Source organism: Pseudoalteromonas sp. S327, assembly GCF_005886415.1.
Lineage (GTDB): Bacteria > Pseudomonadota > Gammaproteobacteria > Enterobacterales > Alteromonadaceae > Pseudoalteromonas > Pseudoalteromonas atlantica.
Window position 1 is genome coordinate 1 of record NZ_PNDP01000067.1, and the last position, 57,671, is coordinate 57,671.

49 protein-coding genes, 2 tRNA genes and 1 other RNA gene (1 of these 52 running past the window's edge) are annotated in these 57,671 nt (G+C 41.9%); 19 read left to right on the top strand and 33 right to left on the bottom strand.

Annotated elements, in window-relative coordinates; translation table 11 throughout:
- Positions 1 to 195: 195 nt before the first annotated feature.
- Both CWB60_RS18285 and CWB60_RS18290 read left to right on the top strand, forming a co-directional pair.
- Positions 196 to 280 (top strand) — tRNA-Leu (locus CWB60_RS18285).
- A gap of 39 nt (positions 281 to 319) precedes the next feature.
- Positions 320 to 394 (top strand) — tRNA-Gln (locus CWB60_RS18290).
- A gap of 4 nt (positions 395 to 398) precedes the next feature.
- Here CWB60_RS18290 and CWB60_RS18295 read toward each other — a convergent pair.
- Both CWB60_RS18295 and CWB60_RS18300 read right to left on the bottom strand, forming a co-directional pair.
- Entirely contained in the window at positions 399 to 1,988 is a 1,590-nt protein-coding gene (locus tag CWB60_RS18295; RefSeq protein WP_138578397.1) for a putative bifunctional diguanylate cyclase/phosphodiesterase, read from the bottom strand.
- A 156-nt stretch (positions 1,989 to 2,144) separates the two neighbouring features.
- A complete protein-coding gene (locus CWB60_RS18300; RefSeq protein WP_138578450.1) occupies positions 2,145 to 3,326 on the bottom strand; it encodes an FAD-dependent monooxygenase in 1,182 nt (393 codons plus the stop codon).
- A gap of 244 nt (positions 3,327 to 3,570) precedes the next feature.
- Between CWB60_RS18300 and miaB the strand changes: the two genes are divergently transcribed.
- Genes miaB through lnt form a run of 5 tightly spaced genes read left to right on the top strand, consistent with a single transcriptional unit; the run spans position 3,571 to position 9,036 of the window.
- Entirely contained in the window at positions 3,571 to 5,019 is a 1,449-nt protein-coding gene (gene miaB, locus CWB60_RS18305) for a tRNA (N6-isopentenyl adenosine(37)-C2)-methylthiotransferase MiaB (protein WP_138578399.1), read from the top strand.
- Positions 5,020 to 5,076: 57 nt separating this feature from the next.
- The gene (locus CWB60_RS18310; protein WP_064386107.1) at positions 5,077 to 6,135 is read left to right on the top strand and encodes a PhoH family protein; all 1,059 of its coding nucleotides are present in this window, start codon (positions 5,077 to 5,079) and stop codon (positions 6,133 to 6,135) included.
- Between the two features lie 4 nt (positions 6,136 to 6,139).
- Positions 6,140 to 6,598 (top strand): rRNA maturation RNase YbeY, encoded by a 459-nt coding sequence (gene ybeY, locus CWB60_RS18315; RefSeq protein ID WP_024033864.1) that lies wholly within the window; start codon positions 6,140 to 6,142, stop codon positions 6,596 to 6,598.
- Positions 6,599 to 6,620: 22 nt separating this feature from the next.
- Positions 6,621 to 7,505: a CNNM family magnesium/cobalt transport protein CorC gene (gene corC, locus CWB60_RS18320; RefSeq protein WP_004589463.1), complete on the top strand. Its 885-nt coding sequence runs from the start codon at positions 6,621 to 6,623 to the stop codon at positions 7,503 to 7,505.
- Positions 7,486 to 9,036, top strand: coding sequence for an apolipoprotein N-acyltransferase (gene lnt / locus CWB60_RS18325; RefSeq protein WP_171036169.1), 1,551 nt, complete (start codon positions 7,486 to 7,488; stop codon positions 9,034 to 9,036). Before corC ends, lnt begins: the two co-directional genes overlap by 20 nt.
- A gap of 89 nt (positions 9,037 to 9,125) precedes the next feature.
- On the opposite strand, the gene CWB60_RS18330 is transcribed toward lnt, so the two are convergent.
- The 7 genes from CWB60_RS18330 to CWB60_RS18360 form a co-directional block, all read right to left on the bottom strand.
- Positions 9,126 to 9,470 (bottom strand): 2OG-Fe(II) oxygenase, encoded by a 345-nt coding sequence (locus CWB60_RS18330; RefSeq protein WP_138578403.1) that lies wholly within the window; start codon positions 9,468 to 9,470, stop codon positions 9,126 to 9,128.
- Positions 9,471 to 9,513: 43 nt separating this feature from the next.
- Complete coding sequence (locus CWB60_RS18335) at positions 9,514 to 9,963, bottom strand: FxLYD domain-containing protein (RefSeq protein ID WP_096739335.1); 450 nt, start codon at positions 9,961 to 9,963, stop codon at positions 9,514 to 9,516.
- Positions 9,964 to 10,051: 88 nt separating this feature from the next.
- Complete coding sequence (locus CWB60_RS18340) at positions 10,052 to 10,903, bottom strand: alpha/beta hydrolase (protein ID WP_138578405.1); 852 nt, start codon at positions 10,901 to 10,903, stop codon at positions 10,052 to 10,054.
- A gap of 86 nt (positions 10,904 to 10,989) precedes the next feature.
- On the bottom strand, positions 10,990 to 11,280 hold the full coding sequence (locus CWB60_RS18345) for a type II toxin-antitoxin system RelE family toxin (protein WP_029772622.1): 291 nt from the start codon (positions 11,278 to 11,280) through the stop codon (positions 10,990 to 10,992).
- A complete protein-coding gene (locus tag CWB60_RS18350; RefSeq protein WP_004586953.1) occupies positions 11,270 to 11,521 on the bottom strand; it encodes a type II toxin-antitoxin system Phd/YefM family antitoxin in 252 nt (83 codons plus the stop codon). Before CWB60_RS18350 ends, CWB60_RS18345 begins: the two co-directional genes overlap by 11 nt.
- 83 nt (positions 11,522 to 11,604) lie before the next feature.
- Positions 11,605 to 12,687 carry an RDD family protein gene (locus CWB60_RS18355; RefSeq protein WP_138578407.1) on the bottom strand — a complete coding sequence of 361 codons (1,083 nt, stop codon included), beginning with the start codon at positions 12,685 to 12,687 and terminating at the stop codon, positions 11,605 to 11,607.
- Positions 12,688 to 12,872: 185 nt separating this feature from the next.
- A complete protein-coding gene (locus CWB60_RS18360; RefSeq protein WP_064386097.1) occupies positions 12,873 to 13,958 on the bottom strand; it encodes an alkene reductase in 1,086 nt (361 codons plus the stop codon).
- A gap of 216 nt (positions 13,959 to 14,174) precedes the next feature.
- Between CWB60_RS18360 and zigA the strand changes: the two genes are divergently transcribed.
- Both zigA and CWB60_RS18370 read left to right on the top strand, forming a co-directional pair.
- Complete coding sequence (zigA, locus tag CWB60_RS18365; protein WP_138578409.1) at positions 14,175 to 15,374, top strand: zinc metallochaperone GTPase ZigA; 1,200 nt, start codon at positions 14,175 to 14,177, stop codon at positions 15,372 to 15,374.
- A 105-nt stretch (positions 15,375 to 15,479) separates the two neighbouring features.
- Positions 15,480 to 16,052 (top strand): DUF1826 domain-containing protein, encoded by a 573-nt coding sequence (locus CWB60_RS18370; protein WP_249318437.1) that lies wholly within the window; start codon positions 15,480 to 15,482, stop codon positions 16,050 to 16,052.
- Positions 16,053 to 16,078: 26 nt separating this feature from the next.
- On the opposite strand, the gene CWB60_RS18375 is transcribed toward CWB60_RS18370, so the two are convergent.
- From CWB60_RS18375 to CWB60_RS18385, 3 genes are all read right to left on the bottom strand, one after another.
- On the bottom strand, positions 16,079 to 18,838 hold the full coding sequence (locus CWB60_RS18375) for a response regulator (protein WP_138578411.1): 2,760 nt from the start codon (positions 18,836 to 18,838) through the stop codon (positions 16,079 to 16,081).
- Positions 18,839 to 19,397: 559 nt separating this feature from the next.
- An RNA gene (ffs, locus tag CWB60_RS18380) (signal recognition particle sRNA small type) lies at positions 19,398 to 19,494 on the bottom strand.
- A 138-nt stretch (positions 19,495 to 19,632) separates the two neighbouring features.
- Positions 19,633 to 20,508, bottom strand: a complete 876-nt coding sequence (locus tag CWB60_RS18385; RefSeq protein WP_138578413.1) for a DUF3014 domain-containing protein — start codon at positions 20,506 to 20,508, stop codon at positions 19,633 to 19,635.
- Between the two features lie 222 nt (positions 20,509 to 20,730).
- Between CWB60_RS18385 and CWB60_RS18390 the strand changes: the two genes are divergently transcribed.
- Positions 20,731 to 21,876: a patatin-like phospholipase family protein gene (locus tag CWB60_RS18390; protein ID WP_004586945.1), complete on the top strand. Its 1,146-nt coding sequence runs from the start codon at positions 20,731 to 20,733 to the stop codon at positions 21,874 to 21,876.
- 127 nt (positions 21,877 to 22,003) lie between these two features.
- Here the strand turns inward: CWB60_RS18390 and CWB60_RS18395 are convergent, their stop codons facing one another.
- A complete protein-coding gene (locus CWB60_RS18395) occupies positions 22,004 to 23,977 on the bottom strand; it encodes a monovalent cation:proton antiporter family protein (RefSeq protein WP_138578415.1) in 1,974 nt (657 codons plus the stop codon).
- Between the two features lie 133 nt (positions 23,978 to 24,110).
- Here CWB60_RS18395 and CWB60_RS18400 point away from each other — a divergent pair, with 133 nt between their 5' ends.
- Entirely contained in the window at positions 24,111 to 25,007 is an 897-nt protein-coding gene (locus tag CWB60_RS18400) for a GGDEF domain-containing protein (protein ID WP_064386089.1), read from the top strand.
- Positions 25,008 to 25,075: 68 nt separating this feature from the next.
- On the opposite strand, the gene CWB60_RS18405 is transcribed toward CWB60_RS18400, so the two are convergent.
- The 6 genes from CWB60_RS18405 to lpxB all read right to left on the bottom strand — a co-directional run bounded on the left by CWB60_RS18405 (position 25,076) and on the right by lpxB (position 33,028).
- Positions 25,076 to 25,414 carry a hypothetical protein gene (locus tag CWB60_RS18405; RefSeq protein WP_004586942.1) on the bottom strand — a complete coding sequence of 113 codons (339 nt, stop codon included), beginning with the start codon at positions 25,412 to 25,414 and terminating at the stop codon, positions 25,076 to 25,078.
- Positions 25,415 to 26,719 (bottom strand): tRNA lysidine(34) synthetase TilS, encoded by a 1,305-nt coding sequence (gene tilS, locus CWB60_RS18410; protein WP_138578417.1) that lies wholly within the window; start codon positions 26,717 to 26,719, stop codon positions 25,415 to 25,417.
- 91 nt (positions 26,720 to 26,810) lie between these two features.
- On the bottom strand, positions 26,811 to 27,767 hold the full coding sequence (gene accA, locus CWB60_RS18415) for an acetyl-CoA carboxylase carboxyl transferase subunit alpha (protein ID WP_138578419.1): 957 nt from the start codon (positions 27,765 to 27,767) through the stop codon (positions 26,811 to 26,813).
- A gap of 16 nt (positions 27,768 to 27,783) precedes the next feature.
- On the bottom strand, positions 27,784 to 31,275 hold the full coding sequence (dnaE, locus tag CWB60_RS18420) for a DNA polymerase III subunit alpha (protein ID WP_054983466.1): 3,492 nt from the start codon (positions 31,273 to 31,275) through the stop codon (positions 27,784 to 27,786).
- Positions 31,276 to 31,278: 3 nt separating this feature from the next.
- Positions 31,279 to 31,881, bottom strand: coding sequence for a ribonuclease HII (gene rnhB / locus CWB60_RS18425; RefSeq protein WP_096041417.1), 603 nt, complete (start codon positions 31,879 to 31,881; stop codon positions 31,279 to 31,281).
- A complete protein-coding gene (gene lpxB / locus CWB60_RS18430) occupies positions 31,871 to 33,028 on the bottom strand; it encodes a lipid-A-disaccharide synthase (RefSeq protein WP_029774233.1) in 1,158 nt (385 codons plus the stop codon). Before lpxB ends, rnhB begins: the two co-directional genes overlap by 11 nt.
- Positions 33,029 to 33,319: 291 nt before the next feature.
- Between lpxB and CWB60_RS18435 the strand changes: the two genes are divergently transcribed.
- Genes CWB60_RS18435 through cydC form a run of 5 tightly spaced genes read left to right on the top strand, consistent with a single transcriptional unit; the run spans position 33,320 to position 39,713 of the window.
- Entirely contained in the window at positions 33,320 to 34,903 is a 1,584-nt protein-coding gene (locus tag CWB60_RS18435) for a cytochrome ubiquinol oxidase subunit I (protein ID WP_138578421.1), read from the top strand.
- Positions 34,900 to 36,039 (top strand): cytochrome d ubiquinol oxidase subunit II, encoded by a 1,140-nt coding sequence (gene cydB / locus CWB60_RS18440; RefSeq protein WP_138578423.1) that lies wholly within the window; start codon positions 34,900 to 34,902, stop codon positions 36,037 to 36,039. The genes CWB60_RS18435 and cydB overlap by 4 nt, the downstream gene beginning before the upstream one ends.
- Positions 36,040 to 36,051: 12 nt before the next feature.
- Complete coding sequence (gene cydX, locus CWB60_RS18445; protein ID WP_004586934.1) at positions 36,052 to 36,216, top strand: cytochrome bd-I oxidase subunit CydX; 165 nt, start codon at positions 36,052 to 36,054, stop codon at positions 36,214 to 36,216.
- Positions 36,206 to 37,978 (top strand): thiol reductant ABC exporter subunit CydD, encoded by a 1,773-nt coding sequence (gene cydD, locus CWB60_RS18450; RefSeq protein ID WP_138578425.1) that lies wholly within the window; start codon positions 36,206 to 36,208, stop codon positions 37,976 to 37,978. Before cydX ends, cydD begins: the two co-directional genes overlap by 11 nt.
- Positions 37,971 to 39,713, top strand: a complete 1,743-nt coding sequence (gene cydC / locus CWB60_RS18455) for a thiol reductant ABC exporter subunit CydC (protein WP_138578427.1) — start codon at positions 37,971 to 37,973, stop codon at positions 39,711 to 39,713. The genes cydD and cydC overlap by 8 nt, the downstream gene beginning before the upstream one ends.
- A gap of 196 nt (positions 39,714 to 39,909) precedes the next feature.
- On the opposite strand, the gene CWB60_RS18460 is transcribed toward cydC, so the two are convergent.
- From CWB60_RS18460 to rpsB, 14 genes are all read right to left on the bottom strand, one after another.
- Positions 39,910 to 40,296 carry a septal ring lytic transglycosylase RlpA family protein gene (locus CWB60_RS18460; protein WP_024033818.1) on the bottom strand — a complete coding sequence of 129 codons (387 nt, stop codon included), beginning with the start codon at positions 40,294 to 40,296 and terminating at the stop codon, positions 39,910 to 39,912.
- 138 nt (positions 40,297 to 40,434) lie between these two features.
- Complete coding sequence (gene lpxA / locus CWB60_RS18465) at positions 40,435 to 41,205, bottom strand: acyl-ACP--UDP-N-acetylglucosamine O-acyltransferase (RefSeq protein ID WP_029773689.1); 771 nt, start codon at positions 41,203 to 41,205, stop codon at positions 40,435 to 40,437.
- 2 nt (positions 41,206 to 41,207) lie between these two features.
- Complete coding sequence (gene fabZ, locus CWB60_RS18470; RefSeq protein WP_004586929.1) at positions 41,208 to 41,660, bottom strand: 3-hydroxyacyl-ACP dehydratase FabZ; 453 nt, start codon at positions 41,658 to 41,660, stop codon at positions 41,208 to 41,210.
- 26 nt (positions 41,661 to 41,686) lie between these two features.
- Complete coding sequence (gene lpxD / locus CWB60_RS18475) at positions 41,687 to 42,709, bottom strand: UDP-3-O-(3-hydroxymyristoyl)glucosamine N-acyltransferase (RefSeq protein WP_064386080.1); 1,023 nt, start codon at positions 42,707 to 42,709, stop codon at positions 41,687 to 41,689.
- A gap of 7 nt (positions 42,710 to 42,716) precedes the next feature.
- Positions 42,717 to 43,235: an OmpH/Skp family outer membrane protein gene (locus CWB60_RS18480; protein WP_004586927.1), complete on the bottom strand. Its 519-nt coding sequence runs from the start codon at positions 43,233 to 43,235 to the stop codon at positions 42,717 to 42,719.
- An 11-nt stretch (positions 43,236 to 43,246) separates the two neighbouring features.
- The gene (gene bamA, locus CWB60_RS18485) at positions 43,247 to 45,718 is read right to left on the bottom strand and encodes an outer membrane protein assembly factor BamA (protein ID WP_024033814.1); all 2,472 of its coding nucleotides are present in this window, start codon (positions 45,716 to 45,718) and stop codon (positions 43,247 to 43,249) included.
- Positions 45,719 to 45,820: 102 nt separating this feature from the next.
- On the bottom strand, positions 45,821 to 47,173 hold the full coding sequence (gene rseP / locus CWB60_RS18490) for a sigma E protease regulator RseP (RefSeq protein WP_138578429.1): 1,353 nt from the start codon (positions 47,171 to 47,173) through the stop codon (positions 45,821 to 45,823).
- 1 nt (position 47,174) lies between these two features.
- Complete coding sequence (ispC, locus tag CWB60_RS18495; protein WP_029773686.1) at positions 47,175 to 48,380, bottom strand: 1-deoxy-D-xylulose-5-phosphate reductoisomerase; 1,206 nt, start codon at positions 48,378 to 48,380, stop codon at positions 47,175 to 47,177.
- Positions 48,377 to 49,243, bottom strand: coding sequence for a phosphatidate cytidylyltransferase (locus CWB60_RS18500; protein ID WP_004586923.1), 867 nt, complete (start codon positions 49,241 to 49,243; stop codon positions 48,377 to 48,379). The genes ispC and CWB60_RS18500 overlap by 4 nt, the downstream gene beginning before the upstream one ends.
- A 21-nt stretch (positions 49,244 to 49,264) precedes the next feature.
- Complete coding sequence (uppS, locus tag CWB60_RS18505; RefSeq protein ID WP_004586922.1) at positions 49,265 to 50,044, bottom strand: undecaprenyl pyrophosphate synthase; 780 nt, start codon at positions 50,042 to 50,044, stop codon at positions 49,265 to 49,267.
- Between the two features lie 81 nt (positions 50,045 to 50,125).
- On the bottom strand, positions 50,126 to 50,683 hold the full coding sequence (frr, locus tag CWB60_RS18510) for a ribosome recycling factor (protein ID WP_004586921.1): 558 nt from the start codon (positions 50,681 to 50,683) through the stop codon (positions 50,126 to 50,128).
- Between the two features lie 13 nt (positions 50,684 to 50,696).
- Positions 50,697 to 51,446, bottom strand: coding sequence for a UMP kinase (pyrH, locus tag CWB60_RS18515; protein WP_039972186.1), 750 nt, complete (start codon positions 51,444 to 51,446; stop codon positions 50,697 to 50,699).
- Positions 51,447 to 51,605: 159 nt separating this feature from the next.
- Positions 51,606 to 52,457: a translation elongation factor Ts gene (gene tsf, locus CWB60_RS18520; protein ID WP_004586919.1), complete on the bottom strand. Its 852-nt coding sequence runs from the start codon at positions 52,455 to 52,457 to the stop codon at positions 51,606 to 51,608.
- A 105-nt stretch (positions 52,458 to 52,562) separates the two neighbouring features.
- Positions 52,563 to 53,291: a 30S ribosomal protein S2 gene (gene rpsB / locus CWB60_RS18525; protein WP_004586918.1), complete on the bottom strand. Its 729-nt coding sequence runs from the start codon at positions 53,289 to 53,291 to the stop codon at positions 52,563 to 52,565.
- Positions 53,292 to 53,529: 238 nt separating this feature from the next.
- Here rpsB and map point away from each other — a divergent pair, with 238 nt between their 5' ends.
- From map to dapD, 3 genes are all read left to right on the top strand, one after another.
- Entirely contained in the window at positions 53,530 to 54,348 is an 819-nt protein-coding gene (gene map, locus CWB60_RS18530; protein WP_283234870.1) for a type I methionyl aminopeptidase, read from the top strand.
- Between the two features lie 267 nt (positions 54,349 to 54,615).
- Positions 54,616 to 57,234 (top strand): [protein-PII] uridylyltransferase, encoded by a 2,619-nt coding sequence (gene glnD, locus CWB60_RS18535; protein ID WP_024033810.1) that lies wholly within the window; start codon positions 54,616 to 54,618, stop codon positions 57,232 to 57,234.
- A 9-nt stretch (positions 57,235 to 57,243) separates the two neighbouring features.
- Positions 57,244 to 57,671, top strand: partial view of a 2,3,4,5-tetrahydropyridine-2,6-dicarboxylate N-succinyltransferase gene (gene dapD, locus CWB60_RS18540; protein WP_024033809.1) — the 5' portion only. Its footprint extends 400 nt past the window's final position; only the first 428 of its 828 coding nucleotides appear in the window; the start codon lies at positions 57,244 to 57,246; its stop codon lies off the right edge, out of view.

Genomic DNA, 57,671 nt, shown 5'->3' on the forward strand with positions numbered 1-57,671 from the left:
GGATATCGCCAAGCGGTAAGGCACCAGGTTTTGATCCTGGCATTCCCAGGTTCAAATCCTGGTATCCCAGCCAATTTCTTCTACCAAAGAAATTGCTAAAAGAATGACCATATGCGGGAGTATCGGAATTAGCAGTTGTCTTGAATTAGGCGCTGGATTTAGGTTCCAATACATTAACACCTGTATATGTTAAATGCGGGAGTGGCGGAATTGGTAGACGCGCTGGATTTAGGTTCCAGTATCTTAGGATGTGAGAGTTCAAGTCTCTCCTTCCGCACCATGTTCTTATCTAGAACTAAAACTATTCCAAATTTAGCGTTGGGATATCGCCAAGCGGTAAGGCACCAGGTTTTGATCCTGGCATTCCCAGGTTCAAATCCTGGTATCCCAGCCAATTTCTATATTATCCTGTACTCTTCCTCATTAGCATATTTGTGTATAAACTCATTAATGTTTACTGGCTTGCTAAAATAATACCCTTGTAAATAATCACAATCCATTAGCGTTAATGTTTGTTTAAGATCGTTATCTTCTATCCCCTCTGCCACCACTTTACAATTAAGTCGCGTCGCTAAAAACAATGTCGATTCAACAATCGCGTAATCTGCTATTTGAGTCAGCATGTCTTTTATAAATGACTGATCTATTTTTATTTGGCTTATTGGTAATTCTCGCAGTAATACCAAAGAAGAAAAACCAGTACCAAAATCATCTACACTAAATTCAAACCCTCTGCTATTTAGTTTTTGCATCATTGTGCGGGCGGCTTCTAGGTTTGTCATCATGGCGCATTCGGTTATTTCAAAAATAATTGCGTCGCTTAGCGTTGGATCATGCTTTACTAGTTCTTCAACAAACTCATAAAACTCCGGGCTTTCTAAATCTTTAGTAGAAAGGTTTACATGCAACGAACCTATAAACCCAGCTGCTTTTAACACCTTTAAGTGCTTTATTGTTTCTAGTAGCACCCATTTAGAAATATTTAATATCAACCCACTTTGCTCGGCAATGCCAATAAACACCTCTGGGCTAATAAAAGAGCCATCACTTTGCGGCCAGCGTATTAATGCCTCTGCACCATGTACTTCATCGGCTCTGGCATCAAAAATAGGCTGTAAATAAAGCTCAAATTCGTGGTTTTTAATGGCGTGCTTAATACGTGAGGTCATATTTGAAAGCTCATTTGCTCGGGTGCTCAGCGCCTCAAAGTAATGTACATACAGTTGCTGTGTGTCTTTAGCCTCATGCAGTGCTAAGTCTGCTTGCTTTAATAGCTCATTAGCGTGCGACGAGTGATTCGCAAAGGTTGTTATTCCCACAGTCACGTGTACACGTAAGCTATGCTCGTAAATATGAAATGGGTGTTTAGTTGATTTTTTTATTGCTTCAATACATAAATTAATTGCCTCATTGGCTGAGCTATCAACAATAAGTGCAAATTCATCGCCACCTAAACAGTACAGCTTGGCTATTCCCACAATATTATGGCTGAGTGTTTTTGAAAAAATGCTTAACAGCATATCCCCTACTTTATTGCCGTATGAGTCATTAATCGATTTAAAGCGGTTTAAATCTATAAGCATTAAATAAAACGAAGGCTCGTACTTAACTTGTTTGTTAAGCACCTGAAAAAACTTTTTTCGATTAGGGAGACCAGTTAAGCTGTCGTTTTCGGCAAGGGTTCGTTGACGTTTTGCAAAGCGGTCTATTTTTAAAATACTTTTATAACTGAGCTGAATAACTAAATAAACAAAAGCGCCCCCGCCAAATAAAATTAGCGATACGCTCATAGCAATAAATCCGGCTATATCGTTATTTACAAAATAATAAAGTACATACCAATAACCCACTATAAAGCTAAAAATAAGCGCCAGTAGCAAAATCCACGAAACACGGTTAGTTTTTTTACAAATTTTTATTGTTGGCACAATGCTCAGCGTTAATAGCAAAGCGCCGACAATGAGTATAAAAATAAAAAAATTATCCACAAACACACAACTTTTAATTGGTTAGTAGTTTGAGTATGGCAAAAAAACGCAATAACGGAATAAATTAATAGTGACAACTATGCTGGTGCCCAAGTGGCATAAGAAAGGGAGTGATTGGCTGTGCATTTATTAATTTAGCCAATCACTTAAGTAGATTTAATTAAGCTCCCCACTAATGGCGTATTTTAATACCCAGTTTTTTAAAGGACCGGTATTGTTAGCCATTTTTAAAAACTGGCTGCGTGCCCATTTTAGTGGCGTAATTTGGTTAGAAAAACCAAAGTAACACGCATCCATCATGCTCATCATTAATAGGTTGGCATTACGGCGGCTTCGCTCGTATTCTTTTAGTTTTAGCGGGCAACCAATATCATCAGCATCTTCAAGTGCCTGTGCGAGTGATACCACATCTTGAAAGCCTAAATTAACGCCCTGCCCAGCCAGTGGGTTAATTGTATGAGCCGCATCGCCCACTAACACCAAACGCCCATTAGAGTAATTATTTGCATGCTGACGGGTAAGCGGAAATACCGCATGGCTTTGTACCTCAAAATCCCCTGCAAGAAGCGGAAACTTATTTAAAACATGCGCTTTAATTTGCTCAGCCGTTAACCCTTTAAAGTTTTGTAAGGTATTGGCGCTGTCGTACCAAATTAAATTAGCGTATGGCGCCTGCATAGGTAAAAAGGCTAACGGGCCTGTAGGGGTAAATTGTTGCCACGTTTTTACTTGCTGCGGCGCATCTAGCTTTATTAGTACGCCCATGCAGTGCTGCTGATACTGCCACCCTGTTACACCAATATTTGCCTTTGCACGTAGCTGCGATTGCCCGCCATCGGCTGCAATAACTAAATCAGCAGTGTAACGGGTATCGCCATAAATGAGGGTGATTGACGTTGTGTCTTGCTCAATAGCGCTTAAAGGTGCTGATTGTTCAATAACCTCAATATTATAATGCGCAAACTGCTGCCAAAGGCTTGCTTGTATTAAATTGTTTTCAATTAAATGACCTAAGTGCGAAGTATTAATATCGGCGCAATCAAATAATAGGTTGTCGCCACCGCGCTCAAATGCTTCTAACTGCGTGTAAGGTGCTAATCGATTTTGCCTTAAAATAGGCATAGCCCCTAGCTCGTCCAGCAGGTTTTCTGAAAAACGGTTAATAGCCGATACCCGTATATCTACCTGATCACTTGCTAAAATGGCGTCGGCGTTAATCAGTTTTTTTTCTATTATTTGTACTGATTTTCCTTGCTGTGCAAGCTTTATGGCCATGGCCGCACCGACCATCCCTGCGCCTACAACAATCACTTTGTTTTGAGTCATGTTTTTCATCATTTGGTTAATACGTGAAACTGTTTTGATTGTACCGTAACTCGCCGCATTAGTGCGAGAGTATATAACTATCACACTATTAAACTGCCTGTGTATTGATTTGAGATCACAAACATGAAAACTATACTTGGATCTGGGCGGGTATCCAGCTAAAATACGCGTCCTTTAAGTGAGCAACCTTGCTCCTTAATCCCGTTTTAAGCACATTTTTGTGCCACTACCGAATTGAACACGAGGCTATATTTCAATGAGCAAAAAGCTGCATATCAAAACTTGGGGTTGTCAGATGAACGAGTACGACTCTCAGAAGATGGCTGATCTTTTAGATGCAACCAACGGCTACCAGCTAACGGAAGAAGCAGCAGACGCCGACGTTATTTTACTTAACACCTGTTCAATTCGTGAAAAAGCGCAAGAAAAAGTATTTCACCAATTAGGTCGCTGGAAGTTATTAAAAGACGACAAGCCAGATTTAATTATTGGTGTAGGTGGTTGTGTTGCCTCTCAAGAAGGTGACTCTATTCGCCAGCGTGCACCGTTTGTTGATGTTATTTTTGGCCCACAAACATTGCACCGTTTACCTGAAATGATTAAACAAGTGCAAGGCGACAAAGGTTCATCGGTGGTTGATATTTCGTTCCCAGAAATTGAAAAGTTTGACCGTTTACCAGAGCCAAAAGCAGAAGGCCCGTCTGCATTTGTATCAATAATGGAAGGTTGTTCTAAGTACTGTACTTTTTGTGTTGTACCTTACACCCGTGGTGAAGAAGTTAGCCGCCCATTAGATGACGTATTATTAGAAGTTGCGCAACTTGCCGAGCAAGGTGTACGTGAAGTAAACCTGCTTGGTCAAAATGTAAATGCATACCGCGGTGAAACACACGATGGCGAAATCTGTTACTTCTCAGATTTAATCCGTTACGTAGCAGCGATTGATGGCATTGACCGTATTCGTTACACCACCTCGCACCCGGTAGAGTTTACGCCAGATATTATTGATGTGTACGCTGATGTACCAGAGCTTGTTGATCACTTACACCTACCTGTGCAAAGTGGTTCAGACCGTATTCTTAATTTAATGAAACGCGGCCATACAGCGCTTGAGTACAAATCAACAATACGTAAGCTGCGTAAAATTCGCCCTAACTTAAGCATGTCGTCAGACTTCATTATTGGTTTCCCAGGTGAAAGCAAAACAGACTTTGAAGCCACGATGAACCTAATTAACGACATTGGCTTTGATATGAGCTTTAGCTTTATTTACAGTGCGCGTCCAGGTACGCCTGCCGCCGACTTACCTGATGACGTATCAGAGCAAGAGAAAAAAGAGCGCTTATACCTACTACAAAACCGTATTACGCAAATGGCACAACAAATTAGCCGCCAAATGTTTGATACAGAGCAACGTATTTTAGTTGAGGGGCCTTCTAAAAAGAACCCAATGGAATTACGTGGCCGCACCGAAAACAACCGTGTAGTTAACTTTGTTGGCCCACACACAGTGATCGGCCAGTTTGTTGATGTACGTATTACCGAAGCGTTACCAAACTCTTTACGTGGCGATTTAATTCGTACAGAATCAGAAATGAACTTACGTCGTGATATTGCTCCTTCAGCTATTTTAACAAAAGCTGCAAGCGTTGAGCCAAAAATCGATACAACCAACGAAATTGGCGTAGCTACTTTCGTACCGTAGTTGTATAAATTCATTGCGCCAGTGACCCTTACTGGCGCACCCGAATAGGAAGTAATTTTGAGTAATCAGTTAAAAACATTAGAGATTTATTTAGAACCTGCCGACAACAAACGCCTTTCTTCTTTATGTGGCCCGTTTGACGAAAACATCAAACAAATTGAACGCCGCCTAGGTGTTGAAATAATCCACCGCGACAACTTTTTTAAAGTAACAGGTAAACTGCACTCAAGTGCCGCGGCCGTAGACATTTTAAAAAACCTTTATGTTGATACTCAACCTGTTCGTGGCGAAATTGGTGAAATAGAGCCCGACAACGTACATTTAGCCATTACCGAATCAAAAGCCCTAGAACAAGAAGTGCCGCAAAGTGCGTACGGCAAAGAAATGTTTATTAAAACCCGCCGTGGCGTAATTAAACCGCGTAATGACAACCAAGGTTTGTATGTTGCTAATATTTTGCATCACGACATTACCTTTGGGATTGGCCCTGCCGGTACAGGTAAAACATACCTAGCAGTTGCAGCCGCAGTAGATGCTCTAGAGCGCCAAGAAATACGTCGTATATTACTTACCCGCCCAGCGGTAGAAGCCGGTGAAAAACTGGGCTTTTTACCAGGCGATTTAAGCCAAAAGGTAGACCCATACCTGCGCCCTCTTTACGACGCGCTATTTGAAATGCTTGGCTTTGAAAAAGTAGAAAAGCTTATTGAAAAACACATTATTGAAATTGCCCCACTTGCTTACATGCGTGGCCGTACACTAAATGATGCGTTTATTATTTTAGATGAAAGCCAAAATACCACCGCAGAGCAAATGAAAATGTTTTTAACCCGTATAGGCTTTAACTCTAAAGCAGTAATAACGGGCGATATAACACAAGTTGATTTACCACGCGGTGCGCGCTCAGGCCTTCGTCATGCAATAGAAGTACTTAGCGATGTTGAAGAAATTAGCTTTAACTTTTTCCAATCGCACGACATTGTTCGCCACCCTGTTGTTGGCCGTATTGTCGAAGCCTACGAGCGCAATGACGAAAGCGAGCGACTAAAGCGTATAGAAAAACAAAAAGCCAAAGAGCAACTTGCCGCTCAACAGCCGCCTTCAACTAATGAGTAATACCGTGAGCACCGAATTAGATTTACAAATAGCGTGTGAGTTTGACAACCTCCCAAGCGAAGAACAATTTGCACTGTGGGCCGATAAAGCCCTGAGCAAGTTTCGTGATGAGTCGGAGCTGAGCATCGTTATAAGCGATGAAGCCCAATCACAACAATTAAACAACGACTACCGTGGTAAAAATAAACCAACCAACGTGTTGTCGTTCGAATTTGAAGCACCGCCAGGCATTGATTTGCCATTAGTAGGTGATTTAATAATTTGCCCAGCCATTGTATTGGCCGAGGCAATCGAGCAAGAAAAGTCATTTCATGACCACTTTGCCCATATGGTTATTCATGGATGCTTGCATTTACTTGGATTTGACCATATAAAGAGTGAAGACGCTTTTGAGATGGAAAGCATAGAAAAGCAATTACTTGCAGAGCTAAACATAGCTGACCCATACCGGGACGAAATTTAATTTAACGGAGCATTTAGACGCAATGAGCGACGATAACTCGCAATCTAGCCAGGGTTCTTCTGGCAAAACGTGGATGGGCCGCATAGCCCAAATGTTGCAAGGGGAACCCCAGAATAGAGAAGAGCTGGTTGAAGTAATTGCCGACGCGCAAGAGCGTGACGTAATCGACCCAGAAACCAAAGAAATGATTGAAGGTGTGCTTGGTGTATCCAAGCTTAAAGTGCGCGATATAATGATCCCGCGCTCACAAATGGTCACACTTGAGGTCGACAGCCCCCTTGAAGATTTGATCCCCATGATGGTCGACTCCACCCACTCGCGTTTTCCGGTGGTGTGTGAAGACAAAGACCACGTTGAAGGTATTTTGCTCGCAAAAGACTTGCTGCCGCTTATTTTAAATAAAGATGAGCACCTACCCTCACTGCGCGAATATTTACGCCCAGCCATGGTAGTGCCAGAAAGCAAGCGCGTAGACACCCTACTAAATGAATTTCGTCAGCAACGCTACCACATGGCTATTGTAATTGACGAATACGGCGGTGTATCGGGCCTTGTCACCATTGAAGATATTCTTGAAATAATTGTCGGCGAAATCGAAGATGAACACGACGAAGAAGAAGATCAACAAGATATTCGCCAACTTGCTAAGCATGTATACGTAGTACAAGCGCTCACACCTGTAGATGACTTTAACGAGTACTTTAAAACAGGTTACAGCACCGATGAAGCCGACACCATTGGCGGCACGGTACTACACGCATTTGGCCATATGCCAAGTCGCGGCGAAACAATTGAAATAGACGACTATCAGTTTAAAGTAACTAATTCTGATAACCGTCGTATTTTACAACTGCAAGTCACCGTTCCTAAGGTTGATGAAAACGACAGTGAAGAAACTACTAACTAAACTCACCCTGTTAGTAAAAGATAAAAAAGCATGGCTCGCACTGGTTGCGGGCCTTATTTTAACTTTTGGCTACGCCCCTTACCAAATTTGGCCCATCGCATATTTTAGCATTGCCGCCATTATTTTTTGTATTAACCCAAACAACACAGGTAAAACACACGCAAAAAGCGCTGCTAAATATGGCTTTATATTTGGCTTAGGTTGGTTTGGCGCGGGTATTAGCTGGGTGCATGTATCTATTGCCACCTTTGGCGGCATGCCGCTTATAGCATCGCTCTCGTTAATGGCTTTACTGTGCTCATATTTAGCCCTGTTTCCAGCACTCGCGTTTTGGGCTGCAACTCGCTTTGCAAGTGGCCCTAAAAGCATGGGGGCACTTCTAATTGCCACTATAGCCATTAGTGAATACTTACGTGGACACTTACTGACCGGCTTTCCATGGCTAAGTTTTGGCTATACACAAACAGATGGCCCGCTTAGGCTGCTTGCCCCTTATATTGGCGAATTTGGCTTAACGCTTACCTGTGTTGGCATTGGTTTTGCCCTTTACAGGCTCACCCAAAAAGATTTTAAAACCCCATTAATAAGCGCAGCCGCTTTAGCGTTACTTGTTATTGGCGCATTAAATTCAGGTAATAATCGCTACTCTGGCAAAGAAATGTCGACCTTATTGGTGCAAGGTAATATTAAACAACACCTGCGCTTTGAACCCAGTGAGTTTTGGACCACCATGAGCAAGTACCAAGACCTAACACGCCCACATTGGGATGCCGACCTAGTGGTATGGCCCGAAGCCGCAGTGCCCGAAATAGAAGCCCTTGCCGACACGTACTTAGCCAACTTAGACAGCGCGGCGTCGTTTAATAAAACCGCGTTAGTTACCGGTATTGTTGACTACCAGCTCGACACCAAAACCATTTACAACACCCTTATTGTGGTAGGTAATAAAGAGCACAACGACGAGCACGGCCATTATCGCTACCTAGACAAAAACCGCTACCGTAAGCACCAGTTGTTACCTATCGGCGAATTTGTACCATTTCAGGATATACTACGCCCTATAGCGCCATTGTTTGATTTACCTATGTCATCGTTTACGCGTGGCGATAGAGTGCAAAACAACTTACGCGCCAATGGATTTAATCTGCTACCTGCGATTTGCTACGAAATAGTATTTGCCGATTTAGTACGCGGTAATTACCAAAGCGACTCTGACTTGCTGTTTACCGTAAGTAACGACGCGTGGTTTGGCGACTCCATTGGGCCATTACAACACATGCAAATAGCCCGCATGCGCGCATTAGAGTTACAACGCCCGCTGGTACGTGTTACCAACAATGGCGTAAGCGCCGTATACGACCCAATAAGCCACACACAACAAACCATGCCACAGTTTGAAGCTGCGACCATGAAAGCCGATATAAATCTTATACAAGGCGACAGCGTGTACAGCCAATACGGCAATGTGTTTGTATGGGGATTTGTGGTGTTGATGATGATCGGTGGAATTGGGGTTAGGTTTAGAAAGTGAATGGAAGTTGATAGCTGTGTAAAAAACAGCTATTAAAAAGAAATGTGTTTTTTGTTGGGTTTCGCTTCGCTCTACCCAACCTACAATAATTACTTTTTGATCCAACCTATGCTTAAAATATAGCGAGTACCTTGCTCTATTTTTAATACTTGATGCCGCTCAATATCGGGCCTGAAAAGTTTAATTCGACTGTAATTTATAATCGGGTTTTCACACATAAACTCACCACCCCTAGCGGCATGCTTCAATACAATATTAAGCCTAAAGTGCCTGCCAGTTTTAACTTCATCGGTATGCGGCTTTATTTCACTGCCCTGCGGGAATTTAATTAAGTATGCATCCAATTTAAAAGGGAAAAGCATGTAGCACAATAACATTTTATCGTAACCCGACTTTTGTCGCCCACGTTGCCAACTAAATAATTTATTTGCCATAAACTACACTTTCACTTGTTCTGAAAATCCCTTAGAAAGAATATCAAAACCACTTAAATTTCAGTTTGGCAGAATGTACTCTGCTCGCCTGTGGTCTTAGTAGATTGCAATGAATATCAATATAGCTACTCTTATTCGGTTCTATAAATATGTCATCGCTTTTACCTAAACAATTACCAACAAATTTGCCATTCTTATCAAATGTAGAAGCAATTACTCCAGCAGCATATATGCTTTCGTTGGTTATATTTTTTAGCTCTGCAGTTATTCTTACGCGCCCATTTTCTTTAAAAATATCAGAAAGGGTAAGTTTGTAATCATTACTTAAATCAGACGTGCTATCTAATGTTTTATTAGAAACCTGCTCTTTAAATCCACTCTCCACCTCAGCAGCTATTGTGAGCGCGTATACACTGATGCCACCTAGAGTTGCTATTACAAACCCTGCTCCCCAAAAAAAACCCTTTATAATCTCATTAAAATTATTACTCATTTAATTCCCTTTTAATTTTCCCACTGAATTTAGTAAATAATATACCCAAAGCAACCCTTTTTTTTCTACCAAGTTTATAAGTTAAAGTTTACCTTTTTAATAAGCTTTTTAACCCATAATACCAACTAAGCGCAGCGACTGTGCCATGAGTTTCATCTTTAAAGTAACGTTGATTAATAATTAGATTATTGCTTGGGTGCGCTTTTAACTTTTTAGCAAACGCTACACCCCATTGATAATTTGCTTTACCAATTTCGCCAAACGCTTCGTCATTATTTGCAAAGGTAAAATATACATTGCCATTAAGCGGCTTATTTATAAGTTGTTTCTCATCAAAATAATGGTTTAGGTAGTTATTATCCCACAGGTAGGTTGCATCAATTATTAAGTAATCTGTAAATAGCGCATGGTTGCTAAGTAATACATAACTTGCAAACAAGCCACCGAAGGACTCACCTATTAATACGCGTTTAGTTGATGTTCGGTAATTTTTATTAATGAGAGGAATAAGTTCTTTTTCAAAAAAGGCACTGTAATTTGAGGCGTTGCCAATATTTTCAAACTTTTCTAGAAGCTTACCGTTAAATGTCCAATCAACATTGGTTGGGGTAAAATCACGCTCTCTTATCGCATTTTGACTATTAGGAATGGCTACTATAATTGCTTGTTGTATTTGCTTCTCAAGCCGCTGAGTACTAAGTGCCTCGACTAGCCCAGCGACAGCTTTTAGGTGTGTTTGGTCACCATCGAGCAAGTAAATAACTGGGTATACTTGATTGGGGTTTTCATTGTAGCTTGGTGGTAAATAAACGCTAAAACTGCGTTGTTCATTTAAAATAACAGACTGAAGCTGATAGGTTTTGGCTAAAGTAATAGGCTCTGAGGCATTTACATTTATTGTAAAAAATAAATATAAAAATATTATTGATAAGACTTTCATACATATCCTTGTATTAAATTAATAGCAAACCAAGAAGAAACGCCCGCCCTTCTTTCAACAATCAAAACACCGCTTTTATTGCTAAGCTATTCCTTAGTTCTTGAGGCTAACTTTTTATATATTGCATCTTTATCGCGTTTACCAATTGCGAGTACATACACCACAACTTCGTCATCAATAACTTCGTAAGCAAGGCGATACCCTGCCGTACGCAATTTTATTTTATAAACATTATCAAAGCCGCGTAATTTAGAGGCTGGGACATGCGGATTATCTAATCGCTCAGCAAGTTTCTTTTTAAACTGGCTTTTAAGTGGTGGCGCAAGTTTTTCCCACTCTTTTAAGGCTGCTGGTAAAAACTTTAACTTATAAGTCATCTATACTAACTTCAACCGCTTGAGATAAATCGCCTCTGCGGCTCTCAACAACTTTAGTTAGTTCATAATCATCCAATTGTTCCATAAGTTGCTCATACATTTGTGCAGGCACCAAGTAAGCTGCAGGCTTATTATGATTTAATATGGCTATTGCAGCGCCATCAGCTTCATTTAAAAGCGCGGTTGGGTTTTTTTTAAGTTCTGAAATACTTGCCGAACAATCAGCTAAAACCTGTCTCATATAACACCTATAAAGAACTAAATTAAGACCTTATTTTAGCCCTTTTTTTATCTAAAGCTATATATTTTATAATTGCTTATTTTCTAAGTAGTTTTTAAAATCTCTTGTACCGTTTGTGCATTTACAACCTGGTTCACACTGCCCTGAATAACTACGGTCGCTGATATTTTATCTTGAATAGCTTGCCTGTTTGGGTCCCAGTACACTTGTAAGAAGCCTAATAAACCTGTTGCAAAACCGGCGCCGTATCCACCGTATCTGCCAAAACAATCAAGCATACCTAGTGGCTCGCCATTTAGTGAAACCACCCGAATATTACATACTTTTTTACCTGGGGTTTGTCCGCGCCATAATAATGAGAACAACGTAAAGTATACGGCCGCCCAGCCAAAACCAAGGCCGAGGTCTTGAATAATGCCATTACCCCACTGCAAAATGCTGGTGACAGGTTTGGTTTGCTCGCTTTTAGTTTCAGCTTTTTCTGTGATATTGCTTTTACGAGTTACTTCGCCCGAAATGCTTTCTCGCTCTGTCTCATTATTTTTAAAATCATCTGCCGCAACGGGCTCATCATCAGATATGGCCATTAAGTGCAATAATGTGCGCGTAACTTCAATCCCTCCAACGTCTTCAATTTCAGTAAGCGCTGGTAATTGGCCAACTAAATTTGCTCGAGCAACGTTTTGGCAAGCGTCATCGCAGTTTTTATCGTCGTCTGTTTGTGTTAAATAAGTGCGTATTATTGCTTTATCATGCTCGCTTAGCTCATCGTTTTGCTGTGTTTTTTCTAGTTGAGGTGTTTGAATAACAGTATCGCCTTCAAAAAAATCAATCGCTAACGAGAGTACAGTTAGTGAACTTACAAATAAAAAGCTCGCGGCAAAAAGCTTTAAGGCTCTGCGCCAAAACGAGGACATTTTTGGAAGATATTGCTGCGCAGTGCCTTTATAAAAAGCCATGGCAGCCACAAAGGCAATTAAAGTGGCGCTTAGCTTAGCGGCCATAAATATTAAAGTAACATCAATAGTCATCGCCATTGCACGTTTAATTGGGCTAGCTAATGGAATACCTAATAACGCTTGGTCAATTTTAAAGGCATACGGAGTGATCACGTCTTTGGTTTCAGAGTCTGATAACGCGAGTTGCTCTATCTCTTTGGTTTTCATTTTTATTTTTATGTTTTTAAAATGGGTAAGCTATTTAACTTACGCGCTTTTTATTTTTATATCAATCCGCTTAATTAAGTGATCTATTTTGCGAATTGGTATTAGCTCAAGTTAAAGCTATTGATTTACTAGCATAAATAAAGGGCTGTATACATGCAGCCCTTAAAATACTTTATTTATAATAATTAAGCGGTTGGGTAATCGGTATAGCCTTGCTCTGCGCCACCAAATAAGGTGTCGGGGTTGTGGCTATTTAGCGGTTTACCTTGCTTTAAACGTGCTGGTAAATCTGGGTTAGACACAAACGGGCGACCAAAGCCAATCATGTCGGCCCAGCCTTGTGTTAGGGCTTCATCGGCACGTTCTTTAGTATACTTACCTGCATAAATTAATACGCCGCTGTACGCTTTACGAATAGCCTGTTTAAATTCAACACTCATTAAAGGGGCATCATCCCAGTCGGCTTCAGCAATGTGCATGTAGCCCACGCCAGCGTCGTTTAGTGCTTGAGCAACGGCTAAATATGTTTGCTCTGGGTTATCATCAACCGTGCCGTTAAGCGTGGTAAGTGGTGCAAGCCTTACACCTACTTTTTGACTACCAATTTCATCGCTTACTGCATTTACAACCTCTGTTAAAAAACGCAAACGATTTTGCACACTGCCGCCATATTCATCAGTACGGGCATTTGATTGCGAGTCTAAAAATTGGTTAATTAAATACCCATTAGCGGCGTGTAGCTCTATGCCATCAAAGCCTGCGTCTACTGCATTTTTAGCCGCTTGGCGAAATTCGCCTAGTACATTTTCAATATCTTGCTTGCTCATTTCACGCGGTAACTGAGTATCTACAAAGCCAGGTTCGCCGTTAGTATCTACAAATACTTTTACGTCTTTTGCAGCAATGGCCGATGCGGATATAGGCTGCACACCGCCTGTGTTATCGCTGTGAGTTACGCGCCCTACATGCCAAAGCTGCGCAAACATAACGCCACCAGCATCGTGCACTTTGTTGGTCACCGTGCGCCAACCTGCTACTTGCTCGTTTGTGTAAATACCTGGTGTCCAGGCATAGCCTTTACCCAGCTCACTTATTTGTGTGCCTTCGCTTACTATTAACCCAGCACTTGCTCGCTGCGCATAATAAGTGGCCATTAAATCATTGGCAATGTCGCCAGGCTGCGTTGAGCGCGAGCGAGTCATTGGTGGCATAACAATACGGTTTTTTAAAGTTTTACCTGCAAGTTCTATTGGTGAGAAAAGTAACGTCATAATGCCTCCTAAGTTTGATGGCGCTCATAATAGCGCAGCTATATAAATTCAAAAATAGCAAAAAACACAAAATAGCTTTGTTGTATTTGCAAAAGTGTCTACTTATTCTTCTGCTAAGCATTACATACAAACTATTTAAAAAGTCATGCTAGTGCTAGAAAATTTAATTGATACAATATAACATAACAATAAATACCTATTAGTAAGTAAAATTAAATGATTAATAAACTGCCCGTCACAGTGTTATCAGGCTTTTTAGGCGCTGGTAAAACAACCGTACTTAGCCATATTCTTAATAACCGACAAGGGATAAAAGTGGCTGTTATTGTCAACGATATGAGCGAGATAAACATAGATGCAGCCACAATTAAAAACGATGTATCGCTCAATCACAGCAACGAAAAACTCGTCGAAATGAGCAACGGCTGTATTTGCTGCACACTACGAGAAGATTTACTTGTTGAAGTGGGTAAACTTGCCAAAGATGGCCGTTTTGATTATCTCGTCATTGAATCAACAGGCATTTCAGAACCTCTACCGGTTGCCGAAACATTTACCTTTGCCGACCAAAACGGTGTTTCTCTTGGTGATGTTGCCACCCTCGATACCATGGTAACCGTGGTTGATGCGGTTAACTTTTTAACCGACTATGAACAAGCAAACGACTTACAAGATACTGGCGAATCGTTAGGAGAAGACGACGAGCGAAGCGTGGCTGACCTACTTGTTGATCAAGTTGAATTTGCCGACGTTATTTTAATTAGCAAAACTGATTTAGTCACCAATGAACAGCTCAATAAGCTTATTGCCATTTTAAATACGCTTAATACTCAAGCTAAAATGATTCCTATATCAAACGGCAATATTAATATTAACGAAGTGCTCAACACGGGCTTATTTAATTTTGCACGCGCCCAACAAGCGCCGGGTTGGCTTAAAGAAATGCGTGGTGAACACATTCCCGAAACCGAAGAGTATGGTATTAGCAGCTTTAATTATACGGCGCGCCGCCCATTTAACCCTGAAAAGTTTTATCACTTTTTGCACAACACCGAGCAATTTGGCAAGCTCATTCGCTCTAAAGGGTATTTTTGGCTCGCAACGCGCCCTTTATTTTGCGCGCAGTGGAGCCAAGCCGGCGGTATAGCTCATTACGGGTTTGCTGGCATGTTTTATAAAGCAATTCCTAAAAAAGACTGGCCCACAGATCCCGAGCTACTTGCTGATATAAACAGTAAATGGATAGAGCCCTTTGGTGATATGCGTCAAGAACTTGTATTTATTGGTCAGTCGTTAAATAAACAAGCCATGATTGAGGCGCTTGATGACTGCCTACTGCCAGAAAAAGCCGTGCTTAAAGGTAAAGATTTTTGGAAAACCTACAACGATCCGTTTCCAATTTGGGAGGAACTATAATGAACGCCTTAGCCCCTTTAACAGCGCAAATACAACCAACAACGAAAAGCAGCTATAGATAACGATGCCAATGTTCTACCGCAAATTTATAACGAAGACACCAACATTGTTGTTTGGCAAAGAGACCTTGAAAACACATTAACAAATGCCGTTAATACACTTATTAGCACTAATTCCATAAAACCACTTGAGCTTGCGGTATCACCCGATGATGCGTTTGATAAGTTAGTTACTGCACTTAAACCAGATGATAATAACCGCGATGAAACTGATGCGCTGTGTAAAGACATAGCATTATTAGTTGAAATGTTTTGCTGCCTATTTGATTTAAAACGCGCCGGTTTAAGGCTAAAAATAGTAGATAAACCTATGTGCCCGCGTTTTCATGTAGACAAAATTCCGTGCCGATTAGTGACAACTTACCAAGGCGTCGCAACGCAGTGGTTAAATCACAGCAATGTAGACCGCTCAAAGCTTGGAACTGGTAATTTAGGTAAGCCCGATGAAGAGTCTGGCTTATTTAAAAGCCTAAATAATATTAATCAGCTAAATCAAGGCGATGTTGCCCTGCTTAAAGGTGAGTACTGGGATGAAAACGAAGGCGCAGGGCTTGTACATCGCTCGCCACCGGTGGCAGCAAACGAGCAACGCTTGTTGCTCACCCTCGATTTTATTTAAAATTTGTTGTGGTGATAAACGCTGCACTAATGGGAGTTTATCACCCTCGCGATTACTTCGTACAACCCTTGTGTATTTACCGGTTTAGATACAAAGTCATCCATGCCTACACTTAAACAGCGCTGCTTATCATCTTCGTAGGCGTTTGCGGTAATAGCAACAATGGGCACATGTGCCTTTGTGTTTACCTCGTTAGCTCGTATTGTTTGGGTGCACTCGTAGCCATCCATATTAGGCATTTGGCAATCCATTAAAATTAAATCAAAGCGATTACCTTCAAGTACTTTTAGCGCTTCTATGCCATCGGTTGCCATCACTAAGTTTACCTTTGTAGGCTCTAGCATTTTTGCAATTACTTGGCGATTAATGGGGTTATCTTCAACCAGTAAAAGTGTTTTATCGCTTAAATTAGGCAACGACTTCGGCTGTTTAACGGGCTCTGGTTTGTTGGACTGTGCTTTAGGTGCACTTACGTAAAATTTAAGTACGCTGCCTTTGCCTGGTTCGCTGTTGAGGGTAATTTCACCCTGCATTTTTTTAATTAACCCTTGGCTAATTGCTAAACCTAACCCTGTGCCACCATACTTACGTGCCACACCTACATCTGCTTGTGTAAACTCACTAAATAACAACGACTGCTGATCTTTTTCAATACCAATGCCGCTATCGGCTACGCTTATTAAAAGTTGCTCGTTTTCGTAATCAAACGATAAGCGCACAAAACCACGCTCAGTAAACTTATACGCATTAGAGAGCAAGTTAATAATGACTTGGTTTAAACGTAGGTCGTCTACTTTTACGCAATCTGGCAGCCTGTCGCTTTGACTAACAATAAACTCGACGTGATCAGAACTTACAATGGGAGAAAACAACGACTTTATATTGGCAATAAACGGCGCAAGGTTAGTCGCCCTAGGGCTAATCTCCATGGCGTTAGCTTCTATTTTAGAAAAATCTAAAATATCGTTTAAAATTTTCAGTAAATTTTGTGCGCTTTTTTGCTGCGTATTTAATAGCTCCCGCTGCTCATCGGTTAATGAATTATCGCGCAATAAAACCTCTCCCATGCCTAAAATACCGTTCATAGGGGTGCGTAGCTCGTGGCTCATATTGGCTAAAAATTGCGACTTAGCAACATTGGCTAAATTAGCCCTATTTACCGCTTTTTTAAGCTCTGTGGTTTGTTCTGCTACTTTGCCCTCTAGCTGCTGATTAAATTCGCTCAGCTGGGTATTTAACCCTTGGTTTCTGATATTAGAGGCTTGTAGGTTTTCTATTGAACGCTGAAGCGCATTAGCTAGTAATTCAAATTGCTGTTGTAGTTGCAATACCTCATGCCAGCTTGAGTCTGTATTAAACTTATGTGTTTTGGTTTTACCAAAGCTTTGCATTAGCGTAGTTAGGCTAGTAATTGGCTGCACTAATAAATTAGCAAGTTGGTGTATAAAAATAACCACCATAAGCATCAATAGCGCACTTAACAAAATAGTGGGTAGCCAAGCTTTTGCCACCGCCATACTTAAATGCTTACGATTATAAAAGGTAATAACTTGCCAGTGGTTTTGTGGATCAATGTACCTAGAGCTGTGGTACACCTCGTTTTTGGTTGAACGAAATAGGTTTTTATCACCTAAATTACTGGTATTAAAGCCCTCACCGTTAAAATGGCTCAGTATTTTAAATTCATCAAGGGAGCTAAATACCACTTTTTGCTGTGCATCTAGCACCACTAAATCGCCCGTGTACTCAAATAAGTTAGGTATAAAGCGCTCTAAGCGGTCTAACTTTAACGAGCCCTCTACCACACCATAAAACGTATTGTTACGGTATATAGGTGCCGACAGCGCCACTATGGCTTCGTTACCTAGGCCGCGACCTTGAAACACACCACTGGTATAGCCCAGAGGGAACTGCTGAGCTTGAGTAAAATATGCTCGGTCTTTAACACTACGCTGCGCAAGGCTAAGCCCCTCTATTAAATCGCTGGGCGAGCTAAGCTCTACAAAGCCATCTGGGTTTGCATACAAGCTGGTGGTAAAGCCTGGAAATAACGACATTAATCGTTTGAGCTGCACATCGCTTGCAGTGCCCGCACTTATTGCGTCGCTACTCATAACAATGGCGTTTTTATGAAATGCTAAATAATCATTTAATTGCGTGCTAATAGACTCGGCTTTTTCTTTTAGTTGAGCGTTTACTTCATACTCTAAGCGCGCATGATGATCGTTTACTAAAATTACACTGGTTAGCAGTACCACTAAAATAATAATGACACTAACCACATAGCTTAAAATTTTTGCCAGTGGCCTCCCCTGATACGCACGGCTGGCGTAAGGTACAAATACACTAACTAAATCAACCACCGCCAAGCTTATTAGCGCGTTAATTAAGTACTTTGATATCGCTACTATTAGCGTTAACCAGGCCAAGCCAATAACAAATTGGCCTATAACCCATACAAAGGGTAAACCAATACATAGCCAAAATACGCTACCCAGAGGAAGAATAGGTTTAGAGCGGCGTAAGCAAAAAGCATAAAGCCAACAAAGCTCGAGTAAATACACAATACTCGGCCAACAATGGCCCCATCTATAAAGTAAAAAACCAGAAACAATGGCAAGGCTTAGGCACGCGTAACGCAGCCCAGTAAATACTAAGCTGCATAAAACAAACAATTGCCCAAACAAAAATTCGGAGCTGTCGAAAAAATACAATGGCGAGAGATTTACTAACCCGCCTAATAACCCTAATAAAACAGCGAGTGTCCACTTACTTCTTTGCGGCATTAATCAACCTTGGGGCACTTTGTTAACACTTTATATGTTAAAATTAATGTAATTTTTACATTATTACGTACAAGGCAAGGGTTGTCTAGCAGCAATAAAACAGGAACAGATACACATTACCCCCTGTCAAAAAGCGTGTTATGTGTTTTTACACTTACTCTTTTATGACTGCCGCTTAAATTTAACTTAATATCCTTAAGCATAGGCTTAGCATTTGCGATTGCTAAATAGGCATTAGCTAACGCTTCTGGAGCTGCGCAATAATCAACAATAAGTATTACTGTTGAAACATTGAGTGACTGTAATTTATTGCCAAGCTCAGTAGATGTGAGTTTTGCTTTGGCGTTGCTAAATAAGTAATTTGATTTTTTACATAAATAGTGAATGTTTCATCTGCTAGTGCAGTAAACGACAATAATAAAAACAGTGTGAATGTAAAAATGAGGTAGAGCGGTAATAGTGGAAAATCGATACTCGTAATATTAAATATTTAACGGTGTCACTAAGGAATAATTTAAAAGGAATATATTTTCACCCAAATGAGGAATTTGGGTGGCAGTCTTACCAGCCACATCTCGGCACACACGTCACAAACTGTGGCTGCTCCCTTCCGGGCCTGACCAGGTTCGCCTGCTAGTGTTGCGAGAGGACCAATAAGACTACCATTGAGGGCCTTGGTTGGCGCGGGAAGGATTATCTCTACTTTTGGTGTGTTATTCAAGGGATAATCAAAAAAGAAAGTGCGATTGCATACTTCATATACAATCGCGGTTAAAAACAGCCTTTAATGCCTATTAATTACGCTCTAACTCGGCTTTAATTTTACGCAGTGCTGCTTTTACTTTTTTCATGTTTTCTGGGCCCATACGTAACAGCTGCTTTTGTGCAGCCGGTAATTGCTCCCATTCAGAAAACGCATACTGATAAGTAACCGAGTCTCGCAGTAGCGGTAATTCGCCTTCTGGCTCCGGTGTATCAAGTAATAACTCAATAGCATCTTCTAGCGTTTGATTAAATTCATTATCGCCGTAACCAATTTCACTGTACGCGTTGTTAATTAATGGCTTGTATTGCTCGTACATACGCACAGCTTGGGCGGCGCTCATGCTCGTAAATACTTTTACATACGGTGTATAGCGCTCGTAGCTGTTAGGGTCAATTGTTAAAATGTCTCCTTCGTTTACGCTAAATTCTTCTTCGGGTTTAACCACTGGCGTATGCTTTTTAGCAATTTTGCCTTTGGCTATATTGTCTATAAATACGACGCCACGGCGAATTACATCGTCGGTTACCATTAGGCTCATTACCGAGTCGCTTAGGTATTCATCCATTTTGGCAACCACTACGGTGTCGCTTTCATCAAGCGTTGGTAATGGCTCTACAACCGGCTCTGGCTCAGCTGGGCGTTGAGCAGGTACGCTTAGCTCTGCTGGCTTTTCAGGCTTAACTGATGGCGCATCTACCACAGGGTCGTTTTCTGGCTTTAACTCCATCACTGGCTGTTCTTTTGGTGTTTGCTCTACCTCTGTGCGAGTTTCTGGCTCGTCAGTGGGCGATAGCAGGACGAACGCAGCGGCACACACTAAAATAATTAAAATAATAACGGCGAATAAAAAATTGTTTTTAGGCGGACGTTTTTGAACATCTGACGCTTCTGGTTTATCTGACATACAAACTCCATAAATTTAAATGCATATTACTCAGAGTACGCTGAGTGGAAAAAATTCACTATCGGTAATCACTACTACTTTAAATATAGGCTTTACAACATAAACCTACACTTACTAATTAGAACAACGAGCCATAGTAACTCAGTTATTCTTTGATTCTTCTAGCTTAAAGACTTAAAGTTGATAAATAAAGAAAAGACGTTAAGCAGTTCAAAAACCACTATGAAAATCCAGCAAGTTGACCCACATAAACCTAAAATAGCCCTATTACTGACAGGTGGTGGCGCTCGCGCTGCTTATCAAGTGGGCGTGCTTAAAGCGCTTGCTCATAGTATGCCCCGCACCGCGCCTTTACCATTTAGAATTATTAACGGCACTTCTGCAGGCGCGATTAATTCTGCAGCTTTGGCCTGTTATGCCTCGTGTGCGCATTTGGCCGTGCGTAAACTTGAGTCTGTTTGGAAAAACTTTTCAACGTCTATGGTCTACAAAAGCGACTTTTTAAGTGTGTTTGGCCATATTGCGCGCAATATTTTAACCAGTTTTCAGTCTGAGCACATAAACCACCCGCCAGGCAGTTTGCTAAATAACCGCCCTTTGCGCGGTTTATTAAACGAAATTTTAGACCTGCACCGCATTGAACGTAATTTACACCGTAATTATTTAGAAGCGATTTCTATTACCGCTTCAAGCTATACAACCGGTGACTCTGTTGCGTTTTTTCAGTCAAATACACAAACACCTTGGCAGCGTGCCAAGCGCGAAGGTCGCCCTATGCGCATTAATGTTGAGCATTTAATGGCATCAAGCGCCATTCCTATGGTGTTTCCAAGTGTTAATGTATTTAACCACTATTTTGGCGATGGCTCTATTCACCAGCTCTCACCGCTTAGCCCGTCCATTCATTTAGGGGCTGAAAAAATATTTATTATTGGGGTAGACCAACCAAAAGAGTCGCATCCGGCGGGTTACTCGCCCCACTACCCTGGGCTTTCTGCGGTTGCTGGGCATTTACTCGATAGTGTATTTAGCGACACCATGCAAGCTGACCTTGAGCGCCTTGAGCGTGTAAATCGCACTTTAGGGCTGCTTCCGGCGCGCGACAAACATCAAGAGCTGAAACAAATAGAAACCTGTATTATTAATCCATCAAAAAACTTTAACGATATTGCCGCGCAATACTACAGCGATATGCCGTGGGCAATTAAGTTGCTGCTACGCACAATTGGGGTAAAAAAGCACTCGCAATCGAGTTTAACCAGCTATTTGTTGTTTGAAAAACGCTACACTCAGCACCTAATTCAAATTGGCTATGAAGATGGCATGAAAAAACTACCCGAAATACGCCAATTTTTAGAGCTCGATTAACTAATGTTGGCCTTAAAACCTGTTCTATGGGCTATTTAATCGCAGAGCAAGCTTTAAAACCAACTGAGCTGGACAACTACCTGTGTTATTTTAATAACTTGCATCTATGTCAGTAAAAAAATGCTTTTTATTCAAGCCCATCGAGTAGGTAATGCTCTACTCGCTCTACCCGCCTAGGCTTACCTTGCAATACCAATACATCGTTTGCGCACAATGTGGTGCTGGTTGATGGGTCGTCTATTTCTTGCCCCTCTCGGCGCAAAGCTTTTACAGTCACGCGGCGTTTAGATAAGTTAAGCTCGTCTATTGTTTTATCCACCGCATAGGCTTGATCTGGCAACGCAACTACGTGTAAATATTCTAAGCGCTCAGAGGAGGTTTCTTCGTTATCTTTAAAGTAACCGGCGTAAAAACTTTGCATAAGCGGGTAGCGATTACGGCGCTCTTTACTAACACGGCGCACAATACGTGTCATCGGTACACCCGACATCGACAACACATGCGAAACCAACATTAAGCTTGCCTCTAACGACTCAGGCACCACCTCAGTAACACCCAACTCTTTTAAGTTGTTTAATTGGCTGTCGTCGCGGGTTCTTATTAGTATTTTAACGTTGGGTGCAAGTTGCTTTATTGCGTCTATTACAACGTGGGCATGCTCAAGCTCTGTAAAGGTAATAATCACTAAGCGTGCTCGCTCTACCCCTGCGCACTTTAAAATATCTTTTTGTTTTACATAGCCAAATATTACTGGCTCACCTGCGGCTTTGCCCTCTTGTACTAAAATAGGGTTACTTTCTATGGCAACGTAATCTATGGCTTCGGGTTTTAAAAATCGCGCTATAGTTTGTCCTACGCGTGAAAAGCCACAAATAACCACGTGATCGTTATATAAGATGCTACTTTTAGGCTCGCTCTCCCTCGCCATACTGGGGTGATCTAAAATACCTAATTGCTTTAAAATTAGTGGGGTTTTATCAATTAAAAACGGGGTTAGCGCCATCGAAAGCACCCCTAAGGCAATTAAAAACGAGGCTTGCTCTGAATTGAGCAACTCATGCTGACTTGCCAGAGCAATAAGCACAAACCCAAATTCTCCCATTTGCCACAGCATAACGCCGCAGGCTAGCGAGTCTTGATTGCGCTCATGCATTAATCTGGCACTTAATGCCAGCACGGTAATTTTTAATATTAACAAGCCAAATAACGCGCCAATAATTACAAAACCATGTGAAAGCACAAATAAAATATCGAGCTGCATTCCCACAGTTACAAAAAACAGCCCCATTAAAATATCGCGAAATGGCCTAATATCAGCCTCTAGCTGATGGCGGTAATGGCTCTCTCCTAGCATCATGCCAGCTAAAAATGCCCCAAGCGCCATTGATAAACCAAACATGTAAGTTAAAAAGCCGGCAAATAACGCCACCAAAATTGTGGTAAGCACAAACAGTTCATCGGTTCGTACCTGCGCTATTTCTTTAAATACTTTAGGCAGCACCCATTTACCAATCGCCCACAGTAATAAGCACACAAACGCGCCTTTTGTAAGCGCAAATGCCAGCGCCCAACTAATACTTTGCGAATCGCTTGAGGCAAACAATGGCAAAATAATAAGTAGGGGCACAACGGCAATATCTTGAAACAGTAATACGCCCACCGCCAGTTGCCCACGGCGCTGGTTTAGTTCGCCAGTTTCTTTTAATAGCTTAACCACCACCGCGGTTGAAGAAAGCGCCATAATTGTGCCAATGGTAAAGCTAGTGAGTAAGCTAAAATTTAAGCAATATAAAATAATAATGAAGAGCAAGCTGGTAACACCAACTTGTAACGAGCCCAGTCCAAACACAATATTGCGCATGGCCATTAGCCGCGATATAGAAAACTCGAGCCCTAAACTAAACAGTAAAAATACGATGCCCAGCTCAGCAATAAACTCTATTTCGTGAGATTGAGCAAGCCAACCAATGCCATGGCTGCCCGCTAAAACGCCTGTTGCTAAATACGCCAAAATAGGCGGCAAGCCAATGCGCTTAAAAAACCATACAAAAAGCACCGCCGCCACTAACAAGCCAAAAATTTGAGCGTTTATACTTTGCAAATTCGGCCTCCAGCGTCAATTAAACTACGGAATGAACTTTAAATATAGCAACCATATGTTTATCAAGCAATTTTAAAATATGGCATAAAAATAGCTTAGTTATTGCAAAGTAACACCCTGGGGGAAGATTTTAATGGAAAATGTCCATATTTTGACACAACGCGTGTCTGGGCGCGGCGATTTTTTGCCGTTTTCGGCAGAGCAAACACACACTAACGAAACAGCGGCAACGCACGATTTAGTTACCGAGCTACAAACAAGCCTAGTAATAGAAGATGTGTTGGCTATTTATGCAAAATTTGCCAAACAGCTACTTAACTTTTCAGGGCTGCAGTTTCAATCAACGCTCGGTACTGCACAAACCTCAGATAGCAACACAAGCACTAGCCCGTACTCTTACGATTTAGCTATTGGTCGCGAGCACTTAGGACAGCTAATTTACTTTAGCCAATACCCTATTAGTAAAGCGATTGAAAACAAATTACGTGCCTTGCACAGCGCCCTTGTGTACCCACTGCGTAACGCAATGATGTACAGCCGAGTGTTAAAACTTGCCACAAAAGATGCGCTCACTGGGTTAAATAACCGTAGCCAATTTAATGACATGTTATCGCAAAAGCTCGAAAACTGCCGCCGTTACCAGCGCCCTTTTAGTTTAATGCTGCTTGATTTAGATAACTTTAAGCAAGTAAACGACAACTATGGTCATAAAGTAGGTGACGATGTTTTAAAAGAATTTTCGCAGGTACTTTGTAGCAGTATACGCGGCACAGACTCGGTGTTTAGATTTGGTGGCGATGAGTTTTCGCTGATTATTGAAGACCCTGAGTTTACAACAAACAAAGTGGTTGCTGAGCGCATTATGCACTTAGTCAGAAACTCAAGTTTAATGTCTAAATATAAAGTAACCACCAGCATTGGCTTTACCCTAGCCAATAGCCAAGATTGCGAAACAGAAATATTTGCTAGAGCCGATAAAGGCTTATATAAGGCAAAAGCCTCTGGGCGCAACTGCGCAAAAGCATATTAGTATTTATATAACTCTATTATTTATAAAAGCTTAGCTTCCCCCCGCTGAGCTTTTTTATTACAAATTAATTATTTATTAGCCAGTAATTTATAAACAAACAAGGCTGCACAAAAGCCAAAAAAGAAGCCGCTCACTAAATTAAGCAATGCTGTTATGCTTGCAAGCGGGGTAAATAACACTAAAACCAATGGTAAACTTACACCTAAAATAAAAAATAACCCGCCTTTACCTAACCAGTAGGCAAGCAGTAATACCGCCGATACCACCCCGCCCACAACGGCATAACCTAACGTAATAATATTAAGCTCTAGTAATACATTGGCTATAACAGCAACTAACGCTGTTATTAACATACCCATTGGCGCTTTGCTAACTAGCGATAAGCCTACATGTGGCTGATCTTTCATTTATTTACACTCCCAAAAAATGCCGTTTTCGTCTTGGTGTTTTTCACTTACAAAATAACCAACAACTTGCACAAGCTCGTCGTTATAAAATATTAAAGGTACGCGCTCCCTTAACCACGGGGCTACTTTTGCATCTTTAAACCAGTGTTTAAGCGTATTGCTGCCTGGCTTTTTTAACGGCTTTATACGCGCACTATTACAATTAAAGCGCACGGTGACTTGCTCGTTTGGTAAAGGGGCACGTAGGCCTTTACCTTGTTGCTTTATTAATACGCGCCCATCATCAAGCGCAAGCTCATTGCCCGTTAGCGCTTCATCGGCTAATAATGTGTGTGGTGTAACAAAATACAAATACCCTTGATGGCGTCGTATTTGCCCCTCGCTTAAATCAACTTGCATTTGCGCATCAGCCTGCGCATTTATGGCTTGGTTAATTATTTGAAAAAGTTGCTTTTGTGAGGGCATTACTTGGGTAAATAAGCTAAGCCATGCACGAACCACATTGGTTATGCGCACGTTGCTATAGGTGGTTAGTTGACTAACGCTCAGTGCTTGATGGGCGTTTATGCTTTGTTTTAAATCAAGTTCAGTGTACTCATCAAGTAGCGCTTGTTGTTGCTGTAGTAACTCAATGCTGCGCCCAGCACAGTGCTCAAAACCTTTAAAGCGCTTTGCAAGTAAAGGCACTACACGTGCACGTAAAAAGTTACGATCAAAACGCTCATCGGTATTTGAGTCATCAGTAATGTGCGTAATATTAAACTCTGTGGCAAAGTGCTCTATATCACTGCGCGTTATGTTTAAAAGCGGCCTGTAGCATATTCGCCCGCTTTGTAATTCACGCATTTTTTGCATTGCGCCTAACCCTTTTAAGCCAGAGCCGCGCTTTAACCGCAGTAAAAACGTTTCTATTTGATCGTTTAAATGCTGACCCAACAAAATAACACTGCCCGCGGGGCTTAGCTCATCAAGTGCTTTGTAACGCGCCTCACGTGCCTGCGCTTCAAGGCTTGTTCGTGTTTGCGGGTTTATTGTTACCTGCGCGGCATTAAACGGTACATTTAGCTCAGCGCACAAGTTTTGGCAAAAGCGCTGCCAGTCATTAGCGTATTGGCTTAAACCATGATTAACATAAATCGCGTTTACGTTTAGCTTTGGTTGCGCTTGTTTTAATAAGTGCATTATATGAAGCAATACCACCGAATCCACGCCACCCGAAAGCGCCACCGTAAAGTTATACTGCTGCTGCTTAAAGAAGTGCTCAAGGGCGTGTTTAACGTGCTGATAAATAGGTGATGCTTGCATGGATACGCTATAAATTTAATGTTTGCAGTATTTTAAAACAAAAAAGCCGCATAAGCGGCCTTTTTTAACAATAAATGTGTTGGTTAGCTAATTAGCAGTAACCAAACGACATTAAACGTTTGTAGCGTTGATCAAGCATGTCTTCAAGCGATAGCGCTTGTAAGTCAGCAAGGTCACGTTTTAAACGTGTTTTTAAGTTACGTGCCATTGCATCGTAATTGCGGTGTGCGCCGCCTAAAGGCTCTTCAACTAAGTTATTAATTAAATCAAGCTCTTTAACGCGCTCTGCTGTTACACCCATTGCCTCTGCGGCAAGTGGTGCTTTATCGGCGCTTTTCCATAAAATTGAAGCACAGCCTTCTGGCGAAATTACTGAGTACGTGCTGTATTGCAACATGTTAACTCTGTCGCCAACACCAATGGCTAATGCACCACCAGAGCCGCCTTCGCCAATAACCGTACAAATTGTGGGTACTTTAAGTGCCGCCATTACTTTTAGGTTACGTGCAATTGCCTCAGACTGACCGCGCTCTTCAGCGCCCACACCTGGGTATGCCCCTGGCGTGTCTATAAAGGTCATAATTGGCATTTTAAAACGCTCGGCCATTTCCATTAAACGTAGCGCTTTGCGGTAGCCTTCTGGTTTTGGCATACCAAAGTTACGTTTAATTTTTTCAGCAGTATCACGCCCTTTTTGCTGACCAATCACCATTACTGGTTCGCCACCTAAACGTGCAACACCGCCTAAAATAGCCGGATCGTTAGCAAAAGTACGATCGCCTGCAAACTCGTCAAATTCCGTGAAAATGCGCTCGATATAATCTCGAGTGTAAGGACGCAACGGATGACGCGCTAACTGCGATACTTGCCAAGCGCCTAAATTTGAGAATATTTCCTCTTTTTGCTTAGCGCTTTTTTCTTTTAATTTGCTGACTTCCTCTTCTAACTCAAGGTCTAATTCGCCAGCGCGGCTTATGCTTTGTAATTCTTCAATTTTTGCTTCTAATTCTGCAATCGGAAGCTCAAAATCAAGATAATTGAGGCTCATGCTCTAAACTACCTAATCAGTTAAATTCTAGTTCTACATCTTGTGCCGCCATGAGTGATAACTTATGAATTAAGTCGTCGCTCGGCGTAACACACCATTCGATCCCTAGGGTTAATTGAGCCAACGCATCGGGGCGCTGGTAATAAACCTTGATCGGACACGTTCCCATTTTATAAGGTTCGAGTACTTTTTGTAATTTATCGAAGAAACCTGCCTCGATTTGCACCATGTTCAGCGTCATTTTAATCGCTTTAATGCGTTTTTCACGCGCTTGAGCAATGGTGTTTATTTCTCTGGCGGTCATTGTAATGCCACCGGAGAAGTTATCAAAGCTGACCTGTCCAGATATTACCAAGATATTGTTTACTTGAAGCATTTCTTGGTACATTTCGAACTGTTCAGGAAACAAGCGTACATCAATACGGGCGCTCTTGTCATCTAAAGTTATTAAGCCCCAACGATTTCCTTTTTTATTAATTAAGGTCCGCGCTGAAATAACTAAACCCGCCGCCGTAGAGAGTACATCACGATTTGTTGGCTGTAAATCCACCAGCTTGCCGCTTGTGTAATGTCTAAGTTCACGACGATACTGATTTATCGGATGCCCTGTTAAATAAAGGCCTAGCGTGTCTTTTTCGCCATCAAGCCATTGGTTATCAGTAAGCGGTGTGGCTTTAATAAAGGCTTGCTCAACTTCATCAGGCTCGGTGGCCAGTAAGCCAAATAAATCGCTTTGCCCAAGTTGCTCAGCTTTGTTGTGCTGATCGGCAGCGCGCATGGCATCTTTTAAACTTGCCAGTAATGTTGCACGCCCTGCTTGGGTTTTCTCTGGCCCGAGTTGATCAAGTGCCCCAGCGTAAATTAATTTTTCGGTCACACGTTTATTTAAGCGTTTTAAATCTACACGGGCACAAAAATCAAATAAATCTTTAAATGGGCCGCCTTTTGCGCGCGCTTCTAAAATGGCCTCTACCGGCGCTTCACCTACGCCTTTAATAGCACCAATACCGTAAACAATTTCACCTTGCAGGTTTACCGTAAATTTAAATTCTCCGGCGTTTACATCAGGCGGTAATAAGGTGAGCTTCATGTTTTCACATTCATCCACCAAGATTACTATTTTGTCGGTGTTATCCATATCGGCCGACATTACCGCAGCCATAAATTCTGCCGGATGGTGCGTTTTCATCCACAGCGTTTGGTACGAAACCAGTGCATACGCTGCCGAGTGAGATTTATTAAAACCATAGCCTGCGAATTTTTCTACCAGGTCGAAAATTTTAATTGCCAGTTCGCCGTCTATACCATTATTGCGTGCGCCTTCTTCAAAGGTTGAACGCTGCTTGGCCATCTCTTCGGGTTTTTTCTTACCCATTGCACGTCGTAGCATGTCGGCGCCACCAAGCGTATAGCCTGCTAGTACCTGGGCAATTTGCATTACTTGTTCTTGATACAAAATAATGCCGTAAGTAGGCTCAAGTATGGGCTTTAAGCTTTCGTGTTGGTATTGGGCATCTGGGTATGAAATTTCTTCTCGGCCAAGCTTACGGTCGATGAAGTTATCTACCATGCCTGATTGCAGTGGGCCTGGGCGGAACAAGGCGACCAATGCAATCATATCTTCAAAGCAATCGGGCTTTAATCGGCGTACGAGGTCTTTCATGCCGCGCGATTCTAGCTGGAATACCGCGGTTGTTTCGGCGCGCAGTAATAGCTCTATACTTTTTTTATCATCCAGTGGAATGGTATTTATATCAACGGGCGCTTTGCCTTCGCGCTTCATGCGCTCGTTGGTCATATCCACAGCCCACTGCAAAATGGTCAAGGTACGTAAGCCCAAGAAATCGAACTTAACTAAGCCTGCGGTTTCTACGTCGTTTTTATCAAACTGTGTTACCGGAAACTTACCTTCGTCATCGCAATAAAGTGCAGCAAAGTCGGTAATGGTCGTCGGCGATATTACAACACCACCGGCGTGTTTACCGGCATTACGTGTACACCCTTCTAGGATGCGACACATATCGATTAAATCTTTTACCTCTGAGTCGCCATCGTAGGCTTCTTGTAAACGCGGCTCTACCTCAAACGCTTTGGCAAGCGTCATGCCGGGATCCCCTGGGATCAGCTTAGAAATTCGATCAACAAACCCATAAGGGTGGCCAAGTACACGGCCTACATCGCGTATTACCGCTTTTGCAGCCATGGTACCAAAGGTAATAATTTGTGATACCGCGTCCCGCCCATACAATGCCGATACATGGTCAATTACCTCATCACGCCTGTCCATACAAAAATCGACATCGAAATCGGGCATTGATACACGTTCAGGGTTTAGGAATCGCTCAAAGAGTAGGTCAAATTCAAGCGGATCAAGGTCGGTAATTTTTAGGGCATACGCCACTAATGAACCCGCACCCGAACCACGCCCTGGCCCCACTGGAATATTGTTATCTTTACTCCACTGAATAAACTCCATTACGATTAAGAAGTAGCCTGGAAAACCCATTTGGTTAATTACACCAAGCTCTACTTTTAAGCGCTCGTCGTATTCGCCTCGTTTTTCTTGTCGCTCTTGTTCATCGGGGAATAAAAACTGCAGGCGCTCTTCAAGGCCATCTTCTGAAACCTTAACTAAAAAGTCTTCAATTTTTAACGAGCCGGTTGGGTAATCAGGCAAAAAGTAAGTGCCTAGTTGCACCGTTACGTTACAGCGTTTGGCTATTTCTACCGTATTTTGCAGCGCTTCAGGAATATCGCTAAATAGCTCGGCCATTTGCTCAGGCGTTTTTAGGTATTGCTCTTGTGAAAATCGTTTAGGGCGGCGTTTATCATCAAGGGTGTAACCGTCAAAAATAGCCACACGAATTTCGTGCGCTTCAAAGTTTTCGGGCTTTAAAAAAACCACTTCGTTTGTGGCAACAACGGGCAGTTGCTCTTTTGCTGCAAGCTCTACTGCCATATGCAGGTAGTCTTCTTCAAGCGGGCGGTCGGTGCGAATAAGCTCTAAATAGTAATGATCGCTAAAATGCTGCTTATAAAAGCTCACTACAGATTCAATAACGCCTGGGTTATTTTTTAATAAGGCTTTACCTAAATCACCATCTTTTGCGCCTGAGAGAATAATAAGCCCTTCTTTGTGCTTAACTAGCCATTCTCGGTCAATTACTGGGCGATGAAATATATGCCCGCGTTGGTAAGCTTCAGATATTAATAAGGTAATATTTTTATAACCGTCGTTGTTTTTAGCTAGCAACGTAATACGGCTTGGCTCATCTGGAAACTCTGGGCTGCGCAACCAAAAATCGGCTCCCACTATGGGTTTAATACCGGCACTGTGGGTTGCGCCATAAAAACGTACTAAACCACAAAAGTTCATTTGATCGGTAATTGCCAGCGCTGGCATTTCAAGCTCTTGCGCTTTAGCAACAATAGGCTTGGTTTTAGCTAAGCCATCGACCATTGAAAAGTCTGAGTGAACCCGTAAATGTACAAAATCTGGAGCAGCCATTATTTATGCCTCGCCCTTTGCTTGCATTAGCACACGTTGTACCGGCTTAAAACTTTTACGGTGCTCTTCAATAGCGCCGTATTGCTCAAGCGCTGCAAAATGTGCTTTAGTTGGATACCCTTTGTGCCCTGCAAACCCGTATTGCGGGTAGCGTGTATCAAGCTCAAGCATTTCATCATCACGCGCTACTTTGGCTAAAATAGAGGCTGCTGAAATTTCAGCCACTAAACTGTCGCCTTTAACAACTGCTTGAGCCGGCATAGCTAATTTAGGTAAGCGGTTACCATCTACAAATACAAACTCTGGTTGCGTACTTAACCCCTCAACTGCACGCGTCATTGCAAGCATAGTTGCATGCAAAATGTTTAATTCGTCAATTTCTGTTGGGCTACAACGACCAATGGCATAACACAGCGCTTTTTGTTTTATTTCTATAGCCAGTGCTTGGCGCTTTTTGTCGGTTAGCTTTTTAGAGTCAGCTAAACCTGCAATAGGATTCGCTGGGTCAAGTATTACCGCAGCGGTAACAACATCGCCAACAAGCGGGCCACGCCCTACTTCATCTACACCGGCAATTAAGGTTACGTTGGGTCGTTCAATTTGCATTTATTAACTCCGCCACAGCCTTGGCTGCTTGTTTGCTGGCATTTAATCTAATTTTTTCGTGGATGGCTAAAAAACGTGCTTTTAGTTCTTTATTATCGGTATTTAGCATAGGCGTAAGTGCGCCCGTTAAATTAGCCACGTTACATTCACTTTGTAAAAACTCCGGCACGAGTTCTTCATCGGCTAATAAGTTTGGCAGTGAAAAATATTTAATATTAAAGGTAAACAAGGTTTTAAAAATCCAATAGCTCATTGGCTTAATTTTATAACCCACCACCATAGGCTTTTTATACAACATGCCTTCAAGCGTTGCTGTGCCTGATGCCAGTAAAATAGCATCGGCTGCTTGCATTGCTAGTTTTGACTGACCATCGAGTAGGTTTACATTTAAATTTGGTGCAGTGGCATTTAAAATTTCACTAAATTGCGCTTTGCGTTTTTCGTTAACCAGCGGCACCACTATTTTAAGGTCTGGGTTTTGCGCTTGTAACTGTGCAGCTGTTTTTATATAGGTTTCGCTGAGTAAGCCTACTTCTGAGCCACGGCTACCTGGCAGTAAAGCCAGTACTTTGTCGTCGGTATTTAGGCCAAGTTCTTGGCGGGCTTGGCTATCGTCGTGCTCAAGCGCTATATCGTCAGCTAAGGTGTGCCCTACAAATGTACACGGTACTTGGTGCTTATCGTAAAATTCTTTTTCAAACGGCAGCAGAGCAAGCACTAAATTTGTGGCAGCACTAATGGTATGAATACGTTTTTCGCGCCATGCCCAAACCGACGGGCTTACGTATTGAATGGTTTTAATACCGGCATCTTTTAAAGGCTTTTCTACGCGTAGGTTAAAATCGGGCGCATCAATACCGATAAATACATCGGGTGGGTTATCTTTAAAGTGCTGTACCAGCTGCTTACGTATTTTAAGTAAACGCGGCAAACGCCCTAATACTTCAACCAGCCCCATTACCGAGAGCTCGTCCATGTCGTAAAGCGTTTTACAGCCTTGCGCCTGCATTTTTGGCCCTGCAATGCCTTCAAAAATGGCATCTGGAAAGTGCGTTTTAAGTGCTTTAATTAAGCCTTCGCCTAAAATATCGCCCGACAGCTCACCTGCCACAATACCAATACGTAGTTGTTTTTTCTCTTTATTCATTCGACTTTATTTATCAGGCGTTCATAGCGGTTAGTTTACCGTGTTTTAATGTTTGGTTAAACGCTTTAAATTAACGATTATTTGTAACTAATTTAGTACCAAACGATTGTTTGTATTTCATACTGATGTAGCATGGTGAATATATATTAACTTTTTCTAATATGTTTATTGACAAAAATTGTGCAAACGTAAATAATATTCCAAACTTTCAGTAATTACTGAAAGTTCATTAATTTTAACTTTGCCAATTATTAATTGCCTTGTTAACCCGTCACCCTCAAGGAGCCAAAAATGATAGATGAAACCTTTGTGGATCTATCGCGATTGCAGTTTGCTGTTACCGCACTCTTCCATTTCTTATTCGTGCCTTTAACCATAGGTATGACCTGGATTTTAGTTATTATGGAATCGGTTTATGTTATGACCGGTCGCGAAATTTATCGTGATATGACTAAGTTTTGGGGAAAATTGTTTGGTATTAACTTTGCTATTGGGGTGGCAACGGGCCTGACCATGGAGTTTGAGTTTGGTACTAACTGGTCTTATTACTCGCATTACGTAGGCGATGTATTTGGCGCCCCGCTCGCTATTGAAGGCTTAATGGCATTCTTTTTAGAGTCGACCTTTGTGGGTATGTTCTTTTTAGGCTGGGATAGGTTAACTAAACGCCAACATTTGGGCGCTACATTTTTAATGGCGCTAGGTACTAATATGTCGGCGCTGTGGATATTAATTGCTAACGGGTGGATGCAAAACCCTGTAGGGGCAGAGTTTAACTATCAAACCATGCGCATGGAAATGACCAGCTTTGCAGAGCTTGTATTTAACCCAGTGGCGCAGGTTAAGTTTATTCATACGGTATCGGCAGGTTACGTAGCCGCTTCTATGTTTGTACTGGGCATTAGTAGCTGGTACATATTAAAAGGCCGTGATTTAGCCTTTGCTAAGCGCTCGTTCTCGGTGGCATCGGGCTTTGGTTTAGCATCCATATTGTGTGTCATTTTATTAGGTGACGAATCAGGCTACGAAGTAGGCGAAGTTCAAAAAGTAAAACTTGCCACCATAGAAGCTGAGTGGCATACCGAAGAAGCACCCGCTGCGTTTACCGCGCTTGGTTTTCCTGACTCAGATGAGCAGGTAACGCATGCAGCAGTAAAAATACCTTACGCACTGGGTATTATTGCTACCCGCTCTTTAGATGAGCAAGTTATTGGTATTTCTGATTTAGAGAAAAAACACGAGGTACGCATTCGTAACGGCATGATAGCGTACGAATACCTCCAAAAGCTAAGAAATGGCGATGACAGCGAAGAAAACATAGCTAAATTTGATTCTCTTAAAGCCGATTTAGGTTATGGCTTGCTGCTAAAACGCTATACCCCCAATGTAGTAGATGCCACAGAAGAGCACATTCAAAAAGCCGTTAAAGACTCATTCCCTAAAGTGGGGCCTATGTTTTGGTCATTTAGGATTATGGTGGCCTGTGGTGTAGCTATGCTGGCCGTGTTTGTATTGGCATTTTATTACAACGCACACCGTATTATTGAGCAAAAACGTTGGCTACTGTGGGCTGCAGTATTAAGTATTCCGCTACCATGGATTGCAATAGAATTTGGTTGGATCGTTGCTGAATATGGTCGCCAGCCTTGGGCTATATCAGAAATATTACCGACCTTTTTAGCCACTTCGTCACTGACGGTAAACGATATTTTAATTAGCTTAACTGGGTTTATTATTTTTTACACTGGCCTTGCTATTGTAGAAGGTTGGTTAATGGTGCGCTTTATTAAACAAGGCCCAAGCTCGTTACATACAGGCAAGTATCACTTTGAGTTACCAAACAAAGCAGATAAAGACGCAGGAGAGCAATTATGATTTTTGATTATGAAACATTAAAAATGCTGTGGTGGTTGCTCATTGGCGTACTGCTAATAGGCTTTGCAATTACCGATGGCATGGATATGGGCGTAGCGATGCTGCTTCGCCTTGTTGGTAAAACAGACTCAGAGCGCCGCACTGTAATCAACACCATTGGCGCCCACTGGGACGGTAACCAAGTATGGTTTATTACCGCAGGCGGCGCTTTATTTGCAGCGTGGCCTATGGTGTATGCCGCTGCATTTTCGGGCTTTTACTTTGCCATGATGCTGGTATTGTTTGCGCTATTTTTTAGACCTTTAGGTTTTGATTACCGCTCAAAAATAGACTCTAAACGCTGGCGTAATAACTGGGATTGGGGCTTATTTGCAGGCAGCGCCATTCCGGCTTTAGTATTTGGTGTGGCATTTGGTAACTTATTTTTAGGTGTACCGTTTAACATTGATAACTTACTGCGCGTAAGTTACCAAGGCTCGTTTTTTGGCTTACTCAACCCATTTGGCCTACTGGCAGGTTTAATTAGTATCACCATGTTAATTGCCCATGCAGGCATGTGGCTACAACTGCGCACAGCAGATGCCGTTGCAGAGCGCTCAGCGCAATATGGCCGCTACGCATTAGTGGTATTTATTGTACTGTTTGCGGCTGCTGGTATTTGGGTGGCAAACATAAATGGCTACCAAATTGTTTCTATGCCTGATACGCAAAGCCATGCAGATCCGTTGGCAAAAGTTGTAAGCACAGCGCAAGGTGCGTGGCTTAATAATTACAGCGAGCGCCCATGGACAATGACCTTCCCTATTTTAGGCTTTGTTATGGCACTCAGTGCTTTACTGTTCTCTAAACTAAACAAGCCAGCGCTAGGGCTTATTTCAACCAGCATTATGTTAATTGGCGTTATTATGACGGCGGGTGTGTCGCTGTTCCCATTTATTATGCCATCTGTTAATAACCCAGATATTAGCTTAACTATTTGGGATGCGGTGTCGAGCCACAGAACACTTAATATTATGTTTGTTGCTGTTGTTATATTTATTCCGTTAATTTTGGCCTACACCACCTGGTGTTACGTAAAAATGTGGCGCAGAGTAACGGTAGACGAAATTGAAAACAACACGCACGGTAGCTACTAAGGAGACTAAATTATGTGGTATTTCGCTTGGATTTTAGGTGTACTTTTAGCCTGTACCTTAGGTGTTATAAATGTAATGTGGTACGAGTTTCATCAAAATAAAAACAGCATAGCTGATGATGAACAACCGATGCACGATTTACTAAACGAAGCTAACAACACAAAAGATGACGACTAATCCCCGACCAAATCGCGCGCAGCAGCAATCTCTGCGCGCTTTTTTAAAACGGCAAAGTAAGCCTGCGGGTGCATGGTTAAAGTTAAGTATTGCACTGGGCACATTTAACGCTATTTTAATGATTGCAGGCGCCTATTTACTGGCACAAACTATTCATAACGTAATGTTTGAAGGCGCAAGCCTTAACCAAGTAACCCATTTACTTTGGCCACTTGCGGGTATTATTTTACTCAGAGCCCTGTTTTTAGCTATCAGTGAAAGGCTCAGTGCTTATGCGGCACTTAAAATAAAGTCGGCTATGCGCCAAACCTTATTGACCAAATTAACGCAACTTGGCCCAAGTTATATTGAACAACACGGCCAAGGAGCAACGCTTAACACCGTGCACGATGGCGTTGAAGCACTGCACGACTACTACGCTAAATACTTGCCTGGCGTTGCTTATAGCGCGCTTATTCCACTGGCAATCTTGGTGGTTATTTTTCCAACCGACTATAAAGCAGGCTTAATATTTTTATTAACCGCCCCGCTTATTCCGTTTTTTATGATTTTGGTGGGCTCAAAGGCCGAGGCGTTAAATCAAAAAAGATGGCAGCAACTGGCCGTACTAGGTAATTACTTTTTTGACCGCGTACAAGGTTTAACACAACTTAAATTGTTTAACGCAACGCAACAAGAGCTTAAACAAATAGCCAAAATTTCTGATGACTTTAGACACGCTACACTCGGTGTTTTAAAAATTGCCTTTTTATCATCATTTGCGCTGGAATTTTTAGCCACAATTAGTGTGGCACTGGTGGCGGTAATCATTGGTTTTAGACTGTTTTTTGGTACGCTTGATTTTGCAACCGGCTTTGTTGTTTTACTACTTGCCCCAGAATTTTACTTACCCCTGCGCCAATTAGGCAGTCACTATCATGCCCGCTTGCAAGGCATAAGCGCTGCGGCCGATATGGTCACTATTTTAAATGCCCCACTTCCTGAGCAATCACAGCAACATGAAACAAAGTTTGAGGAGCATATAAGCTCAATAAACATAAACAACTTAAACTTTACCTACCCAAACAGTAACGAAGGCATAAAAAATATAAACCTTACGCTACCCGCTAAAGGGCTAGTGGCAGTAGTAGGTGCTAGTGGCTCAGGTAAAAGTACTTTATTTGATTGTTTATTAGGGTTTCATCCGCAGGTGATTGAACAAATAAGCATTAATAATAAATCACTTGATGCTACAAGCATTAGCACATTACAAAACGCAATTGCGTGGATCCCACAAACCCCAACGCTTTTTTATCAAAGCATTAGCGATAACATAAAAATAGCCAAGCCAGCCGCTACGCAACTAGAGCTTGAGCAAGCCGCACACCAAGCGGGCGCCTTAGATTTTATAAACACGTTAGAGAATGGGTTCGACACCCTGATAGGTGAGCAAGGTGAAGGACTCTCTGGCGGTCAAAAGCAGCGTATAGCCCTCGCGCGGGCGTTTTTAAAACAAGCGCCTATTTTAGTGCTTGACGAACCGACAGCCCACCTTGATAGCCAAACCGAGCAGCTTATTCAGCAGGCTATAAATAATTACGCTAAAAGCCACTTAGTGTTGGTCATTGCCCACCGGCTAAATACAGTCAAAAACGCAAGCAATATCCTTGTTATGCAAAATGGCGAAATAGCACAGCAAGGGACTTACAGCCAACTTGAGCAACAACAAGGCGCATTTAAATCACTCCTTAATTTACAAGCGCAAGGAGCAAACAATGACTAATTTTATTAGGCTATTAAAGCTTTGCCGCCCCCATTATAAAGCCATGCTACTGGGTACTTTTTTAGCGACGTTAACGGTACTTGCAAATGTGGGCTTATTAGCTATATCGGGGTGGTTTTTAGCCTCAATGGCGGCAGCAGGTATCGCAGGCGTACAAATGAACTACTTTACACCCGCAGGGACTATTCGATTTTTAGCGATTGTACGAACTGCATCACGCTATGGTGAGCGCTTAGTAACACATAACGCGACGTTTTTATTGCTTAGTGAAATACGCGTTAATATGTTTGCCACGCTAAGTAAGCTAAACAATGTAGATTTAGCAATGAGCCGCAGCGCCGATTTAGTTAACCGCTTACAAAATGACGTGGATGCGCTTGATAAGTTTTACTTAAACATATTACTGCCAATGCTGGTAGCGCTGTTGAGTGTGCCCATAATTATGGTGTTTATGGCGGCTTATAACGCCAATGTTGCGCTTATTTGTTTTATAGGCATTTTATTAATTGGTGTTGTTTTACCTGCGCTGTTAAGTGCTAAATTAAATAAAAATAGCCATAAAGAAACACAGCTCAGTGCACAACTTAGAGCAGAGCTTTCTGACACCCTAACCGGCCTTAGAGAGCTGAGTATTTATCAGGCACGTGCTGGGCAAATTTCAAAATGTAATGAACTAAACGAGCAATATAACCAACAACTTTATAGTCGCCATAAAGCACTCGCAAATAGCGACGGTTTAAGTTTGCTGGTTGTGCAGCTAGCTATGCTTGGCGCCATAGTCACTATTGTGCCTTTGGTTTACAGCGGCGCTATGGTAAATGTTGAGCTTGCTATGTTAAGCCTATTTGTATTGGCAAGCTTTGAAACTGTATTACTGTTGCCTAATGCATTTATAGAGCTGCCCAGTGTACTCAAAGCCGCTGAGCGACTATTTACACTGGAAGATAAAGTCACAGCGCAAGAAGCTAATAGCGCTGAGTTAGTTGAGATGCAGTTTGATAAAAACAATACAACTTTGGCACTTAATAACATTGGCTATAAATACCAAGAGCACAGTGCTTTAACTAATATCAGCTTTACCCTTAAAGCACAGCAAAAAGTAGCGATTGTAGGCAGAAGCGGCAGTGGTAAAAGCACCTTGGTTAATTTACTCACCGGGTTATGGCCTGTGCAGCAAGGCAGTATTAGGCTAAGCGATGAAAATAACGCAGCAGAACTCCACGCACTAAGCAGCAACACCCGCGCAAGCGTTATTAATATACTTGCGCAGCAGCATCATATTTTTGATGGCACATTAAGTGAAAACTTACGCTATGCAAAGCCAAGCGCCACAAAAGAAGAAATGCTTGAAGCCATTAACCTTGCACAGCTAAAACCTTGGTTTAATGAGCTACAAGATGGATTAAAAACCCGTTTAGGCACAGGTGGGAGAAGTGTTTCTCAAGGCCAATCAAGGCGCATAGCTATTGCGCAAGCTTTATTACAAAACCCTGCCATTTTAGTACTTGATGAGCCTACAGAAGGGCTTGATAACCAATCTAAGCAAACGGTAATGAGCGCTATTATGCAGGTAATGAGTAACGCAAGCGTACTTACCATTACCCACGACCCAGCTCTTTTAGCGCAAATGGATAATATTATTTGGCTAGAAAATGGCAGCCTTGTAGCGCAAGGCACTCATAAAGAACTTAGCGAAACATATACCGATTATGTTGCCTTAACTACTCGGTTTTAAATAACTTGAACTCTGGTTAAGAGATTTACTACCCAACTGAATATTAATGAAACTTAATTCTGTTTTTCTCTAGCTAGAAATTTTAAGTGGAAACAAGGCGAATTTACGCGTCAATAGCTAGCCTATTGCAAGAAAATTCAACGCAGTTAGCGCTAAAAATAGCTGCTTGAGATAGATATATTATCCAGAGACCAAGTTAATCATTTAAAACGCTGATTGATACATCTATAACGCCGACTTTAGGGTCGGCAATTTTTTTAAACATACCTAACGATAAATCAATAACCCGCCCTCTAACGTACGGGCCTCTATCGTTTATTCTCACGATCACCGATTTGTTATTTGCCAAGTTTGTAACCTTCACTTTTGTACCAAAGGGTAATTCTAAATGCGCAGCAGTGGATGCGTTTTGACTAAATGTTTCGCCGTTTGCTGTTGTGCGACCATGGTATTTATTAGCGTAATAAGAGGCTTTACCTAACTGAGTACGCTCGCCATTAGCAGAGGTAACGATAGGTTGGCTGCTACACGCAGCTAAAATTGATAAAAAACTGAGGGTAAAAATTAACTTAGTAAAAGACATAGATGCGCTTTAATTATAAAAATTCGCGCAAAGGTTAACCTTACGTGGCTGAGTGTGTACTGAATTAAAATATTTTATAGGCAATAAAAAACCACCGGCGATTACTCTTAGGTGGTTTTTTTAAAAAGCATAAGGCGCTTATCTTACGATACCGCGCTCAGAGCTTTTCACAAAATCAATCATAGTTTGTACTGCAGGGTACTTAGCGGCATCTTCACTTAGTGAGGCAATTGCTTCGTCTACACTTAAGCTCTTACGATAAAACGCTTTATAAGCACGGCGTACGGCCATAATTTCGTCGCTTTCAAAGCCACGACGCTTCATACCTTCTTTATTGGTCGCTGCAGGGCCTGCTGGCATACCAATGGTGGTTACAAATGGCGGTACGTCTTTATTAACACCTGAGTACATGCCAATAAATGCGTGATCACCAATTTTACAAAATTGATGCACACCTGAGTTACCACCTAAAATAACCCAATCGCCTACATGCACGTGGCCTGCAACGCTTGCGTTATTAGCAAATATAACGTTATTACCAATTACGGCATCGTGAGCAACGTGGGTATACGCCATAAATAAGTTATTGCTACCAATTTTAGTCACACCTTGGTCTTGAATAGTACCACGGTGAATGGTTGCACACTCACGTATAACGTTGTTATCGCCCATAATAAGAGTGGTTGGTTCGTTGTTATATTTTTTGTCTTGGCAGGCTTCGCCTACTGACGCAAATTGAAAAATATGATTGCCAGAGCCAATAGTAGATGGCCCTTTAATAACAACGTGAGACTCAATAATACAGTCATCACCGATCACAACATCATTGCCAATATAGCTATATGGACCAACTGAGACATTGTTGCCTAGTTTAGCGCCAGGTTCGATTATTGCTGTAGAATGGATCACTATTAAAACTCTCTTCTCGCACACATAATTTCGGCACTACATACAACCTTGCCGTCGACTCTTGCTTCAGCGGCAAATTTCCATATATTGCGACGCTCTTTTAAAAACTCTACATGCAAATGCATTGTATCGCCCGGTATAACTGGCTGTTTAAAACGTGCGTTATCTACTGCAGCAAATAAGTAAAGCTCGTTATCGCTACGGTTTTCTACTGTTTTAAATCCTAATAAACCGGTGGCTTGCGCCATGGCTTCTAATATTAGCACACCAGGGAAAATTGGCTGATTTGGAAAGTGACCAGTAAAAATAGGCTCGTTAACCGATACATTTTTAATCGCATGCAGTGACTCGCCAGGCGTAAAGTCAATTACACGATCAATTAAAAGCATCGGGTAGCGGTGTGGTAATAAACTTAAAATTTCTTGAATATCAAGGCTATTTAATTCGTTTGCCAAAATAGCATCCTTATTAGTGTTCAACGTTATGACTTAGCCAATGCTTCAAGCGCTTTGAGACGTGATTTCATGTCTGAAAGATTACGCAAGTGGGCAATTGATTTACGCCATTCTTTATTAGTTGTATGGGGCATACCAGATGAGTAAATACCCGGCTCGGTGATCGATTTAGTCACCATACTCATGCCGGTAATTATAACACCATCACATACTGACATGTGACCATTAATTGCGGTCATGCCACCTATTTGGCAGTTTTTACCAATGGTTACACTACCTGCTAGTACAGTACAGCCTGCAATTGCAGTACCCGAGTTAACTTCAACGTTGTGTGCTATTTGACATTGGTTATCGATGATCACATTACTATGAATAATCGTGTTATCGAGTGCGCCACGGTCAATTGTTGTGCTTGCGCCCACTTCAACCTTGTCGCCGATAATCACAGAGCCTAGCTGAGGAATTTTAACCCACTGCCCGCGCTCGTTTGCATAGCCAAATCCGTCACTGCCAACCACACTGTTTGCTTGAAATAAACAATCAGCGCCAATTTCAACATCGTGATAAATAGTCACACTCGGCCAAAGCTTTGTGCCAGAACCTATTTTAACACGTTCACCGATGAAACTGTTCGGACCAATTTGTGCGTTATCACCAATCACAGCACCGGCTTCTATAACTACATTTGCGCCAATGGCAGCACTTGCACTTACCGTTGCACTTGGGTGAATAGTCGCACTAGCGTGTATACCTTGCTGCGCCGCTTGCGGGGTTGTATCCATAAATTGTGCAAGCTTTGCGTAGCTCACATACGGATTTCCAACAATGATTTTTGCGCCACTAAAATACGGTGCATCGGCTTCGCTAAGAATAACAGCACTGGCTTGTGTGGTTTCAAGCTGCGTACGATATTTTGAGTTCGCTAAAAATGCAATATGCCCAGAACGGGCATTTGCAAGTGTAGCTATTTTTGTAATTTCTAAAGCGCCATCACCTTGAAGTTCGGCGCCTAGAAGTTCCGCAATGTGCGAAAGCGTATAATTTTGCATAGAGTGATTATTTCTTACTAACTGCTGATACAACTTTGCTTGAAAGATCAGTTACTTCTTTAGGGTTAAAGTAAATAGTAGTGTCTTTAACTTTAACTTCATCGAAGTCGCCATCTTTAGCAATTTCTTCAATTGTTTTAATAATTAAACCCTGAACTTTAGCAAGCTCTTGGTTTTGACGTGCTTTGATTTCTTGCTCTAAAGGACGACCTTTTTCAGCAAGGTTTTGTTGCATGCCTTGGATTTTATCACGTAGTGCATCTTTTTGAGCTTGGCTCATTGTAGTGCTTTCACGCTTAAATTTTTCTGCTTCAAAGCGAATGTCGCCTTGTAGTTTTTCAAGCTCTTGACGACGCTCTGCAAACTCAGTTTGTAAAGACTGCTCAATTTTAGCCATTTGAGGAATTTGCTTGTAGATCTCTTGCATATCAACAATGCCTACTTTGTGGGCAAATGCACTTGCAGAGGTGCCCATCATCAATGTTGCTAACACGGCTACTGCTGTTGATTTAAATAATTTTTTCACAAAAAACTCCTTTAGAAAGTGTTACTAATATTAAAGCTGATGGTCTTTGTATCGTCATCTTCTTCTTTTTGCAATGGATACGCAAAACTAATCAGCATTGGACCCATTGGAGAGATCCATTGTAAAGATAAACCGGTTGATACCCTAAAGCGCATTGGATCAGAGTAATCATCTAACTTAGCACGCTCATCTGGCGCTAAGTTTTGGAAACGGTCAACGTTAAATTCAGTATCCCATACGTTGGCAGCATCTACAAAGAAACTGGTACGTACAGAACTGGTGTTTTCTTCATCTAAGAACGGCGTAGGTACAATTAGCTCCATACCTGCAACCGCTTTTGCATTACCACCAATACGCCCTTGTGGTACTAAAATATCAAACTCATCAGAGCCACCGATGCTACCGGTTGTAGTACCATCAGCACCTGGCGTACCAGGGATTGATAAAGGAACACGTGATACAGCGCGCGGCAATATAGTATTACGGTCAAAGCCACGTAGTTCCATTTCCGTTATACGGAAGAACTCTTGGAATGGCAGAGTTTGCTCATAACCATTGGTTGACCCATAACCATTACCGTAACCAAGCGCTGCACGTGTTGAGAACACCCAACGGTGGTCATTCGATATTGGCCAGTAAAAACGCGAATCGTAGTTCAGTTTAAAATACTGAAGATCAGAGTTAGGCGTTGTGGCTGTTAAATTTAATGTTTGACGCGAACCCGCTGTTGGGAATAAACCACGGTTAACTGTGATACGCGACCAACCTACGCTTAGCTCATATTTAGTAAAGTCAAAGCCAGCATCTGGGTTTTCTTCATCTAAGAAGGTTTCGCGTAGTACGCGAGTTTGTTCGTACTCGGCAATTTCTGAAAGTTCTTCTTGAATCCAACGTACGCCAAAGTTAACACGGTTTACCGCATCAATTGGGAAACCAATATTGGTACCAATACCGTAACTTGTTGATTTATAATCTACTAGGCTAAATTTACTGGCATCGTAGTTGTTGTAAAAAATACTGCTGCCTTGCGATACACCATCTGGCGTAAAGTAAGGGTCGGTGTACGACAAGCTAATGCTTTCAGAACCAGTAGAGGTATTTAAGTTTAAGCCAATTTGATTACCCGTACCTAAAAAGTTAGATTCGGTCACACCAATATTAAACTGAAGCCCTGCGTATGAGCCATACGCTAAGCCCGCGTTAAAGCTACCTGCCGATTGCTCTTTTACTGTAAAGTCTACGTCTACTTGGTCATCTACACCCGGTACTGGTACTACGTTAAAATCAACAGTTTCCATGTACGGTAAACGTTGAATTTGCAGCTTTGAGCGCTCAAGATTTTGATTAGATAACCACGCACCTTCAAGTTGTGTCATTTCGCGGCGAAGTACTTCATCAGCAGTATTTTGGTTACCACCAACGATGATACGACGTACGTACACACGCTTGCCCGGATTTACCGACAGCGTAAGTTGCACTTCTTGTTTTTCATCATCAATTTCTGGAATTGTGCGTACTTCGGCATTGGCATAACCAAAGCGCGCTAAGTAGCTTTTGATAAATTCTTCAGATGAGGTCACCACTGAGCCATTGTAAAGCTCGCCGGCGCGAAGTGGGATAACGCTTTTGATTAGCTCTTCTCGGCCAAGTAAATCACCGATAAAGTCAAAACCTTTAACTGTGTACTTAACACCTTCTGTTAAGTTAGCAGTTACATACACAGATTCGCGCTCAGGACTTACTGATACTTGCGTAGAATCGATATTAAAACGTAAGTAACCGCGGTCTAAGTAAAAGCTGCGAATTTTTTCTAAATCGCCTTCAATGGTTTGTTTTTGGTAACGGTCGCTACCCATAAACTGCCACCACGGTAAATCTTGTTGCGATTCAGCAAGCTTTAAAAGCTCTTCGTTAGAGAATAATTCGTTACCCACTAAGTTGATTTGACGAATAGAGGCGGCTTCGCCTTCGTCAAATTCTAGCTTAAGCTTTACACGGTTACGTGGCAGCTTAGTTACGCTAATATCAACGGTGGCATTGTATTTACCAATACTGTGGAAAAACTCAACCAACCCTTTTTCGATATTATCGATAACGGTTTTATCAAGCGGTTCACCTTGGCGAATATCTTGCTGATCGAGTGATTCGTTAAGCTGCTCGTCTTTTATATCTTTATTGCCTTCAAACTCAATAAAGCTAATAGTAGGACGCTCAGTCACTTTAAAAATAACGTTATTACCATCGCGTAACGCTTTGATGTTGTCAAAGTGACCTGAACGATAAAGTGACTTTATTGTTTTTGAAATCGTATAGTCATCAACGTTATCGCCCACATTGATAGGAACATGCGTTAGTGCTGCACCAAGTGCTACACGTTGCAAACCTTCAATTTTTAAATCTTCAACAATAAAGGAGTTTTGGCCCAGGGCTGCAAAACTTGCACCCAATAAACTTGAAACTGCCAAATGTTTTTTTATAGCCATTTTATTATCTTTATCCTTTACAACTGTATTACCGCTTAACATCAAAACTAATAATTAGTGATGCTTACAATCGTGTTCTAATTAGTAATTGTCACGCTGTAACTACAAACGCGATACATCATTGAACAAAGCGAAACATGTTAAAAATATGAGCAACAAGGCGCCCACTTTAAAACCAAATTCTTGTGTCTTTTCAGAGACAGGCTTTTTACGGAAAAGTTCAATTATGTAATACATTAAGTGTCCACCATCAAGCACTGGCAGAGGTAATAAATTAAATACACCCAAGTTAACGCTTATTAGCGCTAAAAAGCTTAAAAAAGCGACTAGCCCGTAGCTTACGCTAGTTCCTGCACCAACTGCAATGCCCACAGGGCCACTTAAATTTTTAACCGAAACCTGACCTGTAATTAAATTACCAATCATGTCAAAGCTAAGCGTTATAAGGCGCCAGGTCTCTTGGGTACCACGAACAATACTATCAAGCGGACCAAAGCTTCGGGTTTCAACATAGCCATCAGGCCAAGGTTGAACAACCGGCGCAACACCTAAAAACCCTTGTTCAATACCGTGCTCATTAATGCGCGATTTAGGCGTTACTGTTACGCTATTCATACTATCTTGTCTTTTTACACTAAATTGTAAAGATTTGTTAGCCGATTGCGTAATAAGATTAACTAATTGCTGCCAATCGCTTATTGTTTCACCATTTACAGCGATAATCGTATCGTTAACCTGCAAATTAGCCAGTTCGGCTGCTGAATTTTTAGTAATAGCCGCAATGGTTAATGTGGCTTGCGGTCTAAATGGTACAATACCTAACGAACTCAGTGGCGGCACGTCTTGTTGATCGAGCTTCCAACCCTCTACGTTAAGCATTTTTGTTTGCTCTTGGTAGTTTTCATTACGCACTACTACGGGCACGCTTTGCTCACCTAAGCTCGACATAAGTGCAAAAGTTGCATCTTGCCAGGTGGCAATCGTGTCATCACCAATTTTAATAATTTGTTCAGAGGGCATAATGCCCGCCTGCTCTGCTCTGCTACCTTCGGTAATACTACCCACTACAGGTTTTACCGATTGCACGCCCACCATGTACATAGCCGCCAGCGCTACAATAGCAAATAAAAAATTAGCCAGCGGGCCGGCTGCCACTATGGCTATACGGGCCTGAACCGATTTAGCGTTAAATGACAAATGGCGCTCATTCTCAGGCACTTCATCCACGCGTTCATCAAGCATTTTAACGTAGCCACCCAGCGGAATAGCGGCAATTACGTATTCTGTATTGTATTTATCGTGCCACTTTAAAAGCGGTTTACCAAAACCAATCGAAAAGCGCAGCACTTTAACACCCATTTTACGGGCCACCCAAAAGTGCCCATATTCATGAATAGCAACTAAAATGCCCAGCGCTAAAATAAACGAGCCAAGATTCCAAAAAAAATCTAACATATTAATGAGTCACTTTTGTTATTAGGTCCGCTGCACGTTGGCGGGCTTGTTGGTCACACGCTAATATTTCATCTAGGCTTTGTACGTTAGTGAATGTGGCCGCATCAAGCGTTTGTGCATTAATTTTATAAATGTCAGTAAAGCCAATTTGGCCTTTTAAAAATGCCGCAACCGCTATTTCGTTTGCTGCATTTACCGTTGTGGTTGCGCCTTGCCCTGCGCTGCACGCATCAATAGCGAGTTGTAAATTTGGATAACGCGCAAAATCAGGCTTTGTGAACGAAAAATCACAAATATCCGAAAAGTTGAGTGGTTTTACACCCGCGTTAATTCGATCTGGGTAAGCGAGTGCATGTGCAATAGGTGTGCGCATATCGGGGTTACCCATTTGCGCTAAAATGGAGCCATCGTGGTATTGCACCATAGAATGAATAATACTTTGCGGGTGGATCACCACATCAATATCGCTGGTGTCACAATTAAACAGCCATTTAGCTTCAATAAATTCAAGCCCTTTGTTCATCATGGTGGCTGAATCTACCGATATTTTTTGCCCCATAGACCAATTAGGATGAGCGACGGCTTCACTAACCGTTACCTCTTTTAAGGTATTTATATCGCGCGTTAAAAATGGCCCACCAGAGCCGGTAAGCAATATTTTACTTACGCCATGCTCTTGTAAATTTTGATCAGCGTTTGCGTTTTGAAGTGAATGAGGTAAACACTGAAAAATAGCGTTGTGCTCGCTATCAATAGGTAACAACGTGGCTTTATGCTGTTTTACTTTATCAATAAACAACTGCCCTGACATAACCAACGATTCTTTATTGGCAAGCAGTACTTTTTTACCTGCTTCAACGGCGCTTAGTGTGGGCAGTAAGCCGGCAGCGCCAACAATAGCTGACATGACGGTATCGACATCGGGATGCGCACATAAATCGCTCATAGCCTGCTGTGAATGCATTACTAAGGTTTGGCATGGCGTATTATTTAAATACGATGATAATTGCTCTGCAGCGCTTTGTGTGGCCATAACCGCATATAACGGTTCGTGCTCAATACACAGCTCAGCCATCTTTTTTGCATTGTGGCCTGCAGTGAGGGCAAATACGTTAAATAGCGCTTTGTTTCGCGCTATAACATCTAATGTACTTAACCCAATTGAACCTGTAGCGCCTAAAATAACAAGTTGTTGCTGTTGGCTCATAAACTCAAGGTCCATGCATAGCACATTACAAACATTGGGGCTGCTGCGGTTAAGCTGTCAATTCTATCTAAAATACCGCCGTGGCCGGGTAAACAGCGACCACTGTCTTTTAGGCCGGCTTCACGTTTAAACATGCTTTCGAGTAAATCACCGACAGCCGAAAACAAAGCTATAAAGGCGGTCATTACCGCATAAATAGGCCATACAGCAAAATCCACACCGGTAAAGTGACAAAAAGCTAAAACAAATATAATTGATGCAACCACACCGCCTGCTAGGCCTTCGATGGTTTTGTTAGGGCTCACCTTTGGCATGAGCTTGTGTTTACCAAAACTTTTGCCTGTAAAATAAGCCCCTACATCGGCGCTCCACACAATACCAAGTACCACTAAAATCAGTACCGAGCCAAAGTGCGTTGATTCAGCGTATTGCGCGCTACGTAAAGTATTGAGTGCAAGCCAAAGTGGGATTAAAGTAAGCAACCCGGCAATGCCGCGCATTACCAAGCCTTCGTTCCATGCTTTGGCCATGGCTGGGTAGCGCCAAATTAAATAACTGGCCACAATCCACCAAGCAAACGAGAGCGTAAATAAGTAATTTGCATCCCCGACCAACTGGCCGTTTTGCCACAGTGATTCAATCGGCCAATGTAAATTTAGCAGCGCCAATAACGCGCCAATTAACACCACAAACGCACCACGTTTTAATTTTGTGCATAGGCCCATAAAAGCAGACCACTCCCACGCGCCAAGTAAAACAATAATACCGGCAAAATAACTAAACAATGTTAGTGGAGTATAAAAAACCAAGGCTAGCGCTAACGGCGCTAATACAACCGAGGTTAAAATTCGTTGTTTTAACAAAATAGTGACCCTTATTCTATTTTAGGTTTGAGCGAGTAATTGTTTTATTTGTTCGCCCGTACAACCAAAACGTCGCTCTCTGGCAACGTAACACGCAATGGCCTCAGCAAATGCTGCTTCATTAAAATCAGGCCAAAGAGTTTCGGTAAAGTAAAGTTCCGCATAAGCAGCTTGCCATAGTAAAAAGTTACTAATACGAACATCACCACCCGTGCGAATTAGTAAATCCGGCTCCGCTTGGTCTGCCATGCTCATATGCTGTGCTAAGCGCTCTTCTGTAACATCCTCTGCCTTGAGTTGTCCGTTTGCAACTTGTAGTGCTAGTTGCTTTGCTGCATTTGCCATATCCCATCTACCGCCATAATTAGCGGCCACGTTTAAATGCAAACCGGTGTTATCTGCTGTTAGCTCATGCGCAGCGTTTACTTTGCTACGTAAACTTTCAGAGAATCGTGATAAATCTCCAATAATGGTCAGTTTTACATTATTTTTATGAAGCTTTTTTACTTCCTTTGTTAAAACAAACAAAAAAAGCTCCATTAAAGTGTTTACTTCGTCTTCGGGGCGGCGCCAGTTTTCACTACTAAAAGCAAATAAGGTTAACGATTGTATCCCTAATTTAGTACAAAACTGAACAGATTGACGAACTGCGTCCACGCCTTTTTTATGCCCGAACACACGAGGTCTATTTCTAGCTTGCGCCCAACGCCCGTTACCATCCATGATGATGGCAACATGTTTAGGTAAACATTGCTGTGAAATTGTATCAGCGTCTAGAACCATAAATATTGAGTATTCCATAAAAAAACGCCGCCTAGTATACCCTAGACGGCGTTTCAAAACTAATATATTTCATAGCCTGCATTGAGGTTATTTAGCTGTTTAGATTTCCATCAACTCAGCTTCTTTCGCTGTTAGTTGTGCATCCATTTCTTTGATAAATTTATCTGTAAGCTTTTGAATTGTATCTTCTGCTTGACGCGCTTCATCTTCAGAAATTTCTTTATCTTTTAATAAAGATTTTACATCGCCATTAGCGTCACGACGAATGTTACGCACAGCAACACGGCCGCTTTCAACTTCGCCACGTACAATTTTAATTAAATCTTTACGACGCTCTTCTGTAAGCGGAGGAAGTGGTACGCGAATTACTGTACCAGCAGACATAGGGTTTAAACCTAAGTCAGACGCCATAATTGCTTTTTCTACAGCTTGCGCTAAAGATTTATCGAATACGCCAATAGCCAGCGTACGAGAGTCTTCAATCGTTACATTAGCCACTTGGTTAAGCGGTGTATCAGCACCGTAGTACGATACCATAATGCCGTCTAAAATTGCTGGGTGAGCACGACCTGTACGAATTTTTGATAGTTGACTACCTAGTGCTGCTACACTTTTTTGCATGCGCTCTTGCGCATCTTTTTGAATATCGTTAATCACGGTTTAATCCTAATTATTTGATTACTTCATCTGAGGCTTGTGAAGAGATAAGTGTGCCTTCTTCTTCACCCATAATTACGCGTTTTAAGGCGCCTGATTTATTCATGTTAAATACGCTCAGTGGCATATTATGATCGCGAGCGAGTGTAAACGCCGCTAAATCCATTACTTTTAGTTCTTTATCAATAATTTCATTGTAGCTTAAGTGACGGTAAAGCGTGGCTTCTGGGTTTTTAACCGGATCATCACTAAATACGCCATCAACCTTAGTCGCTTTAATTACAGTGTCGGCTTCAATTTCAATACCGCGTAAACACGCAGCAGAATCGGTAGTGAAGAACGGGTTACCCGTACCTGCTGCAAAAATAACAACGCGGCCAGATTTTAATAAGCTAATTGCCTCAGCCCAGTTGTATGCATCACATACACCGTTTAGAGGGATTGCCGACATTAAACGACAATTAACAAATGCACGGTGTAGTGCATCACGCATTGCAAGGCCGTTCATTACGGTTGCAAGCATACCCATGTGGTCACCAACTACGCGGTTCATGCCAGCTTCTGCTAGTGATCCGCCACGTAAAAAGTTACCACCGCCGATAACCAAACCCACTTCTACGTCGAGTTCTACCAGCTCTTTAATTTCTTGGGCCATACGATCTAGCACTTTTGGGTCGATGCCGAAGCCTTCGTCTCCCATTAAAGCTTCACCACTTAATTTGAGAAGAACACGTCTAAAAATAGGTTTACGATTGATAGTCATAGTATTGGGGCCAACTTTTTATTAAATTATGGGTAAAAAATAACCGCGCTTATGATAAACATAAAAGCGCGGTTATTTTAAAGAATTTCTAAGCGTGACGCAAAAGCAAATAGTACTTTAATGGCATCTAATTTCCTTATGCATCACAAATAGTTAATCTTACTCGCCTTTTGCAGCTGCAATTTGAGCAGCAACTTCAGCAGCAAAATCTTCTTCTTTCTTCTCGATACCTTCACCAACTTCTACACGTGCGAAGCTAGTAACTGTTGCGTTTTTCTCTTTAAGAATTTCGCCAACAGATTTTTTAGGCTCCATGATGAAAGCTTGACCAGTAAGAGAAACCTCACCAGTAAATTTCTTCATGCGGCCAACAACCATTTTTTCAGCGATTTCAGCAGGCTTTCCTTCGTTCATCGCGATGTCGATTTGAACTTGCTTTTCTTTTTCTACAACGTCAGCAGGTACATCTTCAGGCGTTAAGTACTCTGGGTTTGAAGCAGCAACGTGCATTGCAATGTGCTTAAGAGTTTCTTCATCAGCAACACCTGCAACAACAACACCAATACGCTCACCGTGACGGTATTCAACAAGTGTTTCACCAGTGATGTACTGAAGACGACGTACGTTGATGTTTTCACCAATTTTAGTTACTAGCTCAACACGGTCTTCTTCAAACTTAGCTTGTAAGTCTTCGATAGTGATTGTTTCAGCGATAGCAGCGTCAGCAACTTTGTTAGCAAACGCTAAGAAGCTTTCGTCTTTTGCTACGAAGTCAGTTTGACAGTTAACTTCTACTAGTACTGCAACACCATCGTTTTGCTTGATGATGATAGTACCTTCAGCAGCAATGTTACCTGCTTTCTTAGCAGCCTTTGCAGCACCGCTCTTACGCATGTTTTCAATCGCTAATTCGATGTCGCCATCAGTTTCAGTTAACGCTTTTTTACAATCCATCATGCCAGCGCCAGTACGCTCGCGTAATTCTTTAACTAGGGCAGTAGTTACAGCCATTAGTAAATCCTCAAATCTGAAATCAGGTATTAGATAAGCGGGTAAACCGCTCTACAAGAATAGCAAGTCTTCACCTTAAAAAGATGAAGACTTGATGACAGCTAATTACTCAGCTTCTACAAAGTCGTCTTTCTCAGCTTGAGCAACGATGTTGTTCTCACGACCTTCAGTGATAGCAGCTGCAACAGAGCTAGTGTAAAGGTTGATTGCACGGATAGCATCATCGTTACCAGGTACGATGTAATCAACACCGTCTGGGTTAGAGTTAGTATCAACGATTGCAACAACTGGAATACCTAGGTTGTTTGCTTCACGGATAGCAATGTGCTCGTGATCAGCATCGATAACGAAGATAGCGTCTGGAAGGCCACCCATGTTTTTGATACCGCCAAGGCTCTTTTCAAGCTTTTCCATTTCGCGAGTAAGCATTAACGCTTCTTTCTTAGTTAACTTCTCGAAAGTACCGTCTTGGCTTTGAGCTTCAAGGTCTTTAAGACGCTTGATTGACTGACGAACTGTTTTCCAGTTAGTTAACATACCACCTAACCAGCGGTGGTTAACGAAGAACTGGTCGCTTTGTAAAGCAGCTTCTTTAACTGCTTCGCTTGCTGCGCGCTTAGTACCAACGAAAAGAACTTTACCTTTGTTTGCAGCAGCACTTGATAAAAACTTAAGTGCGTCGTTGAACATTGGTACTGTTTGCTCAAGGTTGATGATATGTACACGGTTACGTGCGCCGAAGATGAAAGGCTTCATCTTAGGGTTCCAGTAACGTGCTTGGTGACCAAAGTGAACACCAGCTTGAAGCATATCGCGCATTGAAACGTTTGCCATTTTGTAAATCCTCTATGTAGTTTAGGGTTAGGCCTCCACATATCCCATAGCACCAACACCGAAGTATTTAAACTTCAAATGCACCCAAGTGTATGTGACGATACGTGTGTGTGTTAAAATAAAATTGTGTTTGCCTTAAATACAAAAAATCATTTAAGAATTTATTTGTAAAAAGACGGCGCGCTTTATACCATATTAAAATTAAATACTCAACGTCGCGTGCAAAATTTGTGCGACGATAAATGTTAAAAAACGCAACTTTGGAGCCTCAATGAGCGCTGTGATCAAGACCCCTGAAGAAATTGAAAAAATGCGTGTAGCCGGGCGTTTAGCGGCAGACGTACTTGAAATGATTGAACCACATGTAGTGCCAGGTGTGACTACTGATGAGCTAAATACAATTTGTCATGATTATATTGTAAATGTGCAAGATGCCATACCTGCGCCACTAAATTATCACGGTTTTCCTAAGTCGGTTTGTACCTCTGTAAATCATGTAATTTGCCACGGTATTCCAAATGACAAACCGCTAAAAGATGGCGATAGCGTCAACATTGATGTAACCGTAATTAAAGACGGTTACCACGGCGACACCTCAAAGATGTTTCATGTAGGTACGCCTAACATTCAAGGTAAACGCCTTGCACAAGTAACGCAAGAAAGCTTATACCTTGCCATTAAAATGGTAAAACCAGGTGTGCGTTTAGGCGATATTGGTGAAGCAATTCAAAAATACGCAGAGAGCTTTAACTACTCAATTGTACGTGAATACTGCGGCCACGGTATTGGTAGGGAATTTCATGAAGAGCCTCAAGTAATGCACTACGGTAAAGCGGGTACTGGCGAAACACTTAAAGCCGGTATGTGTTTAACAATAGAGCCAATGGTTAACGCAGGTAAGCGCCAGTGTAAACTTTTAAAAGATGAGTGGACTGTAGTTACACGCGACCGTAGTTTGTCTGCACAGTGGGAACACACCCTATTAGTGACTGAAAATGGTGTTGAAATTTTAACGCTGCGATCAGATGATACTATCGACAGGATTATCGAACACTAATAAAAACCGAGCCACTTGATAAAAGTATTTAACCTCTAATCGGGTTAATACATTTAATAACATACTGAATTATATGTAATATTTAATTTATTTTTTCCAAGTTGGAGATTTTCAGTGAAAACAAATCGAATTGACGCGCCAAATAGCGAGCCTATTTGCAAGTGGATTCAACACTGTTAACACTGAAAATAGCCGCTGGGGATAGACTTATTACTTCACGTTCAGGTTGTTTATCAATGCTAACGGTTCAATAAGGAGCCAGCCCACGTGGCATTACCCAACAAAGTAAAAAAGTTGCTTAGCGATGCTGAGCAACTGAGCGATTATCGCGATTGTTCTAGCTATTTTTATAAGTGGTTACATAACGAATTTTCTAAGCAACCAGTTGGTAATTTAATTAATGCCCGGGCTGAGTTTATAGACCGCCTGCTAATTAAACTGTTTCATGTTTACGATTTAGCTCACGAGCCTGATCTTGCCCTTATTGCCGTGGGCGGGTACGGCCGTGGCGAGCTACACCCCTACTCCGACATTGACTTTTTATTGCTTGTTACGCAGCCGCCTAGCGAGCAGATATGCGAAAAAATAGGCCAGTTTGTTACCATGCTATGGGATCTCAATTTAGAGATAGGCCACAGTGTGCGTACCATTGAACAAGCCATAGAGCAAAAACGTGAAGACGTTACCTTTGCCACCAGCTTGCTCGAAAGTAGGCTCATTTTTGGTAATCACATTGAGTTTGAAAAACTCAAAACGCATATTATAGAAACCCCTGTTTGGCGCTCAGGCGAGTTTTTTGTAGCCAAAGTGCAAGAGCAAAACCTACGCCATAAAAAGTGCCACGGTACTGCTTACAACCTAGAGCCAAACATAAAAGAAAACCCCGGTGGTCTTCGCGATTTACAAACCATTATTTGGGTTGCTAAAAAGCACTTTAGAGCCGAAACCCTACAAGAGCTAATTAGCCACGGCTACTTAACGCATGAAGAGTTTCAGGAGCTTTCGGAGTGCCTAGAAAACCTTTGGAATATTCGCTTTGCACTGCATTTAGCCGCTGGGCGATCAGAAAACCGTTTGTTGTTTGACCATCAACCACACACAGCTGAAATACTTGGCTTTGGTAGCGATGGTAAAGCCTCGGTTGAGCGTATGATGAAACGCTTATTTAGAATAATGAGCCGCGTACGCGAGCTTAACCAAATGCTGCTATCGTACTTTGAAGAAAGTATTATGCCAGAGAGCAGCGAAGCGCCAGTGATTGAGTTAGACAAAGACTTTGAACGCGTTGGGCACCAAATTAGGGTTAAAAACCCATCGGTATTTTTTAGACGCGATCAACTTTTTGTTTTGTTTGAGCATATTGCCGACAACCCCGAAATTACCCATATTTACCCAAGTACTATTCGTACCATTAGACAAGTACGCAGGCGCCTATTAGGTGACTTACAAGATTACGCAGCGTGTCGCGAGGCATTTATGCGTATTGTAAAACACCCTAACGGCATGGGCCGCGCATTCACGCTCATGCACAAACACGGCATGTTGGCCGCGTATTTACCACAATGGCGTAATATATTTGGGCAAATGCAATTTGACTTATTTCATGCCTACACAGTAGATGAGCACACCCATAAATTAATCAATAATATTTACCAATATTTTGATAAATCTAAAGTGAGCGAGTTTCCTATTTGTAGCGAAATAGTAACCCGTATGGATAAGCCTGAGCTGCTTTATTTAGCAGGTATTTTTCATGATATTGCTAAAGGGCGTGGCGGCGATCACTCAGAGCTAGGCTCGGTTGATGCCATTGCTTTTTCTAAATTACATGGCTTCCCATCATCTGATGGCAAGCTTATATCGTGGCTAGTTGGTAACCATTTACTTATGTCGGTTACTGCGCAGCGTAAAGACATAAATGACCCAGGTGTTATTAAAGACTTTGCCTCACGCGTAAAAACAGAGCGCCAACTCGATTACCTCTATTGTTTAACCGTTGCCGATATACGCGCAACCAACGACAACTTATGGAATGATTGGAAAAACACTCTACTACGCGAGTTATACTTGCATACTCAGCGCGCATTACGCCTAGGGCTTGAAAACCCAATGGATCAACGCGACCAAATACGCGATAAAAAACACCAAGCTAAACAGCGCTTACTTAATTTGGGCTACCTAGAAAACCAAATTGATTTAATTTGGAGCCGCTTTAAAGCAAATTACTTTACTGCCTTTAGCGAGCAGCAAATATCATGGCAAACCGAGCACCTATTAAAATGCGCAGACTTAAGCCTACCCAGTGTCATTGTTTCTGATAAAGCAATGCATGGTGGCACGCAAGTGTTTGCTTATAGCCCATATTCTGGGCCGTTATTCGCTCGCTTAGTTAGCGTAATTGGTTCTAAAAAGGCGCAAATACAACACGCTCAAGTGCTTACTACCAAAGATGGCTACGCCCTATTTAACTTTGTAATACTTGAAGTGAGCGGCGACCCTATTGCAAGTAGCCGTGCTCAGTCAATTAAACGTGGGCTTGAGCAAGCTCTTAGCGAACCACGTAAAAAAATACGCTTTAAAAAGAATCGCTCGCAACGATTTAAAGACTTTAATATTAAACCTAAAATAGTGCTGCGCCCTCATGCACGTAAAGATCGCAGCCTAATAGAAATTCAAGCTGTTGATATACCCGGTTTACTTACTAAAATTGCCGAAGTTTTCCAAGCGCATTTATTACACATTCACGCAGCCCGTATTACAACGGTAGGTGAACGTGCAGAGGATTTCTTTGTCGTATCAAATAACGAATACCAAGCGCTGACTGATGAAGAGCAAGCCAAAATTCATCAGGCATTACGTAAAAAATTCAACGCCGAAACAGAATAAGGACACACCATGTCAGATTTAAAAACTATGATAGAAAACGCCTGGGACAACCGCGATAGCATTAGCCCAAGCAGTGTATCTAGCGATGTAAAACAAGCGATTATTGACGCACTAGAGCTTCTTGATAGCGGTGCAGCACGTGTTGCTGAAAAAATATCAGGCGAATGGGTCGTACACCAATGGCTTAAAAAAGCCGTTTTACTATCATTTCGTATTCGCGACAACCAACCAATGAACGACGGCGTAAATCAGTTTTACGATAAAGTACCGCTTAAATTTAGCGACTACACACCGGAGCAGTTTCAGCAAGGTGGCATGCGCGTAGTTCCTAACGCGGTAGCACGTAAAGGCAGCTTTGTAGGTAAAAACGTAGTACTGATGCCATCGTATGTGAACATTGGCGCCTACGTTGATGAAGGCACCATGGTTGATACATG

Excerpts from the sequence above, each read along its gene's own strand:
- lpxD (WP_064386080.1), bottom strand. The coding sequence starts at position 42,709 with ATGCAAAATTATACGCTTTCGCACATTGCGGAACTTCTAGGCGCCGAA.
- pyrH (WP_039972186.1), bottom strand. The coding sequence starts at position 51,446 with ATGACTATCAATCGTAAACCTATTTTTAGACGTGTTCTTCTCAAATTA.
- uppS (WP_004586922.1), bottom strand. The coding sequence starts at position 50,044 with ATGGAATACTCAATATTTATGGTTCTAGACGCTGATACAATTTCACAG.
- cydB (WP_138578423.1), top strand. The coding sequence starts at position 34,900 with ATGATTTTTGATTATGAAACATTAAAAATGCTGTGGTGGTTGCTCATT.
- CWB60_RS18340 (WP_138578405.1), bottom strand. The coding sequence starts at position 10,903 with ATGAAAGTCTTATCAATAATATTTTTATATTTATTTTTTACAATAAAT.
- ispC (WP_029773686.1), bottom strand. The coding sequence starts at position 48,380 with ATGAGCCAACAGCAACAACTTGTTATTTTAGGCGCTACAGGTTCAATT.
- CWB60_RS18300 (WP_138578450.1), bottom strand. The coding sequence starts at position 3,326 with ATGATGAAAAACATGACTCAAAACAAAGTGATTGTTGTAGGCGCAGGG.
- CWB60_RS18330 (WP_138578403.1), bottom strand. The coding sequence starts at position 9,470 with ATGGCAAATAAATTATTTAGTTGGCAACGTGGGCGACAAAAGTCGGGT.
- CWB60_RS18460 (WP_024033818.1), bottom strand. The coding sequence starts at position 40,296 with ATGTCTTTTACTAAGTTAATTTTTACCCTCAGTTTTTTATCAATTTTA.
- corC (WP_004589463.1), top strand. The coding sequence starts at position 6,621 with ATGAGCGACGATAACTCGCAATCTAGCCAGGGTTCTTCTGGCAAAACG.
- tilS (WP_138578417.1), bottom strand. The coding sequence starts at position 26,719 with ATGCAAGCATCACCTATTTATCAGCACGTTAAACACGCCCTTGAGCAC.
- CWB60_RS18435 (WP_138578421.1), top strand. The coding sequence starts at position 33,320 with ATGATAGATGAAACCTTTGTGGATCTATCGCGATTGCAGTTTGCTGTT.
- cydX (WP_004586934.1), top strand. The coding sequence starts at position 36,052 with ATGTGGTATTTCGCTTGGATTTTAGGTGTACTTTTAGCCTGTACCTTA.
- tsf (WP_004586919.1), bottom strand. The coding sequence starts at position 52,457 with ATGGCTGTAACTACTGCCCTAGTTAAAGAATTACGCGAGCGTACTGGC.
- CWB60_RS18385 (WP_138578413.1), bottom strand. The coding sequence starts at position 20,508 with ATGTCAGATAAACCAGAAGCGTCAGATGTTCAAAAACGTCCGCCTAAA.
- rnhB (WP_096041417.1), bottom strand. The coding sequence starts at position 31,881 with ATGCAAATTGAACGACCCAACGTAACCTTAATTGCCGGTGTAGATGAA.
- cydD (WP_138578425.1), top strand. The coding sequence starts at position 36,206 with ATGACGACTAATCCCCGACCAAATCGCGCGCAGCAGCAATCTCTGCGC.
- cydC (WP_138578427.1), top strand. The coding sequence starts at position 37,971 with ATGACTAATTTTATTAGGCTATTAAAGCTTTGCCGCCCCCATTATAAA.
- miaB (WP_138578399.1), top strand. The coding sequence starts at position 3,571 with ATGAGCAAAAAGCTGCATATCAAAACTTGGGGTTGTCAGATGAACGAG.
- CWB60_RS18400 (WP_064386089.1), top strand. The coding sequence starts at position 24,111 with ATGGAAAATGTCCATATTTTGACACAACGCGTGTCTGGGCGCGGCGAT.
- CWB60_RS18350 (WP_004586953.1), bottom strand. The coding sequence starts at position 11,521 with ATGAGACAGGTTTTAGCTGATTGTTCGGCAAGTATTTCAGAACTTAAA.
- CWB60_RS18345 (WP_029772622.1), bottom strand. The coding sequence starts at position 11,280 with ATGACTTATAAGTTAAAGTTTTTACCAGCAGCCTTAAAAGAGTGGGAA.
- CWB60_RS18360 (WP_064386097.1), bottom strand. The coding sequence starts at position 13,958 with ATGACGTTACTTTTCTCACCAATAGAACTTGCAGGTAAAACTTTAAAA.
- zigA (WP_138578409.1), top strand. The coding sequence starts at position 14,175 with ATGATTAATAAACTGCCCGTCACAGTGTTATCAGGCTTTTTAGGCGCT.
- CWB60_RS18405 (WP_004586942.1), bottom strand. The coding sequence starts at position 25,414 with ATGAAAGATCAGCCACATGTAGGCTTATCGCTAGTTAGCAAAGCGCCA.
- rpsB (WP_004586918.1), bottom strand. The coding sequence starts at position 53,291 with ATGGCAAACGTTTCAATGCGCGATATGCTTCAAGCTGGTGTTCACTTT.
- lpxB (WP_029774233.1), bottom strand. The coding sequence starts at position 33,028 with ATGAATAAAGAGAAAAAACAACTACGTATTGGTATTGTGGCAGGTGAG.
- bamA (WP_024033814.1), bottom strand. The coding sequence starts at position 45,718 with ATGGCTATAAAAAAACATTTGGCAGTTTCAAGTTTATTGGGTGCAAGT.
- CWB60_RS18375 (WP_138578411.1), bottom strand. The coding sequence starts at position 18,838 with ATGCCGCAAAGAAGTAAGTGGACACTCGCTGTTTTATTAGGGTTATTA.
- rseP (WP_138578429.1), bottom strand. The coding sequence starts at position 47,173 with ATGTTAGATTTTTTTTGGAATCTTGGCTCGTTTATTTTAGCGCTGGGC.
- CWB60_RS18355 (WP_138578407.1), bottom strand. The coding sequence starts at position 12,687 with ATGAAAACCAAAGAGATAGAGCAACTCGCGTTATCAGACTCTGAAACC.
- dnaE (WP_054983466.1), bottom strand. The coding sequence starts at position 31,275 with ATGGCTGCTCCAGATTTTGTACATTTACGGGTTCACTCAGACTTTTCA.
- accA (WP_138578419.1), bottom strand. The coding sequence starts at position 27,767 with ATGAGCCTCAATTATCTTGATTTTGAGCTTCCGATTGCAGAATTAGAA.
- CWB60_RS18390 (WP_004586945.1), top strand. The coding sequence starts at position 20,731 with ATGAAAATCCAGCAAGTTGACCCACATAAACCTAAAATAGCCCTATTA.
- CWB60_RS18335 (WP_096739335.1), bottom strand. The coding sequence starts at position 9,963 with ATGAGTAATAATTTTAATGAGATTATAAAGGGTTTTTTTTGGGGAGCA.